The 57,671-nt window shown below is 62.9% G+C and carries 51 protein-coding genes (1 of these 51 running past the window's edge); 19 read left to right on the plus strand and 32 right to left on the minus strand.

The window, feature by feature from the left end; genetic code table 11:
• From BBX50_RS01520 to BBX50_RS01535, 4 genes are all read left to right on the plus strand, one after another.
• Positions 1-648, plus strand: the 3' portion of a protein-coding gene (locus tag BBX50_RS01520; RefSeq protein ID WP_065773558.1) for an efflux RND transporter periplasmic adaptor subunit. The gene continues 555 nt to the left of window position 1, outside the view; the window shows 648 of its 1,203 coding nt (coding positions 556-1,203); its start codon lies off the left edge, out of view; its stop codon occupies positions 646-648.
• A gap of 132 nt (positions 649-780) precedes the next feature.
• Positions 781-3,966: an efflux RND transporter permease subunit gene (locus BBX50_RS01525; protein ID WP_065773559.1), complete on the plus strand. Its 3,186-nt coding sequence runs from the start codon at positions 781-783 to the stop codon at positions 3,964-3,966.
• Positions 3,967-4,186: 220 nt separating this feature from the next.
• A complete protein-coding gene (dapE, locus tag BBX50_RS01530; RefSeq protein ID WP_065773560.1) occupies positions 4,187-5,380 on the plus strand; it encodes a succinyl-diaminopimelate desuccinylase in 1,194 nt (397 codons plus the stop codon).
• Entirely contained in the window at positions 5,367-5,963 is a 597-nt protein-coding gene (locus BBX50_RS01535; RefSeq protein WP_065773561.1) for a hypothetical protein, read from the plus strand. The genes dapE and BBX50_RS01535 overlap by 14 nt, the downstream gene beginning before the upstream one ends.
• A gap of 17 nt (positions 5,964-5,980) precedes the next feature.
• On the opposite strand, the gene truA is transcribed toward BBX50_RS01535, so the two are convergent.
• From truA to def, 3 genes are all read right to left on the minus strand, one after another.
• Positions 5,981-6,724, minus strand: a complete 744-nt coding sequence (gene truA / locus BBX50_RS01540; protein WP_065773562.1) for a tRNA pseudouridine(38-40) synthase TruA — start codon at positions 6,722-6,724, stop codon at positions 5,981-5,983.
• On the minus strand, positions 6,724-7,659 hold the full coding sequence (fmt, locus tag BBX50_RS01545) for a methionyl-tRNA formyltransferase (RefSeq protein ID WP_065773629.1): 936 nt from the start codon (positions 7,657-7,659) through the stop codon (positions 6,724-6,726). The genes truA and fmt overlap by 1 nt, the downstream gene beginning before the upstream one ends.
• A gap of 168 nt (positions 7,660-7,827) precedes the next feature.
• Positions 7,828-8,352 carry a peptide deformylase gene (gene def / locus BBX50_RS01550; RefSeq protein ID WP_065773630.1) on the minus strand — a complete coding sequence of 175 codons (525 nt, stop codon included), beginning with the start codon at positions 8,350-8,352 and terminating at the stop codon, positions 7,828-7,830.
• Positions 8,353-8,503: 151 nt separating this feature from the next.
• Here def and BBX50_RS01555 point away from each other — a divergent pair, with 151 nt between their 5' ends.
• From BBX50_RS01555 to BBX50_RS01565, 3 genes are all read left to right on the plus strand, one after another.
• Complete coding sequence (locus tag BBX50_RS01555; RefSeq protein ID WP_065773563.1) at positions 8,504-9,697, plus strand: DNA recombination protein RmuC; 1,194 nt, start codon at positions 8,504-8,506, stop codon at positions 9,695-9,697.
• Positions 9,698-9,748: 51 nt separating this feature from the next.
• Entirely contained in the window at positions 9,749-10,648 is a 900-nt protein-coding gene (locus tag BBX50_RS01560) for a ribokinase (RefSeq protein WP_065773564.1), read from the plus strand.
• Positions 10,649-11,004: 356 nt separating this feature from the next.
• Entirely contained in the window at positions 11,005-13,404 is a 2,400-nt protein-coding gene (locus BBX50_RS01565) for a methyl-accepting chemotaxis protein (RefSeq protein ID WP_065773565.1), read from the plus strand.
• 62 nt (positions 13,405-13,466) lie between these two features.
• On the opposite strand, the gene BBX50_RS01570 is transcribed toward BBX50_RS01565, so the two are convergent.
• Entirely contained in the window at positions 13,467-14,411 is a 945-nt protein-coding gene (locus BBX50_RS01570; protein WP_065773566.1) for a nucleoside hydrolase, read from the minus strand.
• A 265-nt stretch (positions 14,412-14,676) separates the two neighbouring features.
• On the opposite strand from BBX50_RS01570, the gene BBX50_RS01575 reads away from it, so the two are divergent.
• Positions 14,677-15,108, plus strand: a complete 432-nt coding sequence (locus tag BBX50_RS01575) for an Hsp20 family protein (RefSeq protein ID WP_065773567.1) — start codon at positions 14,677-14,679, stop codon at positions 15,106-15,108.
• A 47-nt stretch (positions 15,109-15,155) separates the two neighbouring features.
• Positions 15,156-15,413: a DUF1150 family protein gene (locus tag BBX50_RS01580; protein ID WP_065773568.1), complete on the plus strand. Its 258-nt coding sequence runs from the start codon at positions 15,156-15,158 to the stop codon at positions 15,411-15,413.
• Positions 15,414-15,746: 333 nt separating this feature from the next.
• On the opposite strand, the gene trmB is transcribed toward BBX50_RS01580, so the two are convergent.
• The 18 genes from trmB to mutS form a co-directional block, all read right to left on the minus strand.
• Positions 15,747-16,445 carry a tRNA (guanosine(46)-N7)-methyltransferase TrmB gene (gene trmB, locus BBX50_RS01585; protein ID WP_065773631.1) on the minus strand — a complete coding sequence of 233 codons (699 nt, stop codon included), beginning with the start codon at positions 16,443-16,445 and terminating at the stop codon, positions 15,747-15,749.
• Positions 16,446-16,605: 160 nt separating this feature from the next.
• Positions 16,606-17,877 (minus strand): methionine adenosyltransferase, encoded by a 1,272-nt coding sequence (metK, locus tag BBX50_RS01590; protein WP_065773569.1) that lies wholly within the window; start codon positions 17,875-17,877, stop codon positions 16,606-16,608.
• Positions 17,878-18,078: 201 nt separating this feature from the next.
• Positions 18,079-18,498, minus strand: a complete 420-nt coding sequence (locus BBX50_RS01595; protein WP_065773570.1) for a helix-turn-helix domain-containing protein — start codon at positions 18,496-18,498, stop codon at positions 18,079-18,081.
• A 144-nt stretch (positions 18,499-18,642) separates the two neighbouring features.
• On the minus strand, positions 18,643-20,238 hold the full coding sequence (gene lnt / locus BBX50_RS01600; protein WP_065773571.1) for an apolipoprotein N-acyltransferase: 1,596 nt from the start codon (positions 20,236-20,238) through the stop codon (positions 18,643-18,645).
• Between the two features lie 257 nt (positions 20,239-20,495).
• On the minus strand, positions 20,496-21,665 hold the full coding sequence (locus BBX50_RS01605) for a hemolysin family protein (RefSeq protein WP_065773572.1): 1,170 nt from the start codon (positions 21,663-21,665) through the stop codon (positions 20,496-20,498).
• Between the two features lie 12 nt (positions 21,666-21,677).
• Positions 21,678-22,184, minus strand: coding sequence for an rRNA maturation RNase YbeY (gene ybeY, locus BBX50_RS01610; protein ID WP_065773573.1), 507 nt, complete (start codon positions 22,182-22,184; stop codon positions 21,678-21,680).
• An 18-nt stretch (positions 22,185-22,202) separates the two neighbouring features.
• A complete protein-coding gene (locus BBX50_RS01615; RefSeq protein WP_065773574.1) occupies positions 22,203-23,258 on the minus strand; it encodes a PhoH family protein in 1,056 nt (351 codons plus the stop codon).
• Positions 23,259-23,284: 26 nt separating this feature from the next.
• Positions 23,285-24,685, minus strand: a complete 1,401-nt coding sequence (gene miaB / locus BBX50_RS01620) for a tRNA (N6-isopentenyl adenosine(37)-C2)-methylthiotransferase MiaB (protein WP_065773575.1) — start codon at positions 24,683-24,685, stop codon at positions 23,285-23,287.
• 72 nt (positions 24,686-24,757) lie between these two features.
• The gene (locus BBX50_RS01625; protein WP_065773576.1) at positions 24,758-25,549 is read right to left on the minus strand and encodes a lysophospholipid acyltransferase family protein; all 792 of its coding nucleotides are present in this window, start codon (positions 25,547-25,549) and stop codon (positions 24,758-24,760) included.
• A 101-nt stretch (positions 25,550-25,650) separates the two neighbouring features.
• Entirely contained in the window at positions 25,651-26,148 is a 498-nt protein-coding gene (locus BBX50_RS01630) for an N-acetyltransferase (RefSeq protein WP_065773577.1), read from the minus strand.
• Between the two features lie 6 nt (positions 26,149-26,154).
• The gene (tsaB, locus tag BBX50_RS01635) at positions 26,155-26,814 is read right to left on the minus strand and encodes a tRNA (adenosine(37)-N6)-threonylcarbamoyltransferase complex dimerization subunit type 1 TsaB (RefSeq protein ID WP_065773578.1); all 660 of its coding nucleotides are present in this window, start codon (positions 26,812-26,814) and stop codon (positions 26,155-26,157) included.
• A gap of 101 nt (positions 26,815-26,915) precedes the next feature.
• The gene (locus tag BBX50_RS01640) at positions 26,916-27,482 is read right to left on the minus strand and encodes a NifU family protein (RefSeq protein WP_065773579.1); all 567 of its coding nucleotides are present in this window, start codon (positions 27,480-27,482) and stop codon (positions 26,916-26,918) included.
• Positions 27,483-27,587: 105 nt separating this feature from the next.
• Positions 27,588-28,079: a universal stress protein gene (locus tag BBX50_RS01645; protein WP_057248011.1), complete on the minus strand. Its 492-nt coding sequence runs from the start codon at positions 28,077-28,079 to the stop codon at positions 27,588-27,590.
• A gap of 157 nt (positions 28,080-28,236) precedes the next feature.
• Complete coding sequence (gene trpS, locus BBX50_RS01650; protein ID WP_065773580.1) at positions 28,237-29,301, minus strand: tryptophan--tRNA ligase; 1,065 nt, start codon at positions 29,299-29,301, stop codon at positions 28,237-28,239.
• Positions 29,302-29,414: 113 nt separating this feature from the next.
• Positions 29,415-29,807: a VOC family protein gene (locus BBX50_RS01655; RefSeq protein WP_065773581.1), complete on the minus strand. Its 393-nt coding sequence runs from the start codon at positions 29,805-29,807 to the stop codon at positions 29,415-29,417.
• Complete coding sequence (gene murJ / locus BBX50_RS01660) at positions 29,807-31,408, minus strand: murein biosynthesis integral membrane protein MurJ (protein ID WP_065773582.1); 1,602 nt, start codon at positions 31,406-31,408, stop codon at positions 29,807-29,809. The genes BBX50_RS01655 and murJ overlap by 1 nt, the downstream gene beginning before the upstream one ends.
• The gene (locus BBX50_RS01665) at positions 31,405-34,248 is read right to left on the minus strand and encodes a [protein-PII] uridylyltransferase (protein WP_139108383.1); all 2,844 of its coding nucleotides are present in this window, start codon (positions 34,246-34,248) and stop codon (positions 31,405-31,407) included. Before BBX50_RS01665 ends, murJ begins: the two co-directional genes overlap by 4 nt.
• Positions 34,249-34,452: 204 nt before the next feature.
• The gene (gene mutS, locus BBX50_RS01670; RefSeq protein WP_065773584.1) at positions 34,453-37,197 is read right to left on the minus strand and encodes a DNA mismatch repair protein MutS; all 2,745 of its coding nucleotides are present in this window, start codon (positions 37,195-37,197) and stop codon (positions 34,453-34,455) included.
• A gap of 103 nt (positions 37,198-37,300) precedes the next feature.
• On the opposite strand from mutS, the gene BBX50_RS01675 reads away from it, so the two are divergent.
• Positions 37,301-39,586 carry an NADP-dependent malic enzyme gene (locus BBX50_RS01675; protein ID WP_065773585.1) on the plus strand — a complete coding sequence of 762 codons (2,286 nt, stop codon included), beginning with the start codon at positions 37,301-37,303 and terminating at the stop codon, positions 39,584-39,586.
• A 349-nt stretch (positions 39,587-39,935) separates the two neighbouring features.
• On the opposite strand, the gene BBX50_RS01680 is transcribed toward BBX50_RS01675, so the two are convergent.
• The 5 genes from BBX50_RS01680 to BBX50_RS01700 all read right to left on the minus strand — a co-directional run bounded on the left by BBX50_RS01680 (position 39,936) and on the right by BBX50_RS01700 (position 45,769).
• Positions 39,936-40,826, minus strand: coding sequence for a GNAT family N-acetyltransferase (locus BBX50_RS01680; RefSeq protein WP_065773586.1), 891 nt, complete (start codon positions 40,824-40,826; stop codon positions 39,936-39,938).
• Between the two features lie 120 nt (positions 40,827-40,946).
• Positions 40,947-43,007, minus strand: coding sequence for an ATP-binding protein (locus tag BBX50_RS01685; RefSeq protein ID WP_244513251.1), 2,061 nt, complete (start codon positions 43,005-43,007; stop codon positions 40,947-40,949).
• A gap of 271 nt (positions 43,008-43,278) precedes the next feature.
• Entirely contained in the window at positions 43,279-43,770 is a 492-nt protein-coding gene (gene lspA, locus BBX50_RS01690) for a signal peptidase II (protein ID WP_065773588.1), read from the minus strand.
• Positions 43,767-44,627, minus strand: coding sequence for an RNA methyltransferase (locus tag BBX50_RS01695; protein ID WP_065773589.1), 861 nt, complete (start codon positions 44,625-44,627; stop codon positions 43,767-43,769). The genes lspA and BBX50_RS01695 overlap by 4 nt, the downstream gene beginning before the upstream one ends.
• Positions 44,624-45,769, minus strand: coding sequence for a class I SAM-dependent rRNA methyltransferase (locus BBX50_RS01700; protein ID WP_065773590.1), 1,146 nt, complete (start codon positions 45,767-45,769; stop codon positions 44,624-44,626). Before BBX50_RS01700 ends, BBX50_RS01695 begins: the two co-directional genes overlap by 4 nt.
• 310 nt (positions 45,770-46,079) lie before the next feature.
• Between BBX50_RS01700 and BBX50_RS01705 the strand changes: the two genes are divergently transcribed.
• Positions 46,080-46,538: a carbon monoxide dehydrogenase subunit G gene (locus tag BBX50_RS01705; RefSeq protein ID WP_065773591.1), complete on the plus strand. Its 459-nt coding sequence runs from the start codon at positions 46,080-46,082 to the stop codon at positions 46,536-46,538.
• A gap of 55 nt (positions 46,539-46,593) precedes the next feature.
• On the opposite strand, the gene BBX50_RS01710 is transcribed toward BBX50_RS01705, so the two are convergent.
• From BBX50_RS01710 to sppA, 3 genes are all read right to left on the minus strand, one after another.
• Positions 46,594-46,938 (minus strand): DUF1049 domain-containing protein, encoded by a 345-nt coding sequence (locus tag BBX50_RS01710; protein ID WP_065773592.1) that lies wholly within the window; start codon positions 46,936-46,938, stop codon positions 46,594-46,596.
• 94 nt (positions 46,939-47,032) lie between these two features.
• On the minus strand, positions 47,033-47,335 hold the full coding sequence (locus BBX50_RS01715) for an integration host factor subunit beta (protein ID WP_025425688.1): 303 nt from the start codon (positions 47,333-47,335) through the stop codon (positions 47,033-47,035).
• A gap of 129 nt (positions 47,336-47,464) precedes the next feature.
• On the minus strand, positions 47,465-48,424 hold the full coding sequence (gene sppA / locus BBX50_RS01720) for a signal peptide peptidase SppA (protein ID WP_065773593.1): 960 nt from the start codon (positions 48,422-48,424) through the stop codon (positions 47,465-47,467).
• Positions 48,425-48,686: 262 nt separating this feature from the next.
• On the opposite strand from sppA, the gene lptC reads away from it, so the two are divergent.
• The 6 genes from lptC (at position 48,687) to ptsN (ending at position 53,893) form a co-directional block, all read left to right on the plus strand.
• Positions 48,687-49,355 (plus strand): LPS export ABC transporter periplasmic protein LptC, encoded by a 669-nt coding sequence (lptC, locus tag BBX50_RS01725; protein WP_065773594.1) that lies wholly within the window; start codon positions 48,687-48,689, stop codon positions 49,353-49,355.
• A 15-nt stretch (positions 49,356-49,370) separates the two neighbouring features.
• On the plus strand, positions 49,371-49,931 hold the full coding sequence (locus tag BBX50_RS01730; RefSeq protein ID WP_065773595.1) for an LptA/OstA family protein: 561 nt from the start codon (positions 49,371-49,373) through the stop codon (positions 49,929-49,931).
• A 12-nt stretch (positions 49,932-49,943) separates the two neighbouring features.
• Positions 49,944-50,762, plus strand: coding sequence for an LPS export ABC transporter ATP-binding protein (gene lptB / locus BBX50_RS01735; RefSeq protein ID WP_043615614.1), 819 nt, complete (start codon positions 49,944-49,946; stop codon positions 50,760-50,762).
• Between the two features lie 145 nt (positions 50,763-50,907).
• The gene (gene rpoN / locus BBX50_RS01740; protein ID WP_065773596.1) at positions 50,908-52,455 is read left to right on the plus strand and encodes an RNA polymerase factor sigma-54; all 1,548 of its coding nucleotides are present in this window, start codon (positions 50,908-50,910) and stop codon (positions 52,453-52,455) included.
• A gap of 227 nt (positions 52,456-52,682) precedes the next feature.
• Positions 52,683-53,255, plus strand: a complete 573-nt coding sequence (gene raiA / locus BBX50_RS01745) for a ribosome-associated translation inhibitor RaiA (RefSeq protein WP_034797455.1) — start codon at positions 52,683-52,685, stop codon at positions 53,253-53,255.
• Between the two features lie 173 nt (positions 53,256-53,428).
• Positions 53,429-53,893 carry a PTS IIA-like nitrogen regulatory protein PtsN gene (gene ptsN, locus BBX50_RS01750; protein ID WP_065773597.1) on the plus strand — a complete coding sequence of 155 codons (465 nt, stop codon included), beginning with the start codon at positions 53,429-53,431 and terminating at the stop codon, positions 53,891-53,893.
• A 52-nt stretch (positions 53,894-53,945) separates the two neighbouring features.
• On the opposite strand, the gene BBX50_RS01755 is transcribed toward ptsN, so the two are convergent.
• A complete protein-coding gene (locus BBX50_RS01755; protein WP_244513247.1) occupies positions 53,946-54,725 on the minus strand; it encodes a helix-turn-helix transcriptional regulator in 780 nt (259 codons plus the stop codon).
• 184 nt (positions 54,726-54,909) lie between these two features.
• Between BBX50_RS01755 and BBX50_RS01760 the strand changes: the two genes are divergently transcribed.
• Together BBX50_RS01760 and BBX50_RS01765 are read left to right on the plus strand one after the other, a co-directional pair.
• Positions 54,910-55,677 carry an SDR family NAD(P)-dependent oxidoreductase gene (locus BBX50_RS01760; protein ID WP_065773599.1) on the plus strand — a complete coding sequence of 256 codons (768 nt, stop codon included), beginning with the start codon at positions 54,910-54,912 and terminating at the stop codon, positions 55,675-55,677.
• An 11-nt stretch (positions 55,678-55,688) separates the two neighbouring features.
• Positions 55,689-56,924 carry a D-arabinono-1,4-lactone oxidase gene (locus BBX50_RS01765; protein ID WP_065773600.1) on the plus strand — a complete coding sequence of 412 codons (1,236 nt, stop codon included), beginning with the start codon at positions 55,689-55,691 and terminating at the stop codon, positions 56,922-56,924.
• Positions 56,925-57,000: 76 nt separating this feature from the next.
• Here BBX50_RS01765 and grpE read toward each other — a convergent pair whose 3' ends face one another.
• On the minus strand, positions 57,001-57,618 hold the full coding sequence (grpE, locus tag BBX50_RS01770) for a nucleotide exchange factor GrpE (RefSeq protein WP_065773601.1): 618 nt from the start codon (positions 57,616-57,618) through the stop codon (positions 57,001-57,003).
• Between the last annotated feature and the right edge of the window lie 53 nt (positions 57,619-57,671).

The following is a 57,671-nucleotide window of genomic DNA, read 5'->3' on the forward strand; positions in this document are numbered from 1 at the left end:
TACACCGAGGTGCGCGCGCCGATCTCCGGCCGCGTCGGCCGGCTCGATATCACCGCCGGCAACCTGGTCGCGGCCGGCTCCGCCTCGCCGGTGCTGACCACGCTCGTTTCGGTCGATCCGATCTATGCGAGTTTCAATGCCAGCGAAGAGGTGGTTACCACCGCGCTTGCGCGGCTCGCGGCCTCGGCCGGCGGCAGCGCCATCGAGCGTATTCCGGTCCAGGTCGGCACAGCCGCCGACGAGGGCACGCCGATATCGGGCCATATCCAGCTCATCAACAACGAGGTGGATGCGGCAACCGGCACGATCCGGGTGCGCGCCGCACTGGAAAACGCCGACGGCACGCTGATCCCGGGACAGTTCGTCCGCATCCGCATCGGCGAGCCGGATCCTGAGGAAAAGCTTGTTATCAGCGACCGCGCGATCGGCTCCGACCAGGACAAGAAGTTCGTCTTCGTGGTCGGCACCGACAACAAGGTCGAGTATCGCCAGGTGAAGCTGGGGCCGAATTCCGACGGTCTGCGCATTGTCGAAAGTGGCCTGACGTCCGGCGAAAACATCGTCGTCAACGGCCTGCAACGGGTTCGCCCCGGCGTCGTCGTGGCGCCGCAGCAGGTCGAGGAAACGACCGCCTCGATCGCCAAGTAATGATCCGGGCTGCGCTTCACCGGGCGTGACGAGCAGCCAGCCAAGGCATCACTCAGCAGGCATAACGCCGCGCGGCGACGCTTTTCGCCGCGCACGCCCGAGGTCTGCCTAAAACGTCCCAAGGGGGATACCATGAATTTCTCACGCTTCTTCGTCGACCGCCCGGTCTTCGCGGGCGTTCTTTCGGTCCTGATCTTCGTGGGCGGCCTGATCGGCATGACCGGTCTGCCGATCTCCGAATATCCGGAAGTCGTCCCGCCGCAGATCGTCGTGCGCGCACAGTATCCAGGCGCCAACCCGGCGGTCATCGCCGAAACGGTGGCGACGCCGCTTGAAGAACAGATCAACGGCGTCGAAGACATGCTCTACATGCAGAGCCAGGCGACCGCTGACGGCCTGATGACGTTGACCGTCACCTTCGCGCTCGGAACCGATCCGGACCAGGCCCAGCAGCTCGTGCAGAACCGCGTCTCGCAGGCCGAGCCGCGTCTGCCCGAGGAGGTGCGGCGCCTCGGCGTCACCACGGTCAAGAGCTCGCCCGACCTGACGATGGTCGTGCACCTGCTTTCGCCAAACGGCCAGTACGACATCAACTATCTGCGCAACTACGGTGTGCTCAACGTCAAGGATCGGCTGGCGCGCATCGAAGGTGTCGGCCAGGTGCAGATCTTCGGCGGCGGCGACTATTCGATGCGCATCTGGATCGACCCGCAGAAGGCAGCCGAGCGCGGACTTGCGGCAAGCGATATCGCGAACGCGGTGCGCGGTCAGAACGTCCAGGCGGCAGCCGGCGTCATCGGCGCCTCGCCCTCCGTCCCGGGTCTCGACCTGCAGCTTTCCGTCAACGCGCAAGGGCGCCTGCAGACGCCTGAGGATTTCGAGAACATTGTCGTCAAATCCGGCGCCGAAGGCGAAGTGACCCGGCTCGGTGACGTCGCCCGTGTCGAAATGGGTGCGTCCGACTATTCGCTGCGTTCGCTGCTCGACAACAAGCCCGCCGTCGGCATGGCCGTCTTCCAGGCCCCCGGCTCGAACGCGATCCAGATTTCCGATGATGTGCGCAAGGCCATGGCCGAGCTGAAGCTCACCATGCCTGAAGGCGTCGACTACGGCATCGTCTACGACACGACCCAGTTCGTGCGCGCCTCGATCGAATCGGTCGTCGACACGCTGCTCGAAGCCATCGCCCTCGTCGTGCTCGTGGTCATCATCTTCCTGCAGACCTGGCGCGCCTCGATCATCCCGCTCGTCGCCGTGCCGGTCTCGATCGTCGGCACCTTCGCGGTGATGTATGTCTTCGGCTTCTCGATCAACGCGCTCAGCCTCTTCGGCCTCGTGCTGGCGATCGGTATCGTCGTCGACGACGCGATCGTCGTGGTGGAAAACGTCGAACGCAACATCGAGCAGGGTCTGTCGCCAGTTCAGGCGACCTACCGCGCCATGCAGGAAGTCTCGGGTCCGATCATCGCGATCGCGCTGGTGCTCGTCGCCGTGTTCGTGCCGCTTGCCTTCATCACCGGGCTCACCGGCCAGTTCTATCGCCAGTTCGCGCTGACGATCGCGATCTCGACGGTGATCTCGGCGCTCAACTCGCTGACGCTCTCGCCGGCGCTGGCTGCCCTTCTCTTGAAGGACCACCACGCGCCGAAGGACTGGCTGACGCGGGTGATGGACAGGCTCTTCGGCTGGTTCTTCCGCGGCTTCAACCGGTTCTTCGGAGCAAGCTCGGAAGCCTATGGCCGCGGCGTCGGCAGGATCCTGACACGCAAATCGCTGATCATGGTGGTCTACGTCGTGTTGCTCGGCGTCACCTTCACGCTGTTTCGCGCCGTCCCCGGCGGCTTCGTGCCGGCCCAGGACAAGCAGTACCTGATCGGCTTTGCCCAGCTTCCGGATGCAGCCACGCTCGACCGGTCGGAAGACGTGATCAAGCGCATGAGCGAGATCGCGCTCAAGCATCCGGGCGTGGAAAACGCCATCGCCTTCCCGGGCCTGTCGATCAACGGCTTCACCAACTCGTCGAATTCCGGCATCGTCTTCGTCGCCTTGAAGCCCTTCGAGGAACGCAAGACGCCCGAACTGTCAGGCGGTGCGATCGCCATGCAGCTGAACCAGGAATTCGGCGCGATCCAGGATGCCTTCATCGCCATGTTCCCGCCGCCGCCCGTCCAGGGCCTCGGCACCACGGGCGGCTTCAAGCTGCAGCTCGAGGACAAGAACGGCCTCGGCTACCAGGCACTCGACGAGGCGACCAAGGCATTCCTCGCCAAGGCCTACCAGACACCTGAACTGGCCGGGCTCTATTCGAGCTACCAGATCAACGTGCCGCAGCTCTATGCCGACCTTGATCGCGTCAAGGCCCGCCAGCTCGGCGTGGCGGTCACCGACGTCTTCGAGACCTTGCAAATCTACCTGGGCTCGCTCTACGTCAACGACTTCAACGCCTTCGGCCGCACCTACAGCGTGCGCATGCAGGCCGATGCCAACTACCGCAGCCATGCCGACGACATCGGCAAGCTGAAGGTGCGTTCGCAATCCGGCGAGATGATCCCGCTGTCGGCACTCTTGAAGGTGGAGCAGACGGTCGGCGCCGAACGGGCGATCCGCTACAACGGCTTCCTGTCGGCCGACATCAACGGCGGCCCGGCACCGGGCTTCTCCTCCGGCCAGGCACAGGCTGCCATCGAGCGCATCGCCGCCGAAACCCTGCCGCCGGGCATCGGCTACGAGTGGACGGATCTCACCTACCAGCAGATCCTTGCCGGCAACTCCGGTATCCTGGTCTTCCCGCTGGCGCTGCTGCTCGTCTACCTGGTGCTTGCCGCCCAGTATGAAAGCCTGACGCTGCCGATCGCGATCATCCTGATCGTGCCGATGGGCATCATGGCGGCACTTGTCGGGGTCTGGCTGACAGGAGGCGACAACAACGTCTTCACCCAGATCGGTCTGATCGTGCTGGTCGGCCTATCGGCCAAGAACGCCATCCTGATCGTCGAGTTCGCCCGCGAGCTCGAACTGTCGGGCAGCACGCCGGTCAAGGCGGCGATCGAGGCGAGCCGGCTGCGTCTGCGCCCGATCCTGATGACCTCGATGGCCTTCATCATGGGCGTTGTGCCGCTGGTCGTGTCCACCGGCGCCGGTGCGGAAATGCGCTCGGCCATGGGTATCGCGGTCTTCGCCGGCATGATCGGTGTCACGGCCTTCGGCATCTTCATGACGCCAGTCTTCTACGTGCTGATCCGCAAGCTCACAGGCGAGCGGCCGCTGAAGCACGCGGGGGCTCATATCGAGGCGCCGCATCTCGCCGCTGGAGAATAAGGCCTCTTCACCCCTTGCACCCTTCATGCGGGCCGGATCCATCCCGGCCCGCTGACGCTGCGGCGTCGCGCCTCCGCCCAGGCGCGGCGCCGCAATGCATCCTGCGAGACAGTTCCCTATCCCGCGTGCCCTATCCCGCGTGACAGTTCTCTGGCGATCGGATAAACCAGCAGCCTCCTTTCCTTTGGCCCGATGGCCCATGCAGACGGCATAGCGTTAGATGACCCCCACCGACCCGATCGCCAATCTCGCCACCCTCATTCGCTGCCCCTCGGTCACCCCGGCCGAAGGCGGAGCGCTTTCTGCGCTCGAGGCCATGCTGAAGCCGCTTGGTTTCGCGGTCGACCGCGTGGTGGCGAAGGACGTTGGCACGCCTGACATCGAAAACCTCTATGCGCGGCTCGGCACCGAGGGCCCGCATCTGATGTTCGCCGGCCATACGGATGTCGTGCCTGTCGGCGACGAAGCTGCCTGGAGCCATGGACCGTTCTCGGCCGACATCGCCAATGGCGAAATGTATGGCCGAGGCGCCGTCGACATGAAGGGCGGCATCGCCTGCTTCGTCGCGGCAATCGCCCGCCACATCGAAAAGCATGGGCCCCCGAAGGGCTCGGTTTCCTTCCTGATTACCGGCGACGAAGAGGGCCCGGCGATCAATGGCACCACCAAGCTCTTGCAATGGGCGGCCGACAAAGGTGAACGCTGGGATGCGTGCCTCGTCGGCGAGCCGACCAATCCCGACCAGCTCGGCGACATGATCAAGATCGGCCGGCGCGGCTCACTTTCCGGCCGCATCACCGTCAACGGCGTGCAGGGCCATGCCGCCTATCCGCACCTTGCGGACAATCCGGTGCGCGGCATCCTGCAGCTGACACAGGCATTGATGGACCCGCCCTTCGACAACGGCACGGAGAGCTTCCAGGCATCGAACCTGGAAGTGACGACGATCGACGTCGGCAACAGCGCCGTCAACGTCATCCCGGCCAAGGCGACGGCCGCCTTCAACATTCGCTTCAACGACACATGGACGGCGGAGAGCCTGATGGCCGAGATCACCGCCCGGCTCGATCGCGCCGCGGCCGCTGGCAGTCTCAGGCAGGACCGCGCCCCCGTCCGCTACGAGATCACCTGGGCCGAGCGCCCAAGCCACGTCTTCCTGACACGCAACAACGCGCTGATCGATTCGCTTTCGGGTGCCGTCGAGGCGGTCACCGGCCGGCAACCGAAACTCTCGACCACGGGCGGCACCTCGGACGCGCGCTTTATCAAGGATTATTGCCCGGTGGTCGAATTCGGCCTGGTCGGCCAGACTATGCACATGGTCGACGAACGCGTTGCCGTTTCCGATCTCGAGACTTTGACCGACATCTACGAAACCTTCATCTCCAGCTGGTTCGGTCATGCCGCTGCTTGATGAGGTGCTTGCCTATATCAAGGGCCTCTGGCTCTTGGCCCAGGGCAATGAAGAGGGTTTTCGCTGGCTCGATTTCAGCGAGAGCGGTCTCTGGCGCTCGTTCACGTCCATGCTCTGGTGCCTGCCGGCGATTGCCGTCACCTGGGCGTCCTGGCGGTTTTATTACCTCTCGGCGATGCCCGCCGGGACGACCATCGGCATCGGTTTCATCCTCAAGCTCTTGGTCGTCGATCTCGTCAGCTGGCTGCTGCCGCTGGTGCTGATCGCCGTTCTCTCTCGCCCGCTTGGTTTTCCCGCAGCCGTGGTGCCGATTGTTGTGACCACCAACTGGCTCTCCGTGCCGCTCTCCTATGCGATGGCGATACCGGCGGCGATCCGGCTTGTTGTTCCCGGAAGCCAGGGTTTGACCAGCCTGATCTGGTTAACGTTGCTCGTCGTCAGCGTCGCCGTCCTCTTTCGGCTGTTGCGCATGGTGACCGGCAACCAGACGCTGCTTGCCTCGGCCCTGACGGCGCTTTTCCTGCTGCCGTCGATGATGATCGGCGATCTCCTGCAGCGCTTCTTCGGCCTGATCCCGACTTAACCCTCGGGACGCGGCCGTCAATAATCCACTTGAAGGAAATAAAGCCCCTCGGGTGGGGCCACGGGCCCGCAGGCCTTGCGGTCGCGCGCTTCGAGCGCGGTCTGCAAATCATCCGGAGCCCACTTGCCCTCGCCGACAAGTTTCAGTGAACCGGCGAAGGAGCGGATCTGATTGTGCAGGAAGCTTTGCGCCGTCGCGCGGATTTCGATGACGCCGCCGATGAGCGCGACGTCCAGCCGATCAAGCGTGCGCACCGGGCTCGTCGCCTGGCAATGGGCGGAACGGAAGGTGGTGAAGTCGTGGTGGCCGACAAGGCGCTGCGCGCCTTCATGCATCGCCGCGTGGTCGAGCGGCTTCGGCACCCACCAGGCGCGCCTGGCTTCCAGCGCCAGTGGTGCTGGCCGTGAAATGATGCGGTAGAGATAGTGCCGGCGCAGCGCCGAGAAGCGCGCGTCGAACGCCGACGACACTTCCTCCGCCTCTATGATCGATACCCGTTCACCGGCCATCGCCAGATGGGCGTTCAGCGCATTGCGTAGCGTATAGGGCTTCCAGGACCGCGTGAGATCGGCATGCATCACCTGGCCGCTGGCGTGCACGCCGGAATCGGTGCGCCCGGCGCCGCGGATCGACACGGTCTCTCCGGTCAGGGACAGGATCGCCTTTTCGATCGCGCCCTGCACGGACTGGCCGTTGTCCTGCCGCTGCCAGCCGACATAGTCCGAGCCGTCGTACTCGACGGTCATCTTGAACCGCGGCATCAGTCGACCCTCGTGCCGGACGCAACCGGCGTCCCGCGCAGGAAATCGGCAGCGTCGAGCGCCTTGCCGCCGGCACGCTGCAGACGCGTGAGGCGCACGGCGCCCTCGCCGCAGGCGATCGTCAGATTGTCGTCGAGCACGGTACCGGGCGCGCCAGCACCGGCGCCCGGCTCGGAGCTCAGCACCTTGATGCGCTCCGGCTTGCCGGCGATCTCGAGTTCGAACCAGGCGCCCGGGAAGGGCGACAGGCCTCGGATGTGGTCATGAACCTCGCGGCCGGGACGGGCGAAGTCGATGCGGGTTTCCGTCTTGCTGATCTTTGCGGCGTGGACGACGCCCTCTTCCGGTTGCGCCGTCAGCGGCAGGTCATCGGCCTCGAGCTTGGCCATCGCCTCTCTCATCAGCGTCGCGCCGACCTGCATCAGCCGGTCGTGCAACTCGCCGCCGGTCATGGTCTCGCCGATCTGGACAGTCCTGGTCAGCGCGACCGGGCCGGTGTCCAGCCCCTTGTCCATCTTCATCACCATCATGCCGGTTTCATGGTCGCCGGCCATGATCGCGCGCTGGATGGGCGCGGCGCCGCGCCAGCGCGGCAGCAGCGAGGCGTGACCGTTGTAGCAACCGAGCTTCGTTCCTGTGAGGATCGCCTCCGGCAGCAGCAGGCCATAGGCGACGACGACGGCGACATCGGCGTCGAAATCGCGGAAGGCCTGGCGGTCGGCGGCATCCTTGAAATTGACCGGCGTCAGCACCGGAATGCCGAGCAGCTCGGCCGCCTGATGCACCGGCGATTTCTGCAGATCGAGCCCGCGTCGGCCGCCCGGCCGCGGCGGCTGGGTGTAGGCAGCGACGATCTGATGGCCGGCTTCGGCAAGTGCTGCGAGTGTCGGAACCGAGAAGTCCGGCGTGCCCATGAAGATGATGCGAAGTGGCAAGGCGGCGAACTCCGTCCGTTCAGACCACTTCATCCTGGAGACGGTGAAATGACCCACTCTTTGAAACAAAACAATTCCAGGCGGAAAACCGCTGTTTCTGAAACTGCTCAGAACAGCTGTCCCGCCCTCCATTCAGGCCCTTCCACAGGGGCAATCGGCCCTGCAGCGTCAGATCGCTTTTGCGCCGCGCGTCTTGGCAGCCTTGGTGAATTTGCGGATCACCATGTCGCGCTTGAGCTTGGAGATATGATCGATGAACAGCACGCCGTTCAGATGGTCGATTTCGTGCTGCAGGCAGGTGGCGAGCAGGCCATCGGCCTCGATCGTCTGCTCCTTGCCGTCACGGTCGAGATGCTTGACTGTGATGACAGCGGGGCGCTCGACCTCGGCGTAATAATCCGGGATCGACAGGCAGCCTTCCTCGTAGACCGAGCGGGCCTCGGACGAGGCGACGATCTCGGGATTGATGAAGACGAGCGGCGCTTTCTCGTCGCCTTCCTTTGATACGTCGAGCACCAGCATGCGCCTGGCGACACCGATCTGGATCGCAGCCAGGCCGATGCCCGGTGCGTCATACATGGTTTCGAGCATGTCGTCGGCCAGACGGCGGACCTCCGCGTCGATGGTTTCGATCGGCGTGGAAACCTGGCGAAGCACAGGATCGGGAAGGATGATAAGCGGCTTGATCGTCATGCTGCTCCCATAGCCGATCTTTCCACCGGCGTGCAAGAAAATTGCCTTGCCACCCGCGGCACCCGCTCGCGCTTCGCTTTGCGTTAACCGCCACGCGCATATGTTCCCGTTTTGATCTACACTTCACCAGAGAATCTGTTAGGTTTGGCGCATGGAACCCGCACCCTTACCCTTTGCCCAGCCGCTGTTTTTTATCGGCACCTTGCCGATCACGCTGGGCCATCTCGCGATTGCCGTCGGCCTTGTGGTGGCCGTTGCGGGTCTGATGGCGCTTTCGCGGCGCCGGGATACCCGCGACGATGAGCGGCAGGAACAGATGGCGATGCTGCTTGCGGCGCAGACCGAGATGCAGGGGCGGGTCGCAGCCATGGCCGAAGTGTTCGGCGCGCGCCAGGCCGAACTCAACCAGACGCTCAGCCAGCGTATCGACGGCATGACCCACCGGATCGGCGCCTCGATCACCGAGCAGACCAAGGCGACGCACGAAAACCTCAGACGGTTGCAGGAGCGCCTGGCGGTCATCGACACGGCCCAGAACAACATCCAGTCGCTCGCCAAGGACATGGCAGGGCTTCAGGCCATTCTTTCCAACAAGCAGACGCGCGGCGCCTTCGGCCAGTCGCGCATGGAGGCAATCATTGCCGACGGACTGCCGATCGGTGCCTTCGCCTTCCAGACGACGCTGTCGAACGGTGCGCGTCCCGACTGCACCATCCGCATGCCGAACGGCCAGCCGCCGCTCGTCATCGACGCCAAGTTTCCGCTGGAAGCCTGGAATGCGATGCGCGATGCCCCGAGCCCGGAGCGTCGCCAGCAGATCGCCCAGCTCTTCCGCCGCGACATGGAAACACATGTTCGCGATATCGCCAGCAAATATCTGATATCAGGCGAAACACAGGACACCGCCTTCCTCTTCGTGCCGTCGGAATCGATCTTCGCCGAAATCCACGAGCATTTCGAAGCGATCGTGCAGAAGGCGCATCGCCAGCGGATCGTCATCGTCTCGCCGTCGCTGCTCTTGCTGTCGATCCAGGTCATCCAGGCGATCCTCAAGGATGCCCGCATGCGCGAGCAGGCGCATCTGATCCAGGGCGAAGTTGCCCGGCTGATGGAGGACCTGAGTCGTCTCGACGAGCGCGTGCGCAAACTCCAGGGCCACTTCGCCATGAGCCAGAAGGATGTCGAGGACATCCTGGTCTCCTCCAGCAAGCTCACCCGGCGCGGTGCCAAGATCGAGGCGCTCGAACTTCAGACCGAGACTGGAGCCAGAGAGGCAAGCGATCAGCGAGCCGCCGTCGACAACAGGGTCGGGCAATTGCGCCTGCGGGTGGTTGACGAGGACTGAGGCTCTCGGGCACTCTCCGGCCCACTTTGCAAGCCGACAGGATAGTTTCACATGATCACAGTTTTTGGGTCCATCAACATGGACCTGATCGCCACCACCGCACGCCTGCCGAAGCCCGGCGAGACCGTCGCCGGAACGGGCTTTTCGACCGCCGCGGGCGGCAAGGGCGCGAACCAGGCGCTTGCGGCGCGGCGCGCCGGCGCGACCGTGCAGATGGCTGGGGCCGTTGGTGCCGACAGCTTTGCCGAAGGCGCACTTGAACTGCTGAAGGGTGCCGACGCCGATCTGTCGCTGACCAAGACCGTCGATGAACCGACGGGCACGGCCCACATCCTCGTCGGCGGTGACGGCGAGAATGTCATCGTCGTCGTTGCAAGCGCCAATGCGACGGTCAGCGAGGCGGATGCGGACAGGGCCGTCGCCGGTATGAAACCGGGCGACACGCTGATGCTCCAGCTCGAAATTCCAGCCGCGTCGGTCGAGAAGGCGCTGACGGCAGCGAAACAGAAGGGCGTGCGCTCGGTCATCAACATCGCGCCGCTGACGCCGGAGGCCGCTCGCCTCGGCCGCATGGCCGACATCGTCATTGCCAACGAGACCGAATTCGAGCTGCTTGCCGGCAAGAGCGGTATCGGCAGCGCCGAGCGCGAAGACGCGATGAAGGCGCTTCACGCCGAGACCGGCCAGACCGTCATCGTCACCCTCGGGGCCGAAGGCGTCGTCGCCGTGCACGAAGGCGAAATTCAGCGCGCGAAAGGCCTGAAGATCGAGCCGGTCGATACCGTCGGCGCCGGCGACACGTTCTGCGGCTATCTCGCCGCCAGCCTCGACGCCGGCATCGCCTTCCCGGATGCGCTGCGCCGTGCGGCCGTTGCCGGTTCGCTCGCCTGCCTGAAGAGCGGCGCCCAGCCGTCGATCCCGCTCGCGTCTGAAGTGGCCTCGCGCCTCTAGACCAAGATGACGGTGGGGCCGTACGGCCCCACTCCCAAACACGACCACGGCTTGAATACCGCGCAGGACGCCGCCCCTCCCCTCGAAATCGCCCGTTGCGCAATCCGGACAGCCGATGTCGCGGACATAAAACTTTGCGCGCAATTTTATCAAAGCGACGCGTGAATTAGCGTTCGTGTTGGCCCTATTTTAAGATTCTCTCGTCTATTCAGGACCGTGAGAAGGCCGGTCGACATGACCCGGTTGTCTCCGACATGCCGGTCGGCATCTGACGCTCCATGATGGAGTTCACCCCCATTGCGAAATGCGTCCACCGCAGGTGAAAGCCTGCGGACCTCCCAGCACGTGAGGATTTCATGTTCAAGTTCCAGGCCAAATCGCTGGCGACCAAACTGATCGCGGTGACAGGCGGCACGATCGCACTCGTCCTGCTCGCTTCGAATTTCGTTCTCATCTCCCAGACCCAGGATCGCGTCGAAACGCTGGTCCTCGAACAGGCAAACGGCGAAGCCCGCGCGATCGCCTCCGACATCGCCGGCGACGTCGGTGAGCTCGCGAGCGCCGCCCGCTCGATGGCCGGCGTTATCGGTCGGGCACATGCGGAGAAGTCGATGGAGCGCACCGGGGTGATCAATGTCCTCCGGGCGAACCTGGAACAGAACCCCTTCGCCTTCGGCAGCTGGTTTGCGGAAGAACCCAAGGCCTTCGACGGCCGCCAGGAAGATGTCGTCAACAACAAGGAACTGGGCGGCAACGAGCTGGGCATCTTCACGCCGTATTGGTCGAAGACCCGCAACAACGAAATCCAGTACTCCACCTTCAAGGCCGATTATCCGGCCGAATGGTATGCGCTTGCGGCAAAGAGCGGCAAGGGTGCGATCACCCAGCCCTATACCGCCGAAGGCACCGACGTTCCGACCGCGATGAGCTCGATCGCCTATCCGGTCATGTCCGGCGGCAAGCTGATCGGCGTCTCCGGCGTCGACATTTCGCTCGCCTCGCTGGCCGAGGGCCTTGCCAAGCTGAAGCCGTTCGAAACCGGTCGCGTCTACTTGCTGTCGCAGAGCGGCAAGTGGCTGGTCGCGCCGATCCCGGAACTGCTGCTCAAGGACTATGACGGCGAAGGCAACGACATCGTCAAGAATGCGCTTGCGTCCGCCAAGCCTGGCGTCATTTCCAACCTTTCCTACGACGGCAACGAACCCTTCGACCGCCTCGTCTATCCCTTCGCGCTCTCGGGCGTGAACACCAGCTGGGTCGTGCTCGTCGACGTGCCGCGCACCGCGATCAACGCCCCGGTCAAGGATCAGACCTACATGATGATCGTCGGCGGCCTCGTCGTACTCGGCGCCGTGCTGCTCGGTCTCTATCTCGCCGTCCGCGGCTTCGTGCAGAAACCGCTCGCAGCGCTCGTCAAGGATGTGAACAGCCTCAGCCACGGCGACTATAGCAAGGCCATCGCCGGTCAGGATCGCTCCGACGAAACCGGCGAAGTCGCCAAGGCGCTCGAAGGCTTCCGCCACCAGCTCGCCGATACCAAGCGCCTCGAAGGCGAAGCGCGCCACGAGCGCGAACAGGCAGAGCGCGAGCGCGGCCGTTCCGAAACCGAGCGTGCCGAAAGCAGCGCGCTCCAGCGCGACATCGTCGCCCGGCTTGGCAAGGGCCTGTCGCACCTCTCCTCGGGTGATCTCGCCTTCCGCATCACCGACGAGTTCCCGGGCGAATACGCCCAGCTCAAGCGCGACTTCAACGCGACGATGGAAAGCCTCGAAGAAACGATCCGCACCGTCAACCATTCGGTCGTCAACATCGGCAACGGCACCAGCGAGATCAGCAGCGCCGCCAACGACCTGTCGCACCGAACCGAACAGCAGGCGGCAAGCCTGGAAGAAACCGCGGCGGCCCTCGACGAGCTGACCTCGCAGGTCAACGCCAGCGCCGAAAACGCCAAGGTCGCCGCGAAATCGGTGGAAGTGGCCAGCAGCGATGCCGGACAGTCGGGCGAAGTGGTTCAGAAGGCCATTGCCGCAATGAAGGGCATCGAGCAGTCGTCGCATGAGGTGAGCCGCATCATCGGCGTCATCGACGAAATCGCCTTCCAGACCAATCTTCTGGCACTCAACGCCGGCGTCGAGGCTGCCCGAGCAGGCGAAGCCGGCAAGGGTTTTGCCGTCGTCGCCCAGGAAGTGCGCGAGCTCGCCCAGCGCTCGGCAAACGCAGCCAAGGAGATCAAGACGCTGATCAACACCTCGGCCGGCCAGGTGCGCGAAGGCGTCGACCTCGTCGGCCGCGCCGGTGGCGCGCTCGAAAAGATCGCCGACCAGGTGGTGCAGATCAACGGTCTCATCCGCCAGATCTCGAGCTCCGCATCCGAACAGGCTGTCGGCCTCAAGGAGATCAACTCGGCCGTCAACCAGATGGACCAGGTGACCCAGCAGAATGCCGCGATGGTGGAAGAAACCACCGCCGCCGGCATGGCCTTGAACGAGGAAGCACGCTCACTCAGCACGCTGGTCGCCCGCTTCCGCGTCGCCCAGCCCACGACGGCATCGACCCAGCCTTCCTCGGCTGCGATGCTGCGCGGCACGGCCGAGCGCATGCGGGCGGCAGCTCCGACCCCGGCACCCGCCCGCGAGACGCGGCCGACGCCGGCGGCAAGCCCGGCGCGCGGCGGCTACTCGGCTTCGACGCAGCGTGTGCTCTCCCAGACCTCCGGCGCCAACGCGCTCGCCCAGGACAACTGGGAAGAGTTCTGATCGATCCTTCAAATGCAAAACGGCGCCCCTCCGGGCGCCGTTTCGTTTGAGCGGGTGTTGGCTCAGATGCGCGCCAAACGCTCCGTCAGCAGGTCGAAGAAGCCTTGATCGTCGACGAAGCGCATGACCTTGGCGTTGTGCGGCCGGCCAGTGACCTGCCACCAGTCGACAACAGTCATGCCCGCCGTCAGCGGCGACTTGGTCTCGATTTCGACGTTGCAGTCGCGACCGGTGAAAAGCTCCGGGCGCAGGAGATAGGCAATGACGGTCGGGTCATGCAACGGACCGCCGTCGGTGCCGTACTTTTCGATGTCGAAACGTTCGAAGAATTCCAGCATCTCGGCCATGGCGATCGCCGGACGGCTGCCGATCTCGCGGATCTTCTGCACGCGCGCCTTGTGCGTGAGCACGCGATGGGTGACGTCGAGCGGCATCATCACGATCGGAATGCCCGAGCGGAAAACGATGTCGGCGGCTTCCGGATCGACATAGACGTTGAACTCTGCAGCCGGCGTGATGTTGCCGCCCTCGAAGAAGCCGCCGCCCATCATCACCAGCTCCCTGACCCTGGGGGCGATGTCAGGCGCCTTCTGAAGCGCGAGTGCGACGTTGGTGAGCGGTCCCAGCGTGCAGAGCGTTACCGTGCCCGGCGCCTCGTTGCGCAGCGTTTCGACGATGAAGTCGACTGCGTGCTGCTCCTCGAGCTTCATCGTCGGTTCTGCAAGCGTCGGACCGTCAAGGCCGGTCTTGCCGTGCACGTGCTCAGCGGTCACCAGCGGCCGGGCGATCGGCTTGTCGGCGCCCGCGAACACCCGGACTTTCGGCCGATCACAGAGCTCGCAAAGGATGCGGGCATTGCGGGCCGTCAGCGCCAGCGGCACGTTGCCGGCGACGGCGGTGATGCCGAGGAGGTCGATCTCTTCGGGGCTGCCGAAGGCGAGCATGATGGCGGCGGCATCGTCCTGCCCGGGATCGGTGTCTATGATTATCTTTCTCGGCGCGGGCACTCTCTCGTCCTCCCTGGATCACGTTGGCTCGGGTCGATCCGACCCAGACCAGGCGCGGTCGATACCTATGCAGCGGTGCGGGTGCGGGGGCCAACATCCTGGCGCTGTTTCGTCCCGTTCCCGGATTCTGCGAAAGCGGACTATGATTTGCGTGCACGTCGGAGGCAAGCGGCTTGCACTCATTGCGCACAGCTACCATATTGCCAGAAGGATGCTGCAAGGCAGGTCCGAACAACAGTCGCTTGATCTCGCAAGGACTTGAGGAATGAGCCGAATTACGCCCTTTACGAGCCCGCTGCTGCTGGGTTTCGACACAATGGAAAAGACCCTTGAGCGCATCGCCAAGGGCAATGACGGATACCCGCCCTACAACATCGAGCGTGTTCGCGGCGATGCATCGACGGACGCACCGGAACGGCTGCGCATCACGCTTGCTGTCGCCGGCTTCTCCGAAGAGGACCTCGAAGTCACCACCGAAGAGAACCAGTTGGTCATCCGAGGCCGGCAGGTCGATAACGGCGACCGCGAGTATCTTCATCGTGGCATCGCGGCGCGCCAGTTCCAGCGCACCTTTGTTCTCGCCGATGGCATGAAGGTTCTCGGAGCAGAGCTTCGCAACGGCCTGCTTGCCGTTGACCTCGTTCGGCCCGAGCCGGTGCGTATGGTAAAGAAAATTAACATTTCAGTCCCAGAGTAGGATAACCGGCGGGATTTTCCCCTCACCGGCGACCACGGAGTATCACCATGGGATTGAAATCCATCAGCTCGTCACTGTCGAAAAACGACCTCGCGCATCTGGGCGAAGGCGAAATCGGCTACATCCGGAAAATGCGTTCGGAAGAAGTCTCGCGCTGCTTCCCGGAAGCACCCGAGATGGGACCGGGCATCGATCTCTGGGCCCTGTTTGGCGCCGACGGCACACCGATACTTCTGACCGACAATCGCTCCAGCACCTTCTTCAAGGCGGCCGAAGACGACCTGCGCACGGTCACCCTGCATTGAAATGCGTCGCCGTCGCTGATGGCAACAATGGAATGCTGAACTGATTCCGCCGCACTCTTGAACGACACAATTCCGGACGGAAAACCGCTTCGCACCTTTCCTGGAATTGGCTTTGAAGGCGACGCAATTCCGGACGGAAAACCGCTTCGCACCTTTCCTGGAATTGACTTTGGAGTGCCGCAATTCCGGACGGACGCTTCGCACTTTTCCTGGAATTGACTTTGAAGGCGACGCAATTCCGGACGGAAAACCGCTTCGCACTTTTCCTGGAATTGGCTTTGGAGTGCCGCAATTCCGGACGGAAAACCGCTTCGCACTTTTCCTGGAATTGCTTTAGACGCGGCGGAAGGTGAGATAGGCGGAACTCCGCCCTTCCCTGCGGGCCTTGGCCTCGTAGCGCGTGCTCGGCCAGCCCTCGTATGGCGTCAGCCAATCAGCCGCATTCTTGGCCGTCCATTCGAAGGCCGCGTGATCGCGACAATGCAACAGCGTCCAGTTGACATAGGTGTCGATATCCGAGGCGAAGCAGAACAGCCCGCCCGGCTTCAGCACGCGTGCGAAGCGATCGAGGTTTACCTTCGACACGAAGCGGCGCTTCCAATGTTTGCGCTTCGGCCAGGGGTCCGGATAGAGCAGGTCGATCTGATCGACGGAGGCGGCCGGCAGCCAGTCGAGAACCTGGGTGGCATCGTCGTCGTAGAGGCGAATGTTGCTGACGCCGCGATCCTCGATGTGACCGACGAGCTTGGCCATGGAATTGACGAAAGGTTCGACGCCGATGAAGCCCGTCGAGGGCGCCTCGGCCGCACGGTGGATCAGGTGCTCACCGCCACCGAAACCGATTTCGAGGCGAATGCGCTCCACGCCCTCGGGAAACATCGTCTTCAGATCGACGGGAGCCGCAGTCGAAAGATCGAGCTTCAGCGTCGGCAGCACGGTTTCCAGATGAGTCGCCTGTCGCTCGCGGAGCGGCTTGCCCTTGCGGCGGCCGAAGAAGGCCTCTGTAGCTCTGGCGCGGCGCGGTTCGGTCATGTCGTTCGTCCCTTGGTCACGATGATTGAGATCGAGCCGATCCGAAATCAAAATGAACGAAGCGGACGCTCCTTGCCGGAGCGCCCGCTCTGATTTTCGCAGCGCCTGATAGCAGGCCGTTGCGTTATCTTCAATGCGCGTTGCCGCGCCAAAGGCAGCCTTAGGCGGCTGCCCGACCGTTGATCGAGCCGGTGTCTTCGTCGATCGCCGCCTTCAGCGGCTTCACCAGATCGAGCTTTTCCCACGAGAAGGAGCCGTCACGGCCAGCCTTGCGGCCAAAGTGGCCATAGGCAGACGTCTTGGCGTAGATCGGCTTGTTCAGATCCAGGTGGCGGCGAATGCCGGTCGGCGACAGGTCCATCGTCTTGCGGATCGCGTGCTCGACCTGATCTTCCGAAACCTTGCCGGTGCCATGCAGGTCGACATAGATCGACAGCGGCTGGGCGACGCCAATGGCGTAGGACAGCTGGATCGTGCAACGGTCGGAAAGGCCGGCGGCCACGACGTTCTTTGCCAGGTAGCGCGCGGCATAGGCAGCCGAACGGTCGACCTTGGTCGTGTCCTTGCCCGAGAAGGCGCCGCCGCCGTGGGGCGCTGCACCGCCATAGGTGTCGACGATGATCTTGCGGCCGGTCAGGCCGGCGTCACCATCAGGACCACCGATAACGAACTTGCCGGTCGGGTTGATGTACCAGGTGCAGTCGTCGGCGATCTTCAGATCGTCAAGCGCTTCGCGGATGTAGGGCTCGACGACCGCGCGAACCTTGGCCGAATCCCAGCTGTCATCCAGGTGCTGCGTCGACAGAACGATCGAGGTAACCTCGGTCGGCTTGCCGTCGACATAGCGCACCGTGACCTGGCTCTTGGCATCGGGGCCGAGCTTGGCGACTTCGCCCTCGCCCTTCTTGCGGGCAGCGGCGAGCAGATTGAGGATGCGGTGGGAATAGTAGATCGGGGCCGGCATGAGTTCGGCGGTTTCGCGGCAAGCGTAACCGAACATGATGCCCTGGTCGCCGGCACCCTCTTCGCCCTGCTTGTCGGCAGCGTTGTCGACGCCCTGAGCGATGTGTGCCGACTGGAAGTGGAGGAGCACGTCGATCTTCGCCGTCTTCCAATGGAAGCCAGCCTGCTCATAGCCGATCTCGCGGATCGCCTTGCGGGCGGCGGATTTGAACTTCGAGGGGTTGATCACGTCGTTGCCATCCTTGTCCTTCTTCAGAAGGCTCGGCGGCAGGCGCACTTCGCCGGCAATCACGACGCGGTTGGTCGTCGCCAGCGTTTCGCAGGCAATGCGCACGCCCCAGGGGTCGACGCCGGTCTTGGCCGCCTCACGGTAGACCAGATCCACGATCTCGTCGGAGATACGGTCACACACCTTGTCCGGATGACCTTCGGCTACGGATTCACTCGTGAACAGGTAGTTTGCACGCATGCGGGAAGTCCCCTCAATGAAGATAAAGCGCTGGCACGGTGTTAGTGGTTTTGCGACCGAAAAACAAGCGCACAACGACATAAATATATCTTTATATGAAGGTCTCGACCAATCATGTCGACGTGAGCGTGCAAAAGCACGCACGAAAAAAGCGGCACAAGTGGCCGCTTTGTTTTCAAGTCCCGACGGGGAACGTTGGAACTATTCGCTTTCTGCTTCCGCAGCGAGTGCCTTGACCAGGTCGACAAGCCGGCGGCGAACCTTCGGGTCGGTGATCTTGACGAAAGCGCGGTTGAGTTGCAGCCCCTCGGAAGACGACAGGAAATCGACAACGTAGTTGGAGCTGGAGGCTTCTGCCGTGCCGGGCTGGCCGCCACCACTATCGCCCGGGGCATCCTCGAAGAAGAAGGAAACCGGAACGTTCAGGATGCCTGAGATGTTCTGCAAGCGGCTGGCGCCGACGCGGTTGGTGCCCTTCTCGTACTTCTGGATCTGCTGAAAGGTGATCCCCAGGCTTTCACCGAGCTTCTCCTGGCTCATGCCAAGCATTGTGCGGCGAAGACGAATCCGACTTCCGACATGAATGTCGATCGGGTTCGGCTTCTTCTTGTTTTCGATCATATCTGCGTTCCCAAACACGCTGTTTCGTTGATCCATCGCCCAACATGAGAGCAACGCTCGCCGAGGCGGCCGCCACGGCGAAAGACAAAGTCGCCACAACAAGGACGATGGTGCGGATCACTATGCAATTTTAGGGGTTTTAGGTCAATTCTTCCTAATATTAAAACCAGCACGCGAAAACACTGCAACCAGAAGGAGGAACAGTGCACCCAGCCAGAAAACTCGGCTTCGCATAGCGTCGTCCAAAGGCGTAGGCATCCTTCCCGGCAGAAGTGTGTCGACCACTCCCCTATAATTGTAGGACAATCCTACCATTAAAACCCCACGTGCATCAACAATTGCTGATATACCGCTGTTCGCTGCCCGGACAAGGGGGGTTCCGGTCTCGACGGCGCGCAATTGCGCCTGGTGGAAATGCTGGCGCGGGCCTGGGGTATCGCCGAACCAGGCGTCGTTGGTGATGTTGAGCAGAGCGTCCGCGCGACGCGCGTCGCCGTCGATCTCGTCCGGGAAGATCGCCTCGTAGCAAACAAGCGGATAGAGCGTCCTGCCGCCGGGTAACGGCAGCAGCGTGCGGCTCTTCGCCGCCGAAAAGCCACCCGGCATCGAGGCGGCGACCGAGCTCAGCCCCCAGGAGGAGAGCAGTTCCTCGAAAGGCAGATACTCGCCGAACGGCACCAGATGCACCTTGTCGGCAGCACCAACGATCTGGCCGCGGCCATCGATGACATAGATCGAGTTGTAGTAGCGTGGCGGCAGGCCCGTTCCCGCGTCCTCCGCCCGCACGGCGCCGGCAATCAGGATCTGGTCATCGTCGAGCACCTCGGCAATGCGGGCAAGCGCGTCCGGGTTATCGGTGAGGATGAACGGGATCGAGGTCTCGGGCCAGACGACGATGTCCGGCCGCTTACCTCCGTTGTCCGGAGCAGCGGTGGTCAGGGTCAGATGCTCCTCAAAGACCGCCGCGCGCTCGCGGTCGTCGATCTTCTTTGCCTGGTCGATCACCGGCTGGACAAGACGTATGGTCAGCGCCGGCTCGGCCGGCGCCGGCGCCGGCTGCGCCAGGCGGTAAAAGCCGAAGCCGATATGGGCGGTGAAGAGCACGAGCGCTACCGTCAGGCCGATCCGGCTCCCTCGGCCCGTCGCGATCAGTGCGGGAGCCGCAAAGACGAAGACGGCCAGCATATTGATGGTCGAAAGGCTCACGACGCTCGCCGATTGCATCATCAGTGGCATCGGCATCGCCGCGTAGCCGATGGCATTCCACGGAAAACCGGTGAACAGGAAACTGCGCAGCCACTCGCAGAGGCCAAATGCCAAAGCGAGCGCCGCGATCCGCCCCACTCCGTCGGACCAGAGCGCGCGGGCGATCAGCGTCGCCAAGGCATAGAACAGCGCCAGGAAGGCCGGGAGGCCGACGACGGCAAGCGGCAGCGCCCAGGCAAATTCGTCCGCTTCAACGAGAAGCGCATTGCCGAGCCACCAGAGGCCACCAAGAAAGTAGCCGAAGCCGAACAACCAGCCGACCGCCGCTGCCGGCCACAGCCGTCTGACGACACCGCCATCCGGATTGCCGGTGGCGCCATCGAGCAACCAGACCAGAATGGGGAAGGAAATAAACGCGAAAGCGAAGATGCCGAAGGGCGGTTGTGCCAGAACGGCGAGGAGCCCTGCGAGGAACGCGAGCAATGCCCGGGGGAACCCGGAGAGAAGCATCACCCTGCCAGCCAGTCTTACCATGCAGCCTCCAGTCGATCCCGGCCGCCAGCCACGGCGCGGGAGCGAAACAACAACCGAATCAATCGGAGCCAGTCTTCCAAAAAACCGGCAGCTTGTCCCCTTCAGGGGGGGTCGAATCGGATGCGGAAGGCATGTCCTGCGGCCGAGGTCGCAATGCGCTCCGGGAAACTCACGGAGCTCTTTCGGACCGGAAGACGTCAAGCGGATGGGCGGGAGATATCTGCCCCGCGCCTGTGGAGACGCGCGGGGACCGGCGGTTACTGTTCGTCGGTGATCGCTTCGGTAGGCGCGGCACCATTGGCACGACTGACGGGGATCATCTCCGGAGCGGCTTCGCCTTCGGGCCGCAGCATGCGACGACGCGCCGGCGGGCGTTTGCGCATGATGCGAACACGCTTCACCCGCCGTGGGTCGGCATCGAGGATCTGAAATTCGAAACCGGGAATCGCCTGAACAACCTCACCGCGCACTGGAATTCGGCCGAGTGAGGCGAAGATCAGACCGCCGAGCGTATCAACATCCTCGAGTTGCTCGCGCACGTCGAAATCGGGGCCGATCGCAGCGGCAATCTCCTCCAGCTCGACACGTGCGTCGGCAACGAAAACATCGTCCGAGGTGCGCGCGAACATCACTTCGTCGTCGTCGTGCTCGTCCTCGATATCACCGACAACCATTTCGACGATGTCTTCAAGCGAAACGAGACCATCGGTACCGCCATATTCGTCAATGACCAGCGCCATCTGAATACGGGCGGCCTGCATGCGTTGCATCAGGTCCGAGGCCAGCATCGACGGCGGCACGAAGAGGAGCTGGCGGACGATGCCCGCCTCTTCCAGCGACTTGCCAAGATCGATGCGGGAGAGATCGAAGCTTGCCTTGGGGGACCGAGGCGTCTTCTCGGCCTTGTCGCCCACCGTCGTTGCGGCCGCCTGCGCCTTGCCGCTGCGGCGGCGATTGCGCGCCTGCTTGGTGACGTAGGAGAGCAGGTCACGGATGTGCACCATGCCGCGGGGATCGTCGAGACCGTCGCTGTAGACCGGCATGCGCGAGCGGCCGGACTCCTCGAAGATCACCATCAGCTCACCGATGGTGATGTTCTGGTCAACCGCCTCGATATCGGCACGCGGCACCATGACGTCTTCCACCCTGATCTCGCGGAAGCGCAGTATGTTGTTGAGCATCGCCCGCTCGCCGGGCGAGAAGGCCGCGTTGCTATCGGCGTCGGTCTGGAGCGCGTCGGCAAGATCCTCGCGCAAGCTCGAAGGGCTTGCACCGCGCAACAGGCGCGCGGCCCGGCTCCAAAAGGATGAAGTGGATCTGGTGCCCTCGTTTCGAGTGGCGGTGCTACTACTGCCCGCCTCCGCCTCTCCGGAGGCCTCTGCCTCCTCGGTCGCCAGCGCGGCGGGCTGTGTTTTAAAGTCGCTCATTGGTCCAAACTGTTAATCCGGGGCACGATCCCCGTAGGGGTCAGATAAGCCAAGACGCGCCAAAATGCGAGTCTCCAGGCTTTCCATTCTTTCGGCTTCGTCGTCTTCCATATGATCATAGCCGAAAAGATGCAGGAATCCATGCACGAGAAGATGCGTCAGATGCGCATCGAAGGACTTGTCGAGTTCCACGGCTTCGCGCTCAAGCGTTTCGCGCGCAACGATGATGTCGCCGAGCATCGGTCCCGGCATCGCGCCCGGCGCCACCGGGAAAGCAGGAAAAGACAGCACGTTGGTCGGCTTGTCCTGGTTTCTCCACTCGGCATTGATCGCCCGCATGGAGGCGTCATCGGTAAAGACGAGGGAGAGTTCCGGAGGCGTCTTCGGCAGGGGCTGTCGCTCTTCAGCGACGAGAAATGCGGCCGCGGCTTCGAGCACCGGCGAGGAAAAGGCAAGCAACGCCTCTTCCTCCGGCCAATTGCCCTCTTCCACGCTGATCTGAATGTCCAATGCCGTCATGTTCGCTGCGACCGCCGATCAGCGGTCGCCCTGCTCGCTTTCATCATGCACGGCCGTGTGGGACTCGTATGCCCTGACGATGCGCGCAACCATCGGGTGACGGACGACGTCGACGTCCTTGAAGCGGATCACCGAGACGCCCTCGACCCCTCTCAGGATCTGCAGCGCCTCGACCAGCCCCGACTTGACGCCGCGCGGCAGGTCCACCTGACTAGGGTCGCCGGTCACGATCATCCGACCGTTTTCACCGAGGCGGGTCAGGAACATCTTCATCTGCATCGATGTGGTGTTCTGCGCCTCGTCGAGAATGACGGCAGCATTGGCAAGCGTGCGGCCGCGCATGAAGGCGAGCGGCGCGATTTCGATCACGCCGGCGGTGATTGCACGCTCGACCTTGTCACCCGGCATCATGTCATAGAGCGCGTCGTAGAGCGGCCGGAGATAAGGGTCGACTTTCTCCTTCATGTCGCCAGGAAGGAAGCCCAGGCGCTCACCGGCCTCGACGGCGGGGCGCGACAGCACGATGCGATCGACGGCACCGCGCTCCAGAAGCTGTGCAGCATGCGCCACAGCGAGATAGGTCTTGCCGGTACCGGCCGGGCCTACGCCGAAGACAAGCTCGGAACGCTCAAGCGCACGGATGTAGGCATCCTGCGTTGGCGTGCGCGCTACGATCGTCTTCTTGCGCGTCGAAATCTGCGCCATCGTCAATTTGGCTTTGCGCTCCATGGTTGGCAATTGTAGCTGATCGTCTGCAGCAACCGCCATACGGATCGCGCCCTCGACATCCGAAGAATCGATGGAAGCGCCGCTCTGCAACCGCCCATAGAGATAATCGAGCGCACGGCGCGCCTGATTGGTGGCAACGATGTCGCCGGAAATCGCGACAGAGTTGCCCCGCGGCCTGGCGTCGATTCGCAGGCGCTCTTCAAGAAGCTTCAAGTTCTGGTCGAACTGACCGAAGAGTTCGCTGGCGAACCGATTGTTCTCGAAGGTCAGCACGAAGTGATTGGCGTCTGTCGCAGAGGTTTTCGACTGGCGCGAGGATGAAGAAATCAGTTCGTGTCCGTTCAAGCGGTTCAGGCTCCTGTTCTCGGTCCTTACCCGATCATCTCGGCAAACAGGCTGTTCGGCCCGGCCTTGATGATTCGCACCTTGATAATGTCACCGATTTGCGATGCTTTTGCATCAACATTCACCGGCTGCAGCCACGGCGAACGCCCGACGAGCTGGCCGGGCATGCGTCCTTCCTTCTCCAGAAGCAGGTCGATGTCGCGCCCGACGCAGGATTCGGCGAAGGCACGCTGCTGCGAAAACAGCAAAGCCTGCAATTTTTCCAAGCGCTTGGCTTTTACATCCTCGGGAACCTGATCGCCGAGCTCGGCGCCGGGCGTGCCCGGACGGGTCGAATATTTGAATGAAAATGCCTGTGCATAACCCACGGCCTCGACGAGGCGCATGGTGTCTTCGAAGTCCGCATCGGTCTCGCCGGGGAAGCCGACGATGAAATCGCCCGACAATGCGAGGTCCGGCTGGACGGCGCGGATGCGCGCAATCAGCGCCAGATACTCGGCCGCCGTGTGCCTGCGGTTCATTGCCTTGAGGATACGGTCGGAGCCGGATTGCACTGGCAGGTGCAGGTAAGGCATCAGCTTGCCCATCGAGCGATGCGCCTCAATCAGGCTATCGTCCATGTCGCGCGGATGGCTCGTGGTATAGCGCAGCCGGGCGAGACCCTCGATCTCACCGAGACGCTCGAGCAGGTCGCCTAGCCCCCATTCGCGGCCATCAGGCCCGACGCCGTGCCAGGCGTTGACGTTCTGACCGAGCAGGGTGATTTCCCGCACGCCGCCATCGACGAGCTTTTCGGCTTCCGAAACAATCTGGGCGACCGGGCGCGAGACTTCCGATCCACGGGTGTAGGGCACGACGCAGAAGGTGCAGAACTTGTCGCAGCCCTCTTGCACGGTGAGGAAAGCGGTGACGCCGCGGGCGCGGGTCTTCATCTTGTCGGGCGCCGGCAGGTGTTCAAACTTGTCCTCGACGGCATACTCCGTCTGTACGACCCGTTCGCCGCTGCGGGCGCGCTTCAGCGCTTCCGGAAGACGGTGATAGGTCGTCGGGCCAATAACGAGATCGACGGCCGGCGCGCGCCTGAGGATCTCGTCGCCTTCGGCCTGCGCAACGCAGCCGGCAACGCCGATCACCATTTCGCGGCCTTCCTTGGCCTTCGCCTTCTTAAGATCGCGCAGGCGGCCAAGCTCGGAATAGACCTTCTCCGCCGCCTTTTCGCGAATATGACAGGTGTTGAGGAGCACGAAATCAGCATCCTCGAGCACATCGGTCGAGACATAGCCGTCGCGCGACAAGGCGTCCGACATGCGGTCGGAATCATAGACATTCATCTGGCAGCCATAGGTCTTGACGAAGACCTTGCGGGCCGGCGCGCGCTCGTCGCCCGGAGCGGGCGGTATCGACAGAAGGGCTGTTTCCTGGGTCATGGCGGGTTACTTAGTGCAAAGCGGCCCGAAATTGAAGCATTTTCGCTGAAGTCGCCCTTATCGCAAAGGGCGTCAGACCCGTCCGCGCAACCGGTCCGACAGCATGCTGCGGATGCGCTGCTCGATCTTGCGGCTCACTTCCTTGCGATTGGTGTGCCGGTCGTAGTCGACCGCCTCGCCAAAATCGACATCCACCTCGATGGCGCCTTCGCGCAGGATGCCGAGCAGGTGCGGAACAAGGCCGGTATCACCCGGCCAGGCGGCGATCGGCCGGTTGAAGCGGCCCATGGGCATGCCATGAATACCGGTATAGGAAATGGCGACCGGCTGCACATGCACAAGCCCGGTCGGCGAATGCGGAACCGCAGAGGCGGCGGCACCGAAGAGCGAGGTCTTGATCTCCAGCAGGCGATTGCCGTCCGAGGTCGTTCCCTCTGGAAAGAGCACGACGATCTCGCCTGCCGCCATGCGCTCACCGATCTCGCTCACCTGCTTGCCGGTCGAGCGCTTCTGCTCGCGTTCGACGAAGATCGACGCCTGCAGCCGGGCAAGGACACCGAAAACCGGCCAGCCCTTCACCTCGGATTTGGCGACGAAGACGACATCGGCGACTGACGAGAGCACCAGGATGTCCTTCCAGGAGGCGTGATTGGCGCAGATGAGCAGTGGCCGACGGCGCTCGGTTTCACCGTGTACACGCACCTTGATGCCGAGCAGATAGCAGGCGAGCCTGTGCCAGTATCGGGGCAAGCGGCGGCGCAGTTTCAGGCCAAACCAGAGGCAGACGACCTGGATCGGCATCAGGACAAGCGAAACCAGCGCCAGAAGCGCTGCGAAGATCGCAATCCGTAGCCAATTGATCATCCGGGAAAAGAGTTCCTGCGCGCGATTCTAGAAATTGGAGCGGGATGTGGGCGGAAAACCGCGTACACTTTTCCTCATCCCGTTCTAATCCGCGCTTGGGACTAGCGAAGATCGAGCCGCATGACAAGCGCGGCGGTTCGCTGGCCGGCCTTGTCCTGATAATAGGCGCGGCGCTCGCCGACCTTGGCAAAGCCGAGCTTACGGTAGAGCCCGATGGCCGCCTGATTGGTCTCGTCCACTTCCAGGAAAAGCGCCTCCGAGCCCTTGACCAGCGCCTCGCGCATGGCCGCCTGCATCAGCCGCCAGCCAAGGCCGGAGCGGGCATAACGCGGATCGACACCGATCGTGAGGATCTCGGCCTCTCCGGCGACGGCGCGTGACAGGACGAAACCACCGAAGGCCGGGCGAAAGTTGCCATTCGTCTGCCTGGCAACGAAACCGAAGACCGTTTCCTGAACCAGGAGCGCGTGGATTTCGCCATCGGTCCAGGGGCTTGCAAAGCGCTGGCAGTGCAATGCCGCCGCCGCAAGCAGGTCCGCTTCCTCCAGCGGGAAAATGTCAAACTCGGTGCGGCGGGTGAAGTAGTCGGTGAAGCTCATCTCGGTCTATGCTCGGGCGATCGCGAAGCCCGCCTGCGGCTTGGCATCGGGGCCTCTGAGGTATAGCGGCCGCGGCTTGGCCGAGGCTGGATCGGCGGCAGCGCCAAGCTGTGCAAGGGCGGCGACGTCAATGAGTTCAAAGGGGGTGGCCGGCATATCTGCAGCGACGAGATGTGCGCCGGAACCGCCGATGATGCCATCGAACCCGGAAAAGCGATCCCGCGCGCTCTCGACCGACAGCGCCTCGGCATCACCGAGCGCGTTGCCGGTCGCATCGAAAGCCTGGACATAGACCTCGTCCCGCTTCGCGTCGATGGCGACAAGAGCTGCCTTGCCGGGTGCGGTCGCGCGCAGTCCTTCGGCCAGAACCGCAAGCGTCGTGACGCCGACCGCGGGCTTGCCAAGCGCCAACGCCAGACCGCGGGCGGTGGCCACACCGACCCGTATGCCGGTGAATGATCCGGGGCCAACGGTGACGGCGATGCGGTCGATATCACCGAGCGAGCGGCCGGCTGTCACCAGTGCTTCGTCGACGAACTCCATCAGCCGCTCGGCGTGTCCCTTGCCGAGATCGGCGCCGGAGCGCCCGAGCACGGCGCCCGCTTCGCTGTCATAGACGGCAGCGGAGCAGCCGGAACCGGACGTGTCGAGCGCAAGTACAATCATTTCAACGCTGTGATCTTTTGAGACGCCACAAGCCGCAAAGCCGATCGGGCTTTGCGGTAAAATCGATACGCTAAACGTTACGCGCAGGCTACGGCGCGATATCAGACGGCCTCGACCGCTTCCACCTCTGGAACGAAATGGCGCAACAGATTCTGAACGCCATGCTTCAGCGTCGCCGTCGACGACGGGCAACCGGAGCAGGCACCCTTCATGTTGAGGAACACGGTGCCATCCTTGAAGCCGCGGAAGGTGATATCGCCACCGTCCTGGGCAACGGCCGGGCGCACACGCGTTTCCAGGAGTTCCTTGATGGTGGCGACAATGGTCTCGTCACCCTCGTCGAAGAACTCGCCTTCCTCGTCAATCTGCTCGGCGCGACCGCTGCCGGCCACGATCGGCTGGCCCGACATGAAATGCTCCATGATCGAACCGAGGATCGCCGGCTTCAGGTGCTGCCATTCCTGGTCTTCCTTGGTGACGGTGATGAAATCGTAACCGAAATAGACACCGGTGACGCCCGGGATCGAAAACAGCCGTGCCGCGAGCGGCGAGCCGGCGCGTGCCTCTTCCTCGTCACGGAACTCGGCCGTGCCGTTTTCCAGGACAACCTTGCCCGGCAAAAACTTCAGCGTGGCCGGATTCGGCGTGGCTTCGGTCTGAATGAACATGTCAGTCTCCGTTTCGCCGGAGCGGCATTCGCCCAGCTCTTTAGAATAATTCAAAAGAATATAGGGGCATGGCCCTCTGGTCGCAAGAGTACATACCGACGCAGGTCAACTGAGCGCGTCGATCTCCTCGTCCGTCAAGGCATCGGGGATGACCGTGACGGGGATAGGAAAGGCCGCGGCCTTGCCCGCAATCGAAGACACCAGGGGGCCGGGGCCCTCCTTGGCTGATCCGGCGGCCAGCACCAGAATGGCAATGTCACGATCCTCCTCGATCGCCGCATGGATCTGCTCCGTCGCGGTCCCCTCGCGGATGACGATCTCGGGCTCGATGCCGATCCGCTCGCGGACCGACTGGGCCACCTTGGCAAGCGTCGCCTCAGCCTCCTCGCGCGCTTCCGCACGCATGATTTCCTCGACACCCAGCCATTGCTGGAAGTCGCCGTCGGCGATCACATAGAGCAGGACGAGACCGCCATTCGAATTCTTGGCGCGCATGCCTGCATAGTGGACGGCGCGCCCGCATTCCGGGGTATCGTCAATCACCGCCATGAATTTGCGACGGTGACCTTCAAGTCGAGAGAGTCGGGTAGAGACCATAGGGTGAACAATACATCCAGGGCGGGCCGCCGCAAGGTCTGATTTTTGCGTTTCGGAGCGGGACACGGAAAAGTGCCCGACGTTTTCCGCCCGTATCCCCTCCGACCTCGATTATCGAAGTGAATCTGGGTCTGGGGGACCAGACCCAGCCATTTTCTTACTGCAGGAAGCCAATGATCTCGCGAACTTCGCGCATCGTCTTTTCCGCCCTCGCCCGCGCCCGCTCGCCGCCGTCGCGCAGGATCGCATCGATATGGGCAGTATCGCCCATCAGGCGGCGCATCTCGCCGGTGATCGGCGAGAGAACCTCGACAGCCAGATCCACGAGCGCCGGCTTGAACACCGAGAACTGCTGCCCGCCGAATTCGGCGAGCACCTGTTCCTTGGTCTTGTCCGACAGTGCCGCATAGATGCCCACGAGGTTTTCCGCTTCCGGGCGACCCTTGAGGCCATCGAGCTCGCTCGGCAACGCGTCCGGGTCGGTCTTGGCCTTGCGGATCTTCTTCGAGATCGTTTCGGCATCGTCCATCAGGTTGACACGCGAAAGGTCGGACGGATCCGACTTCGACATCTTCTTGGTGCCGTCCCGGAGCGACATGACGCGCGGCGTAGCACCACCGATCAGCGGCTCGACCGGCGGGAAGTAGGCGTGGATGGGCTCTTCGCCGACGACCATGTCGACGCCATAGCCGGCGCTGCGGATATGTTCCATGAAGTCGATGTTGAACTTCTGGGCGATATCGCGCGTCAGCTCGAGGTGCTGCTTCTGGTCGTCGCCGACCGGAACATGGGTGGCGCGATAGACGAGGATGTCAGCCGCCATCAGGCTCGGATAGGCGAGCAGGCCAAGCGAGGCGTTCTCGCGGTCCTTTCCGGCTTTGTCCTTGAACTGCGTCATGCGGTTCATCCAGCCGATACGGGCGACGCAGTTGAAGATCCAGGCGAGTTCGGCATGCTGCGGCACGGCCGACTGATTGAAGACGATATGTTTCTTCGGATCGATGCCCGAAGCGATGAAGGCGGCGGCGATCGAGCGGATCTGCCCCTTCAGGTCCTCGTGCACGAGCTGGGCGGTGATCGAGTGCAGGTCGACGACGCAGTAGATGCAGTCGTTGTTTTGCTGCAGCGCCACGAACTTGCGGATCGCGCCGAGATAGTTGCCGAGGTGGAGGTTGCCCGTCGGCTGAACGCCGGAGAATACGAGCGGCTTGAATTCGTTCATGTCGTCCTCAATAGGCTGGTGGAGGGCCCCAGGGCTTTTTGTCGCCCATGTTGCTAACGGCTTGGCTTATGCACGGGTGGCAGGGGGCAATCAAGGGGTCGAGGACGGCGCGTTCATCCAGCCGGCTGCAACAGATCCCAATGGTTGCCGAAGGGATCGGTGAAGACTGCAACGGTGCCATAGGGCTCATGCCGAGGCGTTTCCAGAAAGACGACGCCTTCGGCAAGCATCGCGGCATGGTCGCGGGCGAAATCGTCGGTGAAGAGGAAGAAGCCGACGCGGCCGCCGGTCTGGTTGCCGATCGCCGCCTGCTGACGCTCGCCGTCTGCCTTGGCAAGCAGAAGCGCGGTCTCGACCGCGCCTTTCGGGCGGACGACGACCCAGCGCTTGTTGTCGTCGAGGACGGTGTCCTCCACGAGATCGAAGCCGAGCTTGCCGCAATAGAAGGCGATGCCGGCATCATAATCCGGCACGACCAGGGCAATGCGTGCGATCGTCTGGCGCATCAGTCGGCCTCCGGCGCTGCTGCTGGGTCGGCCGGCGCCTTCGCCCCGCGTTTCATGTTGCGGCGGATCATGCCGAGGCTCGCGCCACCAAGCCCGAAGGCAAGCGCGAAATAGACCACCATGGCGACCGCGACCAGGCCGCACAGGGTGATCGCCCGCGTCAGCAATGACGCGGCAGACGAAAGCTCGAAGGCGAACCAATCGATGGCGAAGTACAGCGCCGCCGCCATGCCCGCCGCCGCGATGACGAGACGGGGGATGCGGGTGAGCAACGGGATGTCCCTGCCCCAATGTCCGCGCCACACGAGCGTCGCGAAAAGCAAGACAGCGTTCACCCAGCCGGCGACGATTTCGGCAGTGGCGATGCCGCTTGCGCCAAGCCGCGGAAACAAGGTGAGCGCCATGGACACGTTCACGACGACGGAAATCGCAGCGAAGATCATCGGCGTGCGGGTGTCCTCACGCGCGAAGAAGCCGGGAATAAAGGCCTTGATCAAGACGAAGGCCGGCAGGCCGAGACCGTAGATCGCCAGGATGTGGCCGACGACGACGGTCGATTCCGGCGCGAACTTGCCGCGCTCAAAGAGCAGGCGAACGATCGGCTCCGACATGACGAGGAGTGCGGCGGCCGCCGGCAGCGTCAGGAACAGCGTGAACTCGACCGAGCGGTTCTGCAGGTTCGACGCCTCGTTGACATTGCCGGAGCGCAGCGCCCGGGCAAGCTCGGGCAAGAGCACGGTCGCAACCGCGATGCCGACGACGCCGAGCGGCAGCTGGTAGATGCGGTCGGCATAGACGAGCGACGACACAGCACCTTCCTGGGCGGAGGCGATGTTGGTGTTGATCAGGAGATTGATCTGGGTGATGCCGCCGGTGATCGCCGCCGGCAGGGCCAGCACCAGCAGGCGCCGGACATTGGCGGTCATCCTCGGACGGCGCAAGCCGATCTTGATGCCGGCGTCGCGCACGGCGATCCAGACGATCGCAAGCTGCACCAGACCGGCAGCCATGACACCCCAGGAGAGCCCGTAACCGACCGCGATCGGATCCTGGCCCGCATACCAGGCATAGCCGAGCACGCCGATGAGGATGAAATTGAGGAAGACCGGCGCGATTGCGGCGGCGAAATAACGGTGCAGCGAGTTCAGCATGCCCGCCATCATCGCCGCCAGCGACATGCAGGCCAGATAGGGGAACATGATCGCCGCAAAGACGATGGTGCTGCCAAGCTTCTCCGGATCGTCGGCAAAGCCGGGCGCAATCAGGTTGCTGACGATGAAGGGCATCGTCAGCTCCATCGCGATCGTCAGGAACAGAAGCACGGTGAAGAGGACGCCGAACACTTCTTCCGAGAAGCGCCGCGCGCCCTCCATGCCGTTCGCCTCGATCTCCTTGGCGAAGAGCGGCACAAAGGCGGAATTGAAGGCGCCTTCGGCAAACAGCCGTCGGAAGGTGTTCGGCAGGCGGAAGGCGGTGTTGAACGCATCGGCAACCGGACCGGTGCCAAGCGCTGCCGCCATAAAAGTTTCGCGGATGAAGCCGAACAGCCGGCTTCCAAGCGTCGCACCGCCGACGGTTGCAAATTTCTTGACCAGACTCATGTTTCGGCTTTTGTCGTTTTGTGAGCGGAGGAGACGCCCGGCGCCGGCGCGATGATGCCCGATGGCATGCGGTCGCGCGCCTCGTCACCCTCGCCGGCCATGGCGGCCTTGAGGCGGGCGGCGATGTTCATCTGACGGTTTTCGCTTGTCACCTTCTGACCGACGAGATCGGTGACGTAGAAGGTGTCGATCACTTTCTCGCCGAAGGTGGTGATATGCGCCGAGGCGATGTCGAGCGAAAGATCAGAAAGAACCGCGGTGATTTCGGAGAGCAGACCCGGACGGTCGAGGCCCTCGACCTCGATTACCGTGAACTTGTTCGACAGCGTGTTACTGATCGTCACTTCCGGCGTCACGGTGAAGGCCCTGGTGCGCTTCTTCACCTTTGTACGGCTGGCAATCACTTCCGGCAGGCGCTTGCGTCCGGCAAGCACATCCTCGATCAGCTTGCCGATGCTCGCTGCCCGGCGCATCTCGTCGTCATCGACGGCGAACTCGCGGTTGACGAGGATCGTATCCAGTGCGCGACCGTCCGAGGTGGTGAAGATCTGGGCGTCGACGATGTTGGCGCCGGCGGCCGCGCAGGCACCGGCGATCACGGTCAAGAGACGCGGGTGGTCGGGCGAAAGCACGGTGATTTCGGTGATCGCGTGGAACTGGTGGCTGCGCACCATGGTCGCCAGCGCCTTGCCGGCGGCGTCCGCCTCGCGGATGAAGCGCGCGTGCCGCACCTGATCCTCAAGGGCCACGGTCAGCAGATAGGGCTGATAGTGCAGGCGCACATAGGCGTCCCGTTCCTCATCCCGCCAATCCGTCAGCGCCTCGCCGAGCATGGTTGCGGCATGCGCCGCGCGCTCCTTGCGCGACAGTTCCGAGAAACCGCCCGAGAGCAGCAGCTCCGTCTCGTAATAGAGCGTGCGCAGCAGCTGCCCCTTCCAGCCGTTCCAGACACCCGGGCCGACGGCGCGGATATCGCAGACGGTGAGCACCAGGAGCATCTTCAGCCGGTCGAGCGACTGTACCCGCTCGGCGAAGTCGACGATCGTCTTGCGGTCGTTGAGGTCGCGCGTCTGGGCGACCATCGACATCAGCAGATGTTCCTCGATCAGCCAGGCGACGAGCTCCGTCTGCTTCGGCGAAAGCCCGAAGCGTGGGCAGAGCTTGCGCGCCACCTTGGCGCCGGCCGTGGAATGGTTCTCCGGCCGGCCCTTGGCAATATCGTGCAACAGCACGGCGACATAGAGCGCCTCGCGCTCCTCGATCCCCGGCATCAGCTTGGCGACCAGCGGATGCGCCTCTTCCTCGATGCCGCCCTCGATGCGCGAGAGCACATCGACAGTGCGCAAGAGGTGCTCGTCGACGGTATAGTGATGATACATGTTGAACTGCATCATCGAGACGATCTTGCCGAAATCCGGGATGAAGCGGCCGAGCACGCCGGCCTCGTTCATCCGCCTGAGGATCAGCTCCGGCTTGCGGCGCGAGGTGAGGATCGACAGGAAGAGGCGGTTCGCCTCCTCGTTTTCGCGCAGCGCCGGTTTGATCAGGCTCAACGACCGCGTGACCTGACGCAGCGCCGCCGGGTGGAACTCGAGCCCGTTGATGTCGGCGATGTGGAAGAAGCGCAGCAGATTGACCGGATCGCGCTTGAAGACATCGGGGCTTGCAAGCGCGATGCGGCCGCCATCATCAACGAAATCGAGCGTGCCGGCGATCTTGCGGCTGCGATGGGTGAAACGGCCGATGATCCCGGAAATACCGGGCGCATCCTTTGCCTGCTGGTCTTCAAGTGCGGCACAGAAGATGCGGGTGAGGTCACCGACGTCCTTCGCCACCAGGAAGAAGTGCTTCATGAAGCGTTCGACCGCGGAGAGACCGGGGTGATCGTGATAGCCGAGCGCCTCGGCAATCTCGCGCTGGATGTCGAAGGAGAGCCGTTCTTCCGCCTTGCCGGTGAGGAAATGCATGTGGCAACGCACGGCCCAGAGGAAATCCTCGGCTTTCTGGAAGAGCTGGTATTCCTGTCGCGACAGGACGCCGAGTTTGACGAGATCGGCCGTATCCTTCAGGCGGTAGAAATACTTGGCAATCCAGAACAGCGTGTGCAGGTCGCGAAGACCGCCCTTGCCTTCCTTGACGTTCGGCTCGACGAGGTAGCGCGTGTCGCCGGCCTTGCGGTGGCGCTCGTCGCGCTCGGCAAGCTTGGCGGCGATGAAATCCGGGCCGGTGTTGCGCACGATCTCGTGGTCGAACCGCGTTTCGAGTTCGGCGCACAACGTCTCGGAACCGCAGATGTAGCGTGTTTCGAGAATGGCCGTGCGGATCGTCATGTCGGCGCGCGACAGGCGAATGCACTCGTCGATCGTGCGGGTGGCATGGCCAACCTTGAAGCCCAGATCCCAGAGGATGTAGAGCATGAACTCGATCGCCGGCTCCGCCCAGACGGCCTTTTTGAGCGGCAACAGGAACAGAAGGTCGATATCCGAGCCCGGCGCCAGCGTGCCGCGTCCATAGCCGCCGACCGCCGTCACGGCGATGCGGGACGCCGGCGGCGCATTGGCCGCGTCGAAGATCTCGTTCAGCACGAAATCGTGCAGCACCGTGATCAGCTGATCCTGCAGCCAGGAAATGCGTTCGGCACAGAGAATGCCGGCACCGTCAGCGTTAAACAGTTCGCGCGCCTTGGCGCGACCGGCAACATTGGCCTGCTTGAAGGCGGCAAGCAGCGCCTGGCGCATCGGCTCGCGTTGCTCGGCATGGGCCGAGGCGATGAAGTCGCATTTTGCTCGGAGCGCTGCGACATCGAGGATTTCGGGAAAGAAAGTTTCGTGTCTGCCCATGAAGTGCCGAGGGGCGTCCTGTCCGACTGGTTGCGTGGTTCGCTGCATGAAGATGCGCTCCTGCATGCTCCCATCCGATCAAGGCCGAACCGGGACCGAGCAGCATTTTCAATTTACTACCGGCTCAATGCCGCGCCCTTTCAAGGAGCGCGGCGCTGTATAGCCTTTTTCACCGACGCATGCACAGCAAAAACCGAATGCCCGCTACCGGGCGCTCAGTTCCTTTTTCAGGGCGTAGAGCGCATCGAGCGCCTCGCGCGGCGTCATGTCGTCGGGGTTGAGCGCCTTCAGCGCCTCGTCAACCCTGGAGTTTCCGGAAGGCTTGGCCTCTTCACGCCGGATCGCCACCTGGAACAACGGCAGATCATCGATCAACTGGCTTGCCGGGTTCTTGCGATCGGCGTCCTCGAGCTTGGCGAGCACGTCCTTGGCACGCGCCACCACGGAGGCCGGCAGGCCGGCCAGACGGGCGACCTGAATACCGTAGGATCGGTCGGCGGCACCCGGTCCCACCTCGTGCAGGAAGATCACGTCGCCGTGCCACTCCTTGACGCGCATCGTCGCGTTCGAGAGGCGTGCGAGCTTCTCCGAAAGCACCGTTAGCTCATGGAAGTGGGTGGCAAACAGGCCGCGGCAGCGGTTGGCCTCATGCAGATGCTCGACCGCCGCCCAGGCGATCGACAGACCGTCAAAGGTGGCGGTGCCGCGACCGATCTCGTCGAGGATCACCAGCGAGCGATCGGTCGCCTGATTGAGGATCGCCGCCGTCTCGACCATCTCGACCATGAAGGTCGAACGGCCGCGCGCCAGATCGTCGGAGGCGCCGACGCGAGAGAAGAGCCGGTCGACGATGCCGATATGGGCGCTGGCCGCCGGCACGAAGGTGCCCATCTGCGCCATGATCGCGATCAGGGCGTTCTGGCGCAGGAAGGTCGACTTACCACCCATGTTGGGACCGGTGAGCAGCCAGATCGCTCCACCCTCTTCATTCGCCGGCGGCGACAGATCGCAGCCATTGGCGACGAAGGCATTGCTTGCCTGGCGCTTCAGCGCCTGCTCGACCACCGGATGGCGGCCGCCGTCGATGGCAAACATGCGCGAGCGGTCGACGACGGGGCGGGCATAGGCCTGCTCTTCGGCAAGCACCGCGAGGCCGACCGAGACGTCGATGGTCGCAAGCGCAAATGCGGCAGCCTTCAGTGCCTCGGCTGCCGACACGACCTCCGATGTCATCGCCTCGAAAGCTTCAAGCTCGATCGACAGGGCGCGGTCGGCGGCATTGGCGATCTTGCTTTCCAACTCGGCAAGCTCGGTCGTGGTGAAGCGCATCGCGTTGGCCATCGTCTGGCGATGGATGAAGCGGGCGCGACCGGCATCCGTGTCGGTCATTGAACCGGCATTGCCGGCGGTCACCTCGATGAAATAGCCAAGCACATTGTTGTGCTTGATCTTCAGCGACTTGATACCGGTCTCTTCGGAATACTGCAGCTGCAGCCCGGCGATCACCCGGCGCGACTGGTCGCGCAACGCCCGCACTTCATCGAGTTCGGCATTGGCGCCTTCGCAGACGAACCCGCCATCCCGCTTTAAGAGCGGCAGTTCCTCGCCAAGGGTAGCGTCGAGCAGACCGAGCAGACCAGCTGGCAGCGCGTCGATCGCGGCCCGTGCATTCTTCAGTTCGTCCGAGAGCGTGCCGGCAGCCATCAGGCGCGAAATCGAGGCAGAGGCGTGCAGGCCGGCGCGGATAGCGCCGAGGTCGCGTGGGCCGCCGCGGCCGAGTGCCAGCCGCGACAGAGCGCGTGGCATGTCCGGCGCACGCCTGAGCGCGTCGCGGAGATCGCCACTGAAGGAAGGTTGGTCCGCCAGGATCTCGATCGAATCCAGCCGCTGATTGATGCGATCCGGATCAGTCAGCGGCGACATCAGCCGCTCGGCCAGAAGCCGGGCGCCGCCGCTGGTCACGGTGCGGTCGAGCGCCTTCAACAGCGTGCCTTCGCGGGCGCCGGAGAGCGTCTTGACCAGTTCGAGGTTGCCGCGGGTCGCCGGATCGATGAACAGCGTCGAGGCCGCACTTTCGCGCTCGGGCGTGCCGAGCGCCGGACGTTCGGCAAGCTGGGTCTTCTCGACATAGGAGATCGCCGCCGAGGCAGCCGCGAGTTCGGCGCGTGAAAACGTGCCGAAACCATCGAGCGTCTTGACGCCGAAATAGCGGGCAATGCGCCCTTCGGCCGTGGCACTGTCGAAGAGCACCGCCGGCTGCGGCACCGCGACGCAGCCGAGCACATCGAAGACGGGCCGAAGGTCCGGGTCATGAAACACCGTATCGGCGAGGATCAGCTCGCGCGGCTCGACGCGCAGGATGTCGGCAAGCAACCGGCTCTCTGCGGTCTCGGCCAAACGGAAGATGCCGGTCGAGATATCGATCCAGGCAAGCGCGTAAGCCGGTTCCGATCCGCTTTTGATCCGCGCCAGCGCCATCAGATAGTTGGTCTCGGACGGTGAAAGCAGCTTCTCTTCGGTGATCGTGCCCGGTGTTACCAGGCGCACGACGTCGCGGCGCACCACCGACTTGCTGCCGCGCTTCTTGGCTTCGGCCGGATCTTCCACCTGCTCGCAGACGGCAACGCGGAAGCCGAGCCCGATCAGCTTCTGCAGGTAATCGTCGGCGGCATGCACCGGCACGCCGCACATCGGAATTTCCTGTCCCATGTGCTGGCCGCGCTTCGTCAGCGTTATACCAAGCGCGCGCGAGGCTTCGACAGCGTCCTGGAAGAACAGCTCGTAGAAATCGCCCATGCGATAGAACAGCAGCGAATCCGGGTTGTTCGCCTTGATCTCGATAAACTGTTCCATCATCGGCGTCGCAGTGGAACGGCTTTCCTCGCTCGCCAGTTCGGCTGCAGATAAAACCTCCCCTGCGCGGGTCGAATAGTCTGTCACGAAATTCATGATTGTTCCGAAAAAAGAGATGGCACACTATCGCCAAGGAATTATAGACGACAACCATAAAGAGGCGCGCCGCAAGGCTCGCCCACAGGAGGATAGAGGAAACATGCCGGCCACCGACAAGACCGATCGCACCATGACGAGCGTCACCGCGCAGGAAGCGCTCGATTTTCACTCGCAGGGTCGCCCCGGAAAGCTGGAGATTTCCCCCACCAAGGCGATGGCCACCCAGCGCGACCTGTCGCTTGCCTATTCGCCGGGTGTCGCGGTTCCAGTGAAGGCGATCGCCGAGGATCCCAACACTGCCTATGACTACACGACACGCGGCAACATGGTGGCCGTCATCTCGAACGGCACGGCGATCCTCGGCCTCGGCAACCTCGGCGCGCTTGCCTCAAAGCCGGTCATGGAAGGCAAGGCGGTGCTGTTCAAGCGCTTTGCCGACGTCGATTCGATCGACCTCGAAGTCGATACCGAAAACGTCGACGAGTTCATCAACTGCGTGCGCTTCCTCGGCCCATCCTTCGGCGGCATCAACCTTGAAGACATCAAGGCGCCGGACTGTTTCATCATCGAGCAGAAGCTGCGCGAGGTCATGGACATCCCGGTGTTCCACGACGACCAGCACGGAACCGCGATCATCGCCGCCGCCGGCCTCATCAATGCGCTGGCTTTGACCGGACGCGACTTCAAGACGACGAAGCTCGTCTGCAATGGCGCCGGTGCCGCAGCAATCGCCTGCATCGAACTCATCAAGTCCATGGGCTTCAACCCGGAAAACGTCATCCTCTGCGACACCAAGGGCGTGATCTTCGAAGGCCGCACCGAGGGCATGAACCAGTGGAAGTCGGCGCATGCGGTCAAGACCGACCGCCGCACGCTCGCCGAGGCGCTCGAAGGCGCCGATGTGGTCTTCGGCCTCTCGGCCAAAGGCGCGCTTTCGGAAGACATGGTACGCTCGATGGCGCCACGGCCGATCATCTTCGCCATGGCCAACCCCGATCCGGAAATCACGCCCGAGGAAGTCGCCCGCATCCGCGACGACGCGATCGTCGCCACCGGCCGTTCGGACTATCCGAACCAGGTCAACAATGTGCTCGGCTTCCCCTACATCTTCCGCGGTGCGCTCGACGTGCGCGCGACCACCATCAACGACGAAATGAAGATCGCCGCAGCCGAAGCGCTGGCGAGCCTTGCCAAGGAAGACGTTCCCGACGATGTCGCTGCCGCCTATCAGGGCAACCGGCCGCGCTTCGGCCCGCAATACATCATTCCGGTTCCCTTCGATCCGCGCCTGATCTCGTCGATCCCGATGGCCGTTGCCAAGGCGGCGATGGAAAGCGGCGTCGCCCGCAAGCCGATCACCGATCTCGAGGCCTATGGCCGCCAGCTTTCCGCCCGGCGCGACCCGATCGCCTCGACATTGCAGCGCATCTACGAGCGCGTCCGGCGCCAGCCGAAGCGCATCGTCTTTGCCGAAGGCGAAGAGGTGCAGGTCATGCGCTCGGCGATCGCCTATGCCAACCAGCAGCTCGGCACCGCGATCCTGCTCGGTCGCGAGGAGCGCATGCGCGAGACGGCGGAGCGAGAAGGCATTGACCTCGACCGGCCCGGCATCCAGATCGTCAATGCGCGCCTTTCCAAGCGCGTCAGCGCCTACACCGACTATCTCTACGCCCGCCTGCAACGGAAGGGCTTCCTGTTCCGCGACGCCCAGCGCCTGATCAACAACGACCGCAACCACTTCGCCGCCTGCATGGTGGCGCTTGGCGATGCCGACGGCATGGTCACGGGCTTGACCCGCAACTATTCGACGGCGCTCGAGGACGTGCGCCGGTGCATCGATCCGAAGCCCGGCCATCGTGTCATCGGCGTCTCGATCGCGCTTTGCCGTGGCCGCACGGTGCTCGTCGCCGATACGGCGGTGCACGACATGCCGACGGCCGAGGAACTGGCTGATATCGCCGAAGAGGCCGCAGGCCTTGCCAAGCGCCTCGGCTACGTGCCGCGCGTGGCGATGCTTGCCTATTCCACCTTCGGCCATCCCTCGGGCGAACGTTCGGAGCGGGTGCGCGAAGCGGTCAACATCCTCGACAAGCGCCGCGTCGATTTCGAATACGACGGTGAAATGGCGGCCGACGTGGCGCTCAACGCCCGCGTCATGGAGCAGTATCCGTTCTGCCGCCTCTCCGGCACCGCCAACGTGCTGGTCATGCCGGCGTTCCACTCGGCATCGATCTCGACCAAGATGCTGCAGGAGCTTGGCGGCTCGACGGTCATCGGTCCCTTGCTCGTCGGCTTCGACAAATCGATCCAGATCGTCTCGATGTCAGCCAAGGATTCCGACATCGTCAACATGGCGGCGATCGCCGCCTATAATGCCGGCATGTAAGGCCGGCATTATAGGACAGACGGCTGCACCATTCTGACGCAGCCGTCTCCAAGCGGAGCACCGGGCGAGCCGGTCGGTAGCAATTCGAAACAACTTTAGCCAAGAAAAGCCCGCTTCCTTCAAAAGGAAGCGGGCTTAATAACAGGCAATGTGTGTATGTTTAAGGTAATGAAAGCAGGAGTCTTGGGAACCCTATACCTGTCGATCCCGGAAAGATCGGCAGTTTCTCCATTTATTTTCTCTATTCGTTCGTCATGAAATTAGAGAAGAACATGACAATACAAGTCTCTCTTTCGACACCGAAAGTCAAATCCATCATTAATATTTGGTTAACCTGAACGCGCTCCCGTCAGGAGACGGACGTCGCAAACCGTCCGGCATCGGCGCCGTAATAGTTCAGATAGCGGCCGGAAATATTGCTGATCGGCAGCACGATCAAAACATCTGTCGTGCGGAACGCGTGATCAACCACGGCGCCATCACCGACCATCGCACCCAGGCGCATGTAGCCCTTGATCAGCGGCGGCAAAGCGGCGAGCGCCTTCTTGGCGTTGATCGCCTCGGCCGGCATCAGATCCATCGTCCGGTGCAGTTCGGGACGGGCACTGACGGCCCAGTCGTCGCGGGCGCGGATGTTGTGGTGCAGGAAGGAAAGCGCCAGCGCGTGCTCGGCCGGGACGACGCCCGGGAACGAACCACAGCCGAACATCGCGTCCATGCCGTACTTCAGCGCATAGGCCCAATTGCCCTGCCAAAGCAGTTCGACCGTGCGCTTCGTGCGGTATTCCGGCAAAACGCAGGAGCGACCGAGCTCCATGAAGCGCTTGGTCGGGTGGCGAGCGAGAAGCGCATCGATGGCAAATTCGGAAGCCGAATAGAAACCGCCGGAACGCTCGGCCACATCCTGGCGGAGCAGGCGATAGGTGCCGACGATCTGGTCTTCGGTATCGCCCTCGATCGCGGTGTCGAGGACGAGCAAGTGATCGCAGATCGCATCCCAGCTGTCGACGTCGCGTTTGCGACGATCGGCTTCGGCGCCGACTTGCGCCTTCATTTCCTCGACGAAAACCTTGTAGCGCACGGCCTGGGCGGCATCGATCTCGGACGCGGTACGGGCAAGCCGCGTCTCAAGGTTCGCGATCCGGCCGAGTACGTCGGTCGCCGGAGCGGCAGCCTTCTTGCCGATGCAAGCCTGAGAAGTGTCAACCACGTTCGCCGAATCCAGTAGCTCGATGGCCATCCGCGTCATCCCGAATCAAATCTGTCTGCCGGGCTTAGACCACGTTTCTGCAACAACATAGTGACATGAAAGCGGCGCACAACCCCCGCGGCCCGATCGATACCGTTACCATCACCCGAGTTAACGGCGGTGCAGCAGACGCGCGATCTCCGTGGTCAGCAGATGCGGCTCGACCGGCTTCGACAACACGGCATCGGCACCAGCCGCGATCAGCCGGTCGCGCATGTCCTCGCGCGTGTCGGAGGTCAGGACGATGACCGGCAGCCGCGCGAGCGACCGCGACGCTTCATCGGTGCGCAGATTGTGCAATACGGAAAGCCCGTCGCCTCCCGGCATGTTGAGATCGGTAACGAGAAGCTCCGGCATCGAGCGATCAGCGGACGGGCGCAGGGCGTCGGCGACGCCCGAGAAGTCGCCGACCAACTGCACCGAATGCCCCGAACGCTGGAGCACGGTTCGAATGATCAGCGCGTTGACCAGATCGTCCTCGGCCAGCAGGATTCCACGGGCCTCCCTCTGCATGGGAGCCGTCGCCGGCTCCTCGCGCAGAACCGGCCTGTTGTCGTTGATCGCATCGCGTTTCTCGATGCCCTTCAGGCGACCGAGCAGCACCTCGACCAAGGATTTTTCGCGCAAGGGACGGATCAGCCAGGCTTCGTAGCCGTCCATCTGGTTGACCGGATGGCTGTTGCGTTCTTCCGGATTGATCAAATAGGTGCGCCGCACCTCCAGCCGCCCGATGGCCGGCTGCAGCGCCAGCAGTTGCTTGTACTGTTGCGCATGCCGGTGATCGACGATCACGTCGGTCAGCGGCGCACCGCTGGCGAGCACGTCCGCAAGAACATGCTGGGCTGCCGCCAGGGTCGTTGCGCGATGGCAGTGTCCACCAAGTGTTACGATCGTTGCGGCCAGCGCCGCTGAGGCCGGACCGTCGGGCGCCATCACCAGCACGTGCGACCCGGCGAGGCAGGACTGGCGCTCCGGGGTGACGATGTCGACCTCTTCGAGAGGCAGGCGGATTTCGAAACGGCTGCCTCGTCCCGGCGCGCTCGCAGCCGTGAGGCTGCCGCCACAGGCCTGCATGATCCGCCTGGAGATGGCAAGCCCGAGGCCGGTGCCCTTGGCGCGCTGCTCATCGTTTCCGGCCTGCTCGAACTCCTCGAAGATGCGCTTCAGATCCTCTGATGACATGCCCGGCCCGGTGTCGTCGATGCGGATCCGCACGCAGCCGTCGAGCGTATCGGCACTGACGAGGACGCCGCCGACTTCCGTGAACTTGACCGCGTTGCCGACCACGTTGAAAAGCACCTGGCGCAGGCGCGCCGCGTCGAAGGCCATGAGCGCGGGCACGTCGACGGAAACGGTGGCGGCGATTTCTATGCCTTTTTCGTGGGCGCGATTGGAGAGCATTTCAACGACGCTCTCGATCACCCCGCGCGGATCCTGTCGGCTGGGGCGAAACTGGAACCGACCGGCCGAAAGCGACGAGAAGTCAATCAGATCCTCGACGAGCTGGACCAGTGCATGGCCGGATTGCTGCATGCCGGCGAGGTAGTTCTTCTGCTCGCTCGACATTCGTGTCTGGCCGAGCAGATGGCTCATGCCGAGAATGCCGGAAAGCGGCGTGCGGATCTCATGGCTGACGGTGGCAAGCAGCTGCGACTTCGCGCGGCTTGCCTCTTCGGCACGTCTGCGCGCTGCCTCGCGCTCCCGCGCTGCCCTCGCTTCCTCGGTCACGTCGCGCGCAATGCTGTGGCGCATGAGCTTGCCACTTGCGGGGTCGCGCGCGATCACGTCGTGCCAATCGAAAAGGCGGACGCTTTCGCCGGTGGCGATCCGCACGAGATAGTGGTTGGGCGCCGTCCTCGGCTCGAAGCTCAGGCCGAGCGCGGCGCAGGTCAGCCCACGGGCGTCCGACCGACCGCACAGCCGATGGAAGACCGCATTGGCGTGAACGATCTTTCCGTCCATGCCGCGCATGATCGCAAGGTCGCCGAGCGCATCATGAATGGTCGAAAGCAGTGCCGAGGTTTCGGAGCGATGCCAGTCGCCGTCCCGGTCCGCCTCGCCGCCCCCTTCAGCGCCATCGAACGATCGGATGGCTTCGATGGTAAGCAGAAGCACGCCGACCGCGCCGGCTGCAGCAATCGCTGCGGCAAACAGGTGGAAGCCGGCATTCATCCCGATGACGAGAACAAGGCCGGAGGCGACCAGGCCGAGCAATGCGAAGGAGCCATGCTTCAGAGCGGAACGAGCACCACGGGCCGGGGCGTCCTGCGCGGGGGCCGACGGCGGCACGTCGAGCGGTGGCGTCGCCATCGGCGCGGCGCCCTGCGCCCGGGTCTCTCTCCCGAAACCGGATTCGATCCGCTCTATCAGTCGTGACGGTTCGCTCATACGACCCGGCTAACACGACAGGCGTTCCGAATGGCTTCAAGGCATCGGTAAAATCTTAGCGATCCGCCTTTTTCGCGTGCAGCAGCTCATCAAGAATGATCGCACCGGCACCGATGGTGATGAAAGTATCCGCCAGATTGAAGACGGCGAAGGACCACGTCTCGGTATAGAAAAGGATGTAATCGATGACGTAGCCGAAGAGCAGCCGGTCGACGAGGTTGCCGAGTGCGCCAGCGATGATCAGCGCATAACCGAAATGGGCGAAGAACCGGTCCTTCGGCGTACGCTTCCAGAGCCAGAGCACGAAGGCGCAGACGGTAAGCCGCATGCCGACGATGAACCAGCCCTCCATGCCCGACAGCATCGAGAAGGCGACGCCGAAGTTGTAGGTCCGGTAAAGCGCCAGCATCGGCACGACGTGGACTGCCTGATTGAAGGGCAGGTAAAGCTCGACCAGGTACTTGATCACCTGGTCGGCAATGAGCGCGAGAAGGATGAAGACCGCGATCGGCAGCGGACGGGAAAACAGGACCTGTTTCTCGCTCATGCGCGGGCATCCAGGCTCAGCAGGTGACGACGCGCCTCGAACAGCATGATGCCGGTTGCGATCGCAAGATTGAGCGAGTCAGCACGGCCCGCCTGCGGGATTCGCGCCAATGCGCCAGCTTCGCGGGCCAGATCTTCCGGCAGTCCGGCCTGCTCGTTGCCCATTAGAATGACTACGGGCTTCGACTTGTAATCGATGGTGCGGTAGTCGACGGCGCCTGCAAGATGGGTCGCAACCACTTTCACGCCGGCGGATTTCTGCCAGCGGATAAAGTCCTCGGCGCTGGCACGCGCGACCGGCATCGCAAAGACCGACCCCATGGTGGCACGGACAGTTTCAAGCGAGAACGGGTCGGTGGTTTCGCCGACGAGGATGATGCCGGAAGCGCCGGCTGCATCGGCCGTGCGGATGATGGTGCCAAGATTGCCGGGGTCGCGCACCCGGTCGAGCGCCACATAGGTCTGACCGAGCTCCGGCCTCAAATCCTTCAGCGACTGGTAGCGCTGCTCGAAGATGCCGACGACCATTTGCGGATTGTCGCGCCTGGTGATCGTCGACAGGACCTTTTCGCTGACCTCCAGCACCAGGCCGCCCTTGGCGACGGTCTTGGCGGCCACCTGCTCGACATGCGGCTTGCCCTTGGCCGCCTTGGCATAGATCAGCGTCTTGATCTTCCAACCGAGATCGAGCGCATCGATCACCAGCTTCAGACCCTCGGCCATGAAGGACCGCGTCTCGTCGCGGTGCTTCTTTTGTGCCAGCGCGCGGATGTCCTTGATGATCGGGTTGGTGAGGCTCGTGACCTCCTTCACCTGACCGACACGGCCTGCGCCGTGTTCGCTTCTGTCGTTGCTCATTGCGGTACCCAACGGCTGAAAAGAGAGGTCGAAAGCGCCCTGCCCGGCTCGCGGCCGTCAAGCCCGCCTTCGCGGATGATGAGTTCGCCTGACTCCACCCGGCCACCGTGGCCGCGCATCGTCTCGCGCATCAGTTCATGGATTGAATAAAAGCTCGCCCGGATCGAATAGGCGGTCAGCACCAGGCCGCGCGCTTCCGGCGAGAGGATTTCGCGGCAGATGTCGAGCATCGCCGCCAGATGGTCGAAGAGCTGCCAGACTTCGCCATTCGGCCCGCGACCGAATTTCGGCGGGTCAGTGAGGATAATGTCGTAGCGGCTGCCGCGGCGCTCCTCGCGCTGGATGAACTTCATCGCGTCGTCGCAGATCCAGCGGATCGGCAGCTTCTCGGCACGCGCCAGGGCCTGGTTCTCGCGCGCCCAGCCGATCGCCTTCTTCGAGGCATCGACATGAGTGACTTCGGCGCCAGCCTTGGCGGCGATCAGCGAGGCGACACCGGTATAGCCGAAGAGGTTCAGCACCTTGAGCGGCCGCTTGGCCGCCTGCACCTGATCCTTGACCCAGCTCCAGTGCGCGAGCTGTTCGGGGAAGACGCCGACGTGGCGGAACGAGGTGAAGCGGCCATGAAAATCGGTATCGAGAAGCTGCATCGGCCAGGTTTCGCCAAGCACGGCGCCGGGAAAGCGCCAGCGCCCCATGCCATCCTCGTCGGTATCGCCGGTGAAGATCGCATCCGCGTTCTCCCAGACGCTGTCTGGCAGGCTGCGCGGCCAGAGTGCCTGCGCCTCAGGGCGTACGATGCGATAAGGGCCGTATTGCTCGAGCTTCTCGCCGGCGCCGCTGTCGATCAGATGGTAGCCCGAAGTGCCGGATGTCTCGAGAATGAGCGGCACGCGCTCGGCCGGCTTGTCTCCGGTGCGCCGCGCGATCACCCGCGCCGGTGCCTCTTGCACGGCTGGCTGCCTCACCGGTCTTTCGCGTGTCTCGGAGGCCGGCACAGCCGCCTGTCGCTCCTTGAAGCCGCCACCCTTTGCCGGCGTCGGCCGCTTCTGTTCGTGGCGGCCGCCGCCACGCGCTTCGGCGCCGCGGCCCTTGGCCGTCGTCACGGAGGCATTCTTCGACCGCCGGTCCTTTTCCTTCACGCTGAGATCCCTGGGCTTTGTTGGAGCATGCATCGCCTGCCCTGCGCAATATCGGGTACAAGCGGGCAGACACCATGAGGTTTGTCGCCGCAGCCTTGCTCGGGCCGCAGCTTCCATTGAGGTGCAAATAGCATCGCTGATGCTCTTGGCAAAGTCGTTTCCGTTTTGCGAAGATCGGAGTGGGAGAGCCCGTTGCAGATTTTCCTAAGGTGCAACCGCCATAGGGACAAAATTCTGCAGCAAGTCTAAAGTGTTACGTGACCTTTGCGCGTCGTTGCCGGCGCGCGGCGCGGTACGGGGAGGAAAGCGCATGGACATGACCGGCGAAGAGCGAATTGCGGCAGGGCGCGACGCGGTATGGCGTGGCCTCAACGATCCGGAAATCCTCAAGCGGTGCATCCCCGGCTGCCAATCGCTGGAGATGACGTCCCCGACCGAACTGGCGGCCGTGGTGAAGATCAAGATCGGCCCGGTGTCTGCCTCCTTCACCGGCAATGTCGTGCTTTCCAATCTCAACCCACCGGAGAGCTACACGATTTCGGGCGAAGGTAAGGGCGGGATCGCCGGCTTTGCCAAGGGTGGCGCCGACGTCGCCTTGACTGAGGACGGACCAGAAACCGTGCTGCGCTACGACGTCAAGGCAGAGATCGGCGGAAAGCTCGCCCAGCTCGGCTCGCGCCTGATCGACTCGACCGCGAAGAAGCTTGCGCAGCAGTTCTTTTCTGACTTCGGCGCTGCCGTGGGTGGCACGGCGGAAGCATCAAGCTGAGTGGTATTACGACTTGAGGCGATGCTAACCTCAGCCCATCGGCAAAAAACCGACGTCAGTTCTGTGGTGCGGCCAGAGTGGCCTGGGTCGCGAGCTTTTCGGCCTGGCTGCGGTGCTTCTCCGCCTCGCGGTGCCATTTCAGCGCTTCGCTCGCCTCGGTGCGGGCGCGACGCCGGTATTTGCCCTGGCTGAACCACGTCGCAGCTGCACCGAGGATCAGGCCGACGATGACGGCAAGAAACAGGAACACGAAGAACGGCGCGCTGACGGAAAGCACGCTGTCCTCGGGTCGGAACGGGTTCAGTGCCAGCGTCACGCTCTGGCGGTTGGCGACGCTCAGAACAATCAAGATCACGCCGACCGGGACGAGAAAAACGATATTGATCAGTTTCTTGAACATTCAATCGCTCCATCTTGGCGGCGGCCATAGGCCTTCCGGTGGCCTCAGGGGACAACGGGCGCCAATTGCGCCAAAATGCTGACGTCCGGGAAAATCAGTCCTCGTCGTCGCCATTCATGCCGGGATTGAGGCGCTCGCGCAGTTCCTTGCCGGTCTTGAAGAACGGCACCCACTTTTCCTCGACGAAGACGGAATCGCCGGTGCGCGGGTTGCGCCCGGAACGCGACGGCCGGTTCTTGACGGAAAAGGCACCGAAACCGCGAAGCTCTACCCGGTTGCCTGCCGCGAGCGCGTCTGTGATCTCATCGAGAACCGCGTTGACGATATTTTCGACGTCGCGGTGGTAGAGATGCGGATTGCGAGCTGCAACAATCTGCACCAGTTCTGACTTGATCACTGTCGCCCCCTCAAATTCTTGTTTGTTTTGCTTTTTCGGTCTGCATTGTGATTACCGCAAGGCGCTGCACGGCATTTGCAAAATCACCGGCAGCGCTCGACGGCTCAGGCTGGGTATATGTCGCCTTACTCATTGGCCATCAACCTGCCAAACCGAAACAAGACCGTCAAGAAACAACTTGTCGCCCGCAATTTTTTCGAACCCGCTCATCGCCGGAAAAGCGTCATATCCCAACATCTTGATCCAGTTGGCAGCGACCGCACCGAGCCCAAAAGGCAGGGTCTTTCGCGGCGCCTCCCAATCGACGATCGGCAGGTCCTTCGAGACTTTTTTCTCCGCCAGGAAGGCGCGAATTTCGTCCTCACCGCCGAGCGTGTCGACGAGCTTGGCCTTCAACGCCTGGCGGCCGGTAAAAATGCGCCCGTCGGCGAGCAGCAGCGCATCGGGACGCGGCAGCTTGCGGCGTTCGGCAACCAGATCGACGAACCAGGCATAGCTGTCGTCGATCATCGACTGGATCATCGCCTTGGCCTCATCGCTCGCAGGATGGAAGGGCGACGGCTCTGCCTTCAGCGGGCGCGACTTGACCGATTCCAGCGATACGCCGAGCTTGTCCATCAGGTCCTTGATCTGCGGATACTGGAAGATGACGCCGATTGAGCCGGTAATCGAGCTTTCGCCGGCAACGATCGTGTCACCGGCAAGCGCAATCATGTATCCCGCCGAAGCGGCAAGCGTGCGGACATCGGAAACCACCGGCTTCTTGGCAGCAACCTTGCGGATCGCCTTGTAGAGAACTTCGCCGCCATAGGTCGTGCCGCCCGGCGACGAAATCGTCACGACCAGGGCCTTCACGGAATCATTGTCGGCAATCCTCTGCAGGCGCTCAAGAAGCTCACGGTCATCCTGGATCAGGCCGGTGATGGTGACGCGCGCCACCTGTTGGCGGCTGCGACCGACATTGTCGGCCACGCCGGACCAGGCAAAGATCGCAAATGCTGCCACAACGAGCAGGCCAGCCACCGCCCAGCGCCAGAAGCTCAATTTCCTGCGCAGGCTGCGGCGATCGGCGATGGCGAGTTCGTCCATGTGGGTTTCTCCCGAATTGTTGGCGCAGCTTCTGTCAGTTTCCGCGGGAACGTGCTATCTGCGCGCGCAGAGGCATATTCCATAAACGCGCTTGGCCACGGTTGAAAGCCGCAGCTGGCGTTTTCGTGTTTCACCCGAGTTTTTTTGCGGCGCCATTGTGCGACCGCAAAAAGTATCCATATTTGCGACGACTTACACCATTGTATGTAAATGACCCTTTGCCGGGTCAGCGACCAAAGAAGCAGAACCGACAGGCCCTTCCATGTTGAACCATGCGCCAGCCCCGGGCATCTTTGCCGATACGGGTGCGAGCTCCGCCGACGCCTATGCGCTCGCCGCGCGGCATTCCGCGCGCGTGCGTCGGCTGAAGGTCATCCTGCCCGTCGTAGCCGGAATTATCGCAATCGCCTTCGCGGCCGTGTCCTTTGTCAGGGCCTTCATGCCTGTTGACCTGCAACTCGAAACGGCGACGATCGAGAACGGCAAGATCGTCATGAAAAATCCGGCGATTTCCGGCCGCAACAAGCAGGGCATCAGCTATTCGATGAAGGCGCAGCGCGCGCTCCAGGATATTGCCAATCCGGATATCATTACGCTGCAGACGATCCATGCGGAAATGCCGATGAAGGATTCGATGATCGCGACGGTCGACGCCACCAACGGCATCTATGACCGCGGCGCCAACACACTCGACATGAACGCCCCGTTCACCATTTCCGTGAATAATGGCATCAACGCCGACTTCCAGTCGGCCTATCTGGACATCAATGCCGGCGAGATGGAAACGAAACGCCCCGTTGCGATCAGCATGAAGGGCGGTTCGATCATTGCGCAGACGCTGCGAATGACGGATAAGGGACGTATTGTAATATTTGAGGGCATGGTGAGGGTGAACGTCGAGCCCGCCGCCATCCGCAAGAACGCGAAATAGAAACCGGTGCACTCCATGTCGGTCACAACCGCCTCATTTTTCAAGATTTCCGCCAGCCTGGCCATTGCCGGCCTTGGCGCTTTGATCATTGCCTCCGGCGCCTCCGCGCAGGCCACGTCCAGCAAGATGAAGGGCCTTGAACTCTCCAACGACCAGCCGATCCAGATCGAGAGCGACAAGCTCGAGATCAAGGACCCGGAGAGCAAGGCGATCTTTACCGGCAACGTCAAGGTCGTGCAGGGCACAACGACGCTTCAGGCCGGCAACATGGTGGTCTACTACAAGTCCGGCGGCGGCTCGGTTTCGAGCGGCGACGCCGACATCGACCGCATCGAGGTCAGCAACAAGGTTTTCCTGAGTTCAGGCACGCAGCAGGCAACCGCCGACACCGGCTCCTTCGACATGACGAAGCAGGTCTTCGTGCTCAAGGGCGAAAAGGTCGTGCTGTCGGAAGGCAAGAACGTCTTCGTCGGCTGCCAGCTTAACGTCCAAATGGAAACCGGAGAGGCTCAGCTCGACGCCTGCGGCGGCCGCGTGCAGATCCAGCTCGACCCGAAGTCCCGCAAGCAGAACTGACGTAGACCGCTCGTGCAACTTCCCTTTCTCCACAAGCGCAAACGGGTCCGTAAGCCGTCGGCGACAGCCGCTGTCGCCTCCGGGCATGCAGTCGACAAGGCGCGCTATGACGGCACGCTGATCGCCCGCGGCCTGACGAAGGCCTATCGCGAGCGCCGGGTCGTCAATGGTGTTTCGCTGGTGGTGCGCCGCGGTGAGGCCGTGGGCCTGCTCGGCCCGAACGGCGCCGGCAAGACCACATGCTTCTACATGATCACCGGCCTTGTCCCGGTCGACGAAGGCTCGATCGAGATCAATGGCAATGACGTCACGACCATGCCGATGTACCGGCGCGCGCGCCTCGGCGTCGGCTACCTGCCGCAGGAAGCGTCGATCTTTCGCGGGCTAACGGTGGAGGAAAACATCCGCGCCGTGCTCGAGGTGCACGACAAGAACCTGGAGCGGCGCGAGAGCAAGCTCAACGATCTGCTCGGCGAATTCAACATCACGCACCTGCGCAAATCGCCGGCGATCGCGCTTTCCGGTGGCGAGCGGCGGCGCCTTGAAATCGCGCGCGCACTGGCGACCGATCCGACCTTCATGCTGCTCGACGAGCCCTTTGCCGGCGTCGACCCGATCTCGGTTGCCGATATCCAGGCGCTTGTCCGACATCTCACCTCGCGCGGCATCGGCGTGCTCATTACCGACCACAATGTCCGCGAGACACTTGGTCTGATCGACCGCGCCTATATCATCCATGCCGGCGAAGTGCTGACGCATGGTCGCGCCAACGACATCGTCACCAATCCTGACGTGCGCAGGCTCTATCTCGGCGACAATTTCAGCCTTTGAAGTTGCTGGCGCGGCGATTCCGGCCGCGACGCCGCTTGACCAAACCTTTCCGATAAGCAATTTTTGGGCCAAGTAATAAGAGGCCCGTCCGACAACAGGAAAACAACGCGGGCCTGGAGAGATTTCTCGGGAGTTTCGCGTCAGCATGGCACTGTCCGCCAGCCTACATCTGCGCCAGTCCCAGTCCCTGGTGATGACGCCGCAGCTCATGCAGTCGATCCAGCTGCTGCAGATGACGCATCTCGAACTCAATCAGTTCATCGCCCAGGAAGTCGAAAAGAACCCGCTGCTCGAGTTTCAGGCGAATGACGACCTGTCAGGCGCACCGGAGCGCCCGGACGGCCCGGACGCCCTCGCAGGGGATGAAGCTCCGGGCGGCGAGGCCGGCGGACAGGTCGATCTCTACGACAGCGCCACCTCCCCTTCCGCAGAGCAGCTCGGCGAGCAGCTCGACGCCGATTTCGCCAATGTCTATCAGGACGATACCGCACCGCAGCGCGCCGATGCGCCGGAGCTGCTCGGCCAATGGAAATCGATGCCCGGCGGCAGCGAAGGCGAGGACTACGATCTCGACGACTTCGTTGCCGGCCGCAAGAGCCTGCGCGACACGCTGCTGGAACAGCTTCCTTTCGCGCTCTCAGACACATCGGATCGGTTGATCGCCCAGCACCTCATCGACCAGCTCGACGATGCCGGCTACATTCAGGCCGATATCGCGGAGATCGCCGATCGCCTGGGCGCGGCCCATGCTGACGTCGTGCGGGTTCTGCTCACGCTGCAGCAATTCGATCCGCCGGGCGTGTTCGCACGTTCGCTCGGCGAGTGCCTGGCCATCCAGTTGCGCGCCCGCGACCGGCTTGACCCGGCGATGGAGGCATTGGTCGCCAATCTCGAACTGCTGGCGCGGCGGGACTTTGCAAGCCTCAAGAAGATCTGCGGCGTCGACGAGGAAGACCTGATCGACATGCTGGCGGAAATCCGCAAGCTCGATCCAAAGCCCGGCACGAGCTTTGAGACCAGCGTCAGTGAGGCGATCGTGCCCGATATCGTCGTGCGCGCAGCACCCGACGGATCCTGGATGGTCGAACTCAATCCGGACGCCCTGCCCCGCGTACTGGTCAACCAGGATTACTTCGCGACCGTCTCGCGCGGTACGCAGAAGAACAGCGCCGACCAGGCCTTCCTCAACGAGTGCCTGCAGAACGCCAACTGGCTGACCCGCAGCCTCGATCAGCGTGCCAAGACGATCATGAAGGTCGCGACCGAGATCGTCCGCCAGCAGGACGCCTTTCTGGTGAACGGCATCGGCCATCTCAGGCCATTGAACCTGAAGACAGTCGCCGATGCGATCAAGATGCATGAATCGACCGTCAGCCGGGTGACCTCCAACAAGTACATGCTGACGCCGCGCGGGTTGTTCGAGCTCAAGTACTTTTTCACCGTCTCGATCGGCTCGGCCGAGGGTGGAGACAGCCATTCGGCAGAAGCCGTGCGCCATCGCATCCGCACGATGATCCAGGAAGAGAGCGCCGAGGCCGTGCTTTCCGACGACGACATCGTCGACAACCTCAAGCGGGCCGGTGTCGACATTGCCCGGCGCACCGTCGCCAAATACCGGGAGGCGATGAACCTCCCCTCCTCCGTGCAGCGGCGACGGGAGAAACGCGCGCTCGCCAAGGCTTCCGGCTTCTGACCGGCGCCAAACCTTAAGCCGCGTTAACTTTTTTGCGACCTTCGATTGACTCTCTCCGACACAGGCGATATGAGCCCGCCGCAATTGCCGGGGACATGCTCGCCCCGGAAGCATACCGGTGCGACCGGTGGCTGCGACAGAGGCGCCCCGCAAGTCTGAAAGGCTTGGATGACGGGACCGCTTGGAATAGACTGGCTGCGCAAATCACGAACGAGAGAGGAAACTCCATGAGTGTGCGTGTATCCGGTAAACAAATGGAAATCGGCGATTCGTTCCGCGCCCGCATTGGCGAGCAGATCGAGCAGGCCGTAACCAAATATTTCGACGGAGGATATTCAAGCCAGGTCACTGTGGAAAAGTCCGGGCCGCGCTTCAGCGCCGACTGCAAGCTTCATCTCGATACGGGCGTGGTTATGCAGGCGAACGGTCAGGCGAACGACCCCCAGGCTGCGTTTGACGCGGCGTCGGATCGCATCGAAAAGCGTCTGCGCCGCTACAAGCGGAAGCTGAAGGATCACCATAACGGCAACGGACAGAACGCTGCCGAGGTGGCTTACACAGTGATGGATTCGGTGCCCTTTGAGGACGACGAAGTTCCCGAGGATTATGCGCCGACCATCGTCGCCGAGAGTTCGAAACAATTGAGGACCATGTCTGTCGCAAGCGCCGTGATGGCGCTCGACATGACGGATGAGCCCGTCCTCATGTTCCGGACGCCCGGCAAGGCCGAACTGAATATCGTCTATAGGCGCAACGATGGAAATATTGGCTGGATTGACGCCGCCAATATCAAAGCATGAGCGGAAAAAGGGGGATGCCGGCGCGCCGGCATCCCCCGCACGCTAATCAGCGGGCACGCCGGAAAATGTGACTTTTCTGTGCATGGAACCCGCCATGACAAAGATGGTTAGAGCCATTGCGACGCATTTATGATGATGTTGTCCGGCTCTAACCGGCGAACGAGGACAAAAGAATGGCATTGGCAGGTCTGCTGCATCAAAATGCGATCATCCCGGCCATGAGGGCCAACTCGAAAAAACAGCTCCTTCAGGAATTGGCGGCAAAAGCATCTAAGATCACCGGGCTTCCCGAGCGTGAAATCTTCGACGTGATCCTGCAGCGGGAGCGCCTTGGCTCCACCGGTGTCGGCAATGGCATCGCCATTCCGCACGGCAAGCTCAACAATCTCCCCTCGATCATCGGCATCTTCTCGCGTCTGGAAACGCCTGTCGATTTCGAGGCCCTCGATGATCAGCCGGTCGACCTCGTTTTCCTTCTGCTCGCTCCGGAGGGTGCTGGCGCCGATCATCTCAAGGCACTGTCGCGCATCGCCCGCGTTCTGCGCGATCACGACATGGTCGCCAAGATCCGCTCGAGCGATTCCGCCAGCGCGATCTACACGCTGCTCGACGACGACGCGACCTCGCACGCAGCCTGAAGCTCTCAGCGGGCGCGTCCGATCGGGCGCGCGATGCCACCGGAACCTCTGGTCAGTAAAGCTGGCCACGGTTCAAATGATCGATGAAAATCCGGAACAGCGCGCCTTGGCCCGAAATCCCGAGCCGGCGATAGATGTTCTTGCGATGGATGCGCACCGTTCCCTCGGTAATGCGCATCACCTTGCCGATCGAGAGGTTGCTATGTCCCCTCAGGATCAACCGCACGATGTTGCGTTGCTGCTTGGTCAGCCGGTCTGAACAAAGGCTCTCGAAGGCCGTCTCCATGGCATCATCGCCCGCTTCAGATGGCGGCGGTGCAATGGTCTGGCCCTGTTGCCGCCAGTTCGATCTGACCGCTTCGCGCACGATCGGCTCGTAAACGCGCAGTCGCGAGAGCTGCGCGTCGCTGAAAGGCTCGGCGCCGCGGCCGCGCATCAGCGAATAGGTGGCCTGCAGGCCGCCATCCAACGGGATGACGAAACCCACTTCCTCCACCAGAACGCCCGATTCCATCGACACGCAGGGATGCACCTCGGCAGAAGACGAGAAGTCGGACTGGAAGAAGCGGTCTGGCGCCAGCTCACGCATGCGCCAGAGCCCGGCCGGCTGGCCGGCGCAACAGGCAACGTAGAAGGGGTCGAGCAGATAGGCTCCGCCGAGATAGGCGGCAAGCGCGCTCGCCGAGACTTTGGCCGTATAACCGTCGTGCAGCACGATTGGCCTTGCGTCATAGGGATAGGCAAACGCGACCGAGAGGTCGAAGGTGGCGACCGATCGCAGCATCCGGTCGAGCGCCCGGCCGAAATCCTGCGTGCCAATCAGACCGATCATCGCTGAAATATCAGCGGATTCCCTCGCCAGCATTCCCTTATCGTCCCCCGACCCCGCGTATCCCCCATGGGATATCGACAGGCCCTGCTTCGTCAACAATAATTCCCTGGGAGAGAGAAACCGGTCTGTCGAGGAACGGATCGTCATTGGCGATCGCCACGACGGACACCCACGGGAGGACGCAATGGCAGGCAGGCTTTCAGGCAAAGTGGCACTGATCAGCGGCGGTGCGGGTGGCTGTGGCCTTGCCGCATCCGAGCTGTTTGCGCGTGAAGGCGCCAAGGTCGGCATCGTCGACCTGCCGCGCAGAAAGGGTGAGGAGGTGGCAGCCGCAATCCGCGCCAAGGGCGGCGAAGCGATTTTTGCGCCCGCCGACGTCTCCGTCTCCACCGAGGTGACCACCGCCGTCAAGGCGGTCGAAGCGGCGTTCGGCGCCATCACCGTGCTTTTCAATCATGCCGGCATTCTCGCCGTCGGTCCCTTCCTCGAGGTCGAGGAAGAAGAGTGGGAGCGGCTGATGGCGGTCAATGTGCGCAGCATGTTCCTGATGACCAAGGCGGTATTGCCGGGCATGCTTGCCGCCGGCGGCGGCAGCATCGTGTGCACCTCGTCGATCTCGGCCGTGGCGGCAACCCCCATGGAGGTGCTCTACGACACGACGAAGGGCGCCTGCCACATGTTCGCCCGCGCCATTGCCGTCGAGTTTCGTGACCGCGGCATTCGCTGCAACGCCGTCTGCCCGGGCTTCATCGCCACCGACCATGGCAAGCGCGAACTGGTCGGCCTCAGCAAGTACGGGGTCGACGTCTCGGATGCGGCGATCGCCGCGCAGCAGGGCCGCATGTGCGATCCGAAGGAAGTGGCAAGCGCGGCCTTGTTTCTGGCGAGCGACGAGGCGAGCTTCGTCAACGGCACGCATCTGTTCGTCGACAATTGCTTTACGGCGGTTTGAGGGAGGGGAAAATGCTTCAGGCAGGTGGCCACTGGCGCAACTGGGTCGGAAATCAATCATGCATCGTGCGCAATCGCGGCGCGCCCGAAAGCGAGGCTGCCCTTTCCGAGATGGTGCGCGAAGCGACGTCTCAGGGACTAAACGTGCGTTGTGCCGGCTCCGGCCATTCGTTCACGCCAGTCGCGCTGACGAGCGGGCTGCATCTGACGCTTTCCAGCATGCAGGGCGTCGTCAACATCGACCAAACACGCAAACGCGTCGCCGTCAAGGCCGGCGCCACCATCAACCAGCTCGGCAAGGTGTTGAAATCCAGTGGGCTGTCACTGATCAACCAGGGCGACATTGACAGCCAGGCGCTCGCAGGCGCGCTGACGACCGGCACGCATGGGACCGGGGCCAAGCTCGGAAACATGGCCTCCCAGATCGTCGGCATGCGCCTGGTTCAGCCGGATGGCAGCATCCTCGTCGTTGATGAGACGACACCCGACCTGCTGGAGGCGGCGCGAGTGTCGATCGGCATGCTCGGCGTGATCTCGGAGATCACATTGCAGGCAATGGACAGCTACAACCTGCATGAAAGGCTCTGGCGCTGCACCTTCGACGAGATGATCGAGCAGCACGACGACCTCGCCGCCAAGCACCGGCATTTCGGTTTCTTCTGGTGCCCGATCCCTGAGAGCCGGCACTGCTACTGCCTGCCGGACACGGCCTCGGTCTCGACCACCGACCGGACGTCGGACGTCTGCGAAATGAAGGTGATCGACATTACTGACGCACCGCCGATGGAGCACGGTTTCGAGAAGATCGCCTATTCCTCCGAGATCTACCCGATCGAATATGTTCCGAACTTCCACGAGCTCGAATATGCGGTGCCCGTCGCCCACGGCAAGGAGGCGGTGAAGGCGGTGCGCAAGCTGATGCTGGAAAAGCATCCGACCTGCATCTACCCGATCGAATACCGCTTCACCGCCGGCGACACCGGCTGGATCAGCCCCTTCTACGAGCAGGATTCAATCACGCTCTCGGTTTCGGGCGAGCCTGGCACTGATTATTGGGAGTACCTGAAAGACGTCGATACGATCCTGCGCCAATACGGATCGCGGCCGCACTGGGGCAAGCTGCACTTCCTGGGCGCCGAGGACGTCACGGCACTCTATCCGCGTGCCGCCGACTTCCGAGCGCTTCGGGCAAAGGTCGATCCGGAAGGGCGCTTCCTCAACGATCACCTGCGCCAGCTCTTCGGGTAGCGAACGCAGCACCCGCACCAAAGAAAAACGCCGCGCGAGGTTTGTTCGCGCGGCGTTTTTCATTTGTCTTTTGCGATCAGGCGACCGGCGCGTCGCCGTTCTCGGCAGCCACGACCTTCGGGCCGCCCTTGGAAACGCCGACCATGGCCGGGCGCAGCACGCGGTCGCCGATCACGTAGCCGGCCTGGACGACCTGAAGCACCGTGTTGTTCGGAACCTCTGCGTTCGGGATCTCGAACATCGCCTGGTGGAAGTTCGGGTCGAACTTCTGTCCTTCCGGCTCGAGCTTCTTGACGCCGTGGCGCTCGAGCGCCGAGAGCATCGCACGCTCGGTCATCTCCACGCCTTCGATCAGCGCATTGAGGCCGGTTTCGCCGGCTTCCTTGGCTTCCGCCGGAATAGCGTCGAGTGCGCGGCGCAGATTGTCCGAAACAGCGAGCATGTCGCGGGCAAAGCCGGCGACGGAATAGGACTTGGCATCCTTCACGTCGCGCTCCGTGCGGCGGCGCAGGTTGTCCATCTCGGCCGCAAGCCGAAGGTATTTGTCGCGCAGCTCGTTGTTTTCCGCCTTGGCGAGCTCCAGCGGATCGGGCGCGGCAGGCGCCGCGGCTTCAGCGGCGTCGGCAACCTCCGGCGCGGCATGGTTTGCCTCGTCGGCGGCCTCGGGTCCGTGCTTGTTCGTTTCGTCGGTCATGACGTTCTCCGCAGTTCGTCTGTGTCGTCCTTCATTTCTACGAGCCGCAAGCC

This window comes from Ensifer sp. LC11 (assembly GCF_001695835.1).
Classification (GTDB): domain Bacteria; phylum Pseudomonadota; class Alphaproteobacteria; order Rhizobiales; family Rhizobiaceae; genus Ensifer.

Bases quoted from the DNA above. Each gene is read 5' to 3' on its own strand.
- miaB (WP_065773575.1), bottom strand. From the start codon at position 24,685: ATGACCCAGGAAACAGCCCTTCTGTCGATACCGCCCGCTCCGGGCGAC.
- grpE (WP_065773601.1), bottom strand. From the start codon at position 57,618: ATGACCGACGAAACGAACAAGCACGGACCCGAGGCCGCCGACGAGGCA.
- BBX50_RS01605 (WP_065773572.1), bottom strand. From the start codon at position 21,665: ATGAGCGACTTTAAAACACAGCCCGCCGCGCTGGCGACCGAGGAGGCA.
- BBX50_RS01560 (WP_065773564.1), top strand. From the start codon at position 9,749: ATGATCACAGTTTTTGGGTCCATCAACATGGACCTGATCGCCACCACC.
- murJ (WP_065773582.1), bottom strand. From the start codon at position 31,408: ATGAGTCTGGTCAAGAAATTTGCAACCGTCGGCGGTGCGACGCTTGGA.
- BBX50_RS01730 (WP_065773595.1), top strand. From the start codon at position 49,371: ATGTCGGTCACAACCGCCTCATTTTTCAAGATTTCCGCCAGCCTGGCC.
- ptsN (WP_065773597.1), top strand. From the start codon at position 53,429: ATGGCATTGGCAGGTCTGCTGCATCAAAATGCGATCATCCCGGCCATG.
- BBX50_RS01685 (WP_244513251.1), bottom strand. From the start codon at position 43,007: ATGAATGCCGGCTTCCACCTGTTTGCCGCAGCGATTGCTGCAGCCGGC.
- BBX50_RS01655 (WP_065773581.1), bottom strand. From the start codon at position 29,807: ATGCGCCAGACGATCGCACGCATTGCCCTGGTCGTGCCGGATTATGAT.
- BBX50_RS01680 (WP_065773586.1), bottom strand. From the start codon at position 40,826: ATGGCCATCGAGCTACTGGATTCGGCGAACGTGGTTGACACTTCTCAG.
- lnt (WP_065773571.1), bottom strand. From the start codon at position 20,238: ATGGTAAGACTGGCTGGCAGGGTGATGCTTCTCTCCGGGTTCCCCCGG.
- dapE (WP_065773560.1), top strand. From the start codon at position 4,187: ATGACCCCCACCGACCCGATCGCCAATCTCGCCACCCTCATTCGCTGC.
- BBX50_RS01595 (WP_065773570.1), bottom strand. From the start codon at position 18,498: ATGATCGAAAACAAGAAGAAGCCGAACCCGATCGACATTCATGTCGGA.
- sppA (WP_065773593.1), bottom strand. From the start codon at position 48,424: ATGGACGAACTCGCCATCGCCGATCGCCGCAGCCTGCGCAGGAAATTG.
- BBX50_RS01705 (WP_065773591.1), top strand. From the start codon at position 46,080: ATGGACATGACCGGCGAAGAGCGAATTGCGGCAGGGCGCGACGCGGTA.
- BBX50_RS01665 (WP_139108383.1), bottom strand. From the start codon at position 34,248: ATGGGCAGACACGAAACTTTCTTTCCCGAAATCCTCGATGTCGCAGCG.
- BBX50_RS01630 (WP_065773577.1), bottom strand. From the start codon at position 26,148: ATGAGCTTCACCGACTACTTCACCCGCCGCACCGAGTTTGACATTTTC.
- BBX50_RS01575 (WP_065773567.1), top strand. From the start codon at position 14,677: ATGAGCCGAATTACGCCCTTTACGAGCCCGCTGCTGCTGGGTTTCGAC.
- BBX50_RS01695 (WP_065773589.1), bottom strand. From the start codon at position 44,627: ATGAGCAACGACAGAAGCGAACACGGCGCAGGCCGTGTCGGTCAGGTG.
- BBX50_RS01710 (WP_065773592.1), bottom strand. From the start codon at position 46,938: ATGTTCAAGAAACTGATCAATATCGTTTTTCTCGTCCCGGTCGGCGTG.
- BBX50_RS01755 (WP_244513247.1), bottom strand. From the start codon at position 54,725: ATGATCGGTCTGATTGGCACGCAGGATTTCGGCCGGGCGCTCGACCGG.
- BBX50_RS01640 (WP_065773579.1), bottom strand. From the start codon at position 27,482: ATGTTCATTCAGACCGAAGCCACGCCGAATCCGGCCACGCTGAAGTTT.
- lspA (WP_065773588.1), bottom strand. From the start codon at position 43,770: ATGAGCGAGAAACAGGTCCTGTTTTCCCGTCCGCTGCCGATCGCGGTC.
- mutS (WP_065773584.1), bottom strand. From the start codon at position 37,197: ATGAATTTCGTGACAGACTATTCGACCCGCGCAGGGGAGGTTTTATCT.
- BBX50_RS01675 (WP_065773585.1), top strand. From the start codon at position 37,301: ATGCCGGCCACCGACAAGACCGATCGCACCATGACGAGCGTCACCGCG.
- trmB (WP_065773631.1), bottom strand. From the start codon at position 16,445: ATGACCGAACCGCGCCGCGCCAGAGCTACAGAGGCCTTCTTCGGCCGC.
- rpoN (WP_065773596.1), top strand. From the start codon at position 50,908: ATGGCACTGTCCGCCAGCCTACATCTGCGCCAGTCCCAGTCCCTGGTG.
- metK (WP_065773569.1), bottom strand. From the start codon at position 17,877: ATGCGTGCAAACTACCTGTTCACGAGTGAATCCGTAGCCGAAGGTCAT.
- BBX50_RS01760 (WP_065773599.1), top strand. From the start codon at position 54,910: ATGGCAGGCAGGCTTTCAGGCAAAGTGGCACTGATCAGCGGCGGTGCG.
- lptC (WP_065773594.1), top strand. From the start codon at position 48,687: ATGTTGAACCATGCGCCAGCCCCGGGCATCTTTGCCGATACGGGTGCG.
- BBX50_RS01525 (WP_065773559.1), top strand. From the start codon at position 781: ATGAATTTCTCACGCTTCTTCGTCGACCGCCCGGTCTTCGCGGGCGTT.
- BBX50_RS01765 (WP_065773600.1), top strand. From the start codon at position 55,689: ATGCTTCAGGCAGGTGGCCACTGGCGCAACTGGGTCGGAAATCAATCA.
- trpS (WP_065773580.1), bottom strand. From the start codon at position 29,301: ATGAACGAATTCAAGCCGCTCGTATTCTCCGGCGTTCAGCCGACGGGC.
- BBX50_RS01580 (WP_065773568.1), top strand. From the start codon at position 15,156: ATGGGATTGAAATCCATCAGCTCGTCACTGTCGAAAAACGACCTCGCG.
- BBX50_RS01645 (WP_057248011.1), bottom strand. From the start codon at position 28,079: ATGGTCTCTACCCGACTCTCTCGACTTGAAGGTCACCGTCGCAAATTC.
- BBX50_RS01555 (WP_065773563.1), top strand. From the start codon at position 8,504: ATGGAACCCGCACCCTTACCCTTTGCCCAGCCGCTGTTTTTTATCGGC.
- ybeY (WP_065773573.1), bottom strand. From the start codon at position 22,184: ATGACGGCATTGGACATTCAGATCAGCGTGGAAGAGGGCAATTGGCCG.
- truA (WP_065773562.1), bottom strand. From the start codon at position 6,724: ATGCCGCGGTTCAAGATGACCGTCGAGTACGACGGCTCGGACTATGTC.
- BBX50_RS01565 (WP_065773565.1), top strand. From the start codon at position 11,005: ATGTTCAAGTTCCAGGCCAAATCGCTGGCGACCAAACTGATCGCGGTG.
- BBX50_RS01535 (WP_065773561.1), top strand. From the start codon at position 5,367: ATGCCGCTGCTTGATGAGGTGCTTGCCTATATCAAGGGCCTCTGGCTC.
- BBX50_RS01625 (WP_065773576.1), bottom strand. From the start codon at position 25,549: ATGATCAATTGGCTACGGATTGCGATCTTCGCAGCGCTTCTGGCGCTG.
- def (WP_065773630.1), bottom strand. From the start codon at position 8,352: ATGACGATCAAGCCGCTTATCATCCTTCCCGATCCTGTGCTTCGCCAG.
- raiA (WP_034797455.1), top strand. From the start codon at position 52,683: ATGAGTGTGCGTGTATCCGGTAAACAAATGGAAATCGGCGATTCGTTC.
- tsaB (WP_065773578.1), bottom strand. From the start codon at position 26,814: ATGATTGTACTTGCGCTCGACACGTCCGGTTCCGGCTGCTCCGCTGCC.